General features: G+C 67.2%; 36 protein-coding genes, 2 tRNA genes and 1 pseudogene (1 of these 39 only partly in view). 9 read left to right on the top strand and 30 right to left on the bottom strand.

Features of this window, described 5'->3' with window-relative positions; all coding sequences use genetic code 11:
- Positions 1–283: 283 nt before the first annotated feature.
- Positions 284–1,837: a radical SAM protein gene (locus tag WC969_13695; GenBank protein MFA6030904.1), complete on the top strand. Its 1,554-nt coding sequence runs from the start codon at positions 284–286 to the stop codon at positions 1,835–1,837.
- A gap of 35 nt (positions 1,838–1,872) precedes the next feature.
- A complete protein-coding gene (locus WC969_13690; GenBank protein ID MFA6030903.1) occupies positions 1,873–3,303 on the top strand; it encodes a hypothetical protein in 1,431 nt (476 codons plus the stop codon).
- 8 nt (positions 3,304–3,311) lie between these two features.
- On the opposite strand, the gene WC969_13685 is transcribed toward WC969_13690, so the two are convergent.
- The gene (locus tag WC969_13685) at positions 3,312–3,656 is read right to left on the bottom strand and encodes a DUF559 domain-containing protein (protein MFA6030902.1); all 345 of its coding nucleotides are present in this window, start codon (positions 3,654–3,656) and stop codon (positions 3,312–3,314) included.
- Positions 3,657–3,838: 182 nt separating this feature from the next.
- Here WC969_13685 and WC969_13680 point away from each other — a divergent pair.
- The 3 genes from WC969_13680 (at position 3,839) to WC969_13670 (ending at position 5,742) form a co-directional block, all read left to right on the top strand.
- Positions 3,839–3,928 (top strand) — tRNA-Ser (locus tag WC969_13680).
- A 55-nt stretch (positions 3,929–3,983) separates the two neighbouring features.
- Positions 3,984–5,243 carry a GDSL-type esterase/lipase family protein gene (locus tag WC969_13675; protein ID MFA6030901.1) on the top strand — a complete coding sequence of 420 codons (1,260 nt, stop codon included), beginning with the start codon at positions 3,984–3,986 and terminating at the stop codon, positions 5,241–5,243.
- A 55-nt stretch (positions 5,244–5,298) separates the two neighbouring features.
- Positions 5,299–5,742 carry an SEC-C metal-binding domain-containing protein gene (locus WC969_13670; protein MFA6030900.1) on the top strand — a complete coding sequence of 148 codons (444 nt, stop codon included), beginning with the start codon at positions 5,299–5,301 and terminating at the stop codon, positions 5,740–5,742.
- A gap of 54 nt (positions 5,743–5,796) precedes the next feature.
- Here the strand turns inward: WC969_13670 and WC969_13665 are convergent, their stop codons facing one another.
- From WC969_13665 to WC969_13615, 11 genes are all read right to left on the bottom strand, one after another.
- Positions 5,797–6,576 carry an SDR family NAD(P)-dependent oxidoreductase gene (locus WC969_13665; GenBank protein MFA6030899.1) on the bottom strand — a complete coding sequence of 260 codons (780 nt, stop codon included), beginning with the start codon at positions 6,574–6,576 and terminating at the stop codon, positions 5,797–5,799.
- A gap of 81 nt (positions 6,577–6,657) precedes the next feature.
- Positions 6,658–7,761: a response regulator gene (locus tag WC969_13660; GenBank protein ID MFA6030898.1), complete on the bottom strand. Its 1,104-nt coding sequence runs from the start codon at positions 7,759–7,761 to the stop codon at positions 6,658–6,660.
- Between the two features lie 102 nt (positions 7,762–7,863).
- The gene (locus WC969_13655; protein ID MFA6030897.1) at positions 7,864–9,018 is read right to left on the bottom strand and encodes a hybrid sensor histidine kinase/response regulator; all 1,155 of its coding nucleotides are present in this window, start codon (positions 9,016–9,018) and stop codon (positions 7,864–7,866) included.
- An 82-nt stretch (positions 9,019–9,100) separates the two neighbouring features.
- The gene (gene pepF, locus WC969_13650; protein MFA6030896.1) at positions 9,101–10,996 is read right to left on the bottom strand and encodes an oligoendopeptidase F; all 1,896 of its coding nucleotides are present in this window, start codon (positions 10,994–10,996) and stop codon (positions 9,101–9,103) included.
- A 219-nt stretch (positions 10,997–11,215) separates the two neighbouring features.
- Positions 11,216–12,607 carry a hypothetical protein gene (locus WC969_13645; protein ID MFA6030895.1) on the bottom strand — a complete coding sequence of 464 codons (1,392 nt, stop codon included), beginning with the start codon at positions 12,605–12,607 and terminating at the stop codon, positions 11,216–11,218.
- A 20-nt stretch (positions 12,608–12,627) separates the two neighbouring features.
- Positions 12,628–13,371, bottom strand: coding sequence for a hypothetical protein (locus WC969_13640; protein MFA6030894.1), 744 nt, complete (start codon positions 13,369–13,371; stop codon positions 12,628–12,630).
- 592 nt (positions 13,372–13,963) lie between these two features.
- Entirely contained in the window at positions 13,964–14,368 is a 405-nt protein-coding gene (locus WC969_13635; GenBank protein ID MFA6030893.1) for a hypothetical protein, read from the bottom strand.
- Entirely contained in the window at positions 14,365–15,075 is a 711-nt protein-coding gene (locus tag WC969_13630) for a TIGR04255 family protein (GenBank protein ID MFA6030892.1), read from the bottom strand. The genes WC969_13635 and WC969_13630 overlap by 4 nt, the downstream gene beginning before the upstream one ends.
- 68 nt (positions 15,076–15,143) lie before the next feature.
- Positions 15,144–15,770 (bottom strand): hypothetical protein, encoded by a 627-nt coding sequence (locus WC969_13625; GenBank protein ID MFA6030891.1) that lies wholly within the window; start codon positions 15,768–15,770, stop codon positions 15,144–15,146.
- A 60-nt stretch (positions 15,771–15,830) separates the two neighbouring features.
- Positions 15,831–16,751 (bottom strand): PorV/PorQ family protein, encoded by a 921-nt coding sequence (locus tag WC969_13620; protein ID MFA6030890.1) that lies wholly within the window; start codon positions 16,749–16,751, stop codon positions 15,831–15,833.
- A 2-nt stretch (positions 16,752–16,753) separates the two neighbouring features.
- Entirely contained in the window at positions 16,754–23,836 is a 7,083-nt protein-coding gene (locus tag WC969_13615) for an IPT/TIG domain-containing protein (GenBank protein MFA6030889.1), read from the bottom strand.
- A 369-nt stretch (positions 23,837–24,205) separates the two neighbouring features.
- Here WC969_13615 and WC969_13610 point away from each other — a divergent pair, with 369 nt between their 5' ends.
- A complete protein-coding gene (locus WC969_13610) occupies positions 24,206–24,343 on the top strand; it encodes a hypothetical protein (protein MFA6030888.1) in 138 nt (45 codons plus the stop codon).
- 2,352 nt (positions 24,344–26,695) lie between these two features.
- The gene (locus WC969_13605) at positions 26,696–27,229 is read left to right on the top strand and encodes a hypothetical protein (GenBank protein MFA6030887.1); all 534 of its coding nucleotides are present in this window, start codon (positions 26,696–26,698) and stop codon (positions 27,227–27,229) included.
- Between the two features lie 650 nt (positions 27,230–27,879).
- Here the strand turns inward: WC969_13605 and WC969_13600 are convergent.
- From WC969_13600 to WC969_13560, 9 genes are all read right to left on the bottom strand, one after another.
- Positions 27,880–28,092, bottom strand: coding sequence for a hypothetical protein (locus WC969_13600; GenBank protein ID MFA6030886.1), 213 nt, complete (start codon positions 28,090–28,092; stop codon positions 27,880–27,882).
- Positions 28,093–28,208: 116 nt separating this feature from the next.
- On the bottom strand, positions 28,209–29,309 hold the full coding sequence (locus tag WC969_13595) for a HEAT repeat domain-containing protein (protein MFA6030885.1): 1,101 nt from the start codon (positions 29,307–29,309) through the stop codon (positions 28,209–28,211).
- 412 nt (positions 29,310–29,721) lie between these two features.
- Positions 29,722–30,096, bottom strand: a complete 375-nt coding sequence (locus WC969_13590) for an ORF6N domain-containing protein (protein MFA6030884.1) — start codon at positions 30,094–30,096, stop codon at positions 29,722–29,724.
- Positions 30,097–30,431: 335 nt separating this feature from the next.
- Positions 30,432–30,505 (bottom strand) — tRNA-Gly (locus WC969_13585).
- A 57-nt stretch (positions 30,506–30,562) separates the two neighbouring features.
- Positions 30,563–31,693, bottom strand: a complete 1,131-nt coding sequence (locus tag WC969_13580; GenBank protein MFA6030883.1) for an HD domain-containing phosphohydrolase — start codon at positions 31,691–31,693, stop codon at positions 30,563–30,565.
- Positions 31,686–32,975 (bottom strand): (Fe-S)-binding protein, encoded by a 1,290-nt coding sequence (locus WC969_13575; GenBank protein MFA6030882.1) that lies wholly within the window; start codon positions 32,973–32,975, stop codon positions 31,686–31,688. Before WC969_13575 ends, WC969_13580 begins: the two co-directional genes overlap by 8 nt.
- 134 nt (positions 32,976–33,109) lie before the next feature.
- Entirely contained in the window at positions 33,110–35,116 is a 2,007-nt protein-coding gene (locus WC969_13570) for an FAD-linked oxidase C-terminal domain-containing protein (GenBank protein ID MFA6030881.1), read from the bottom strand.
- Positions 35,117–35,168: 52 nt separating this feature from the next.
- Positions 35,169–37,223 carry a hybrid sensor histidine kinase/response regulator gene (locus WC969_13565; protein MFA6030880.1) on the bottom strand — a complete coding sequence of 685 codons (2,055 nt, stop codon included), beginning with the start codon at positions 37,221–37,223 and terminating at the stop codon, positions 35,169–35,171.
- Positions 37,224–37,227: 4 nt separating this feature from the next.
- A complete protein-coding gene (locus WC969_13560) occupies positions 37,228–38,610 on the bottom strand; it encodes a tryptophanase (protein ID MFA6030879.1) in 1,383 nt (460 codons plus the stop codon).
- A 169-nt stretch (positions 38,611–38,779) separates the two neighbouring features.
- Here WC969_13560 and WC969_13555 point away from each other — a divergent pair, with 169 nt between their 5' ends.
- On the top strand, positions 38,780–41,866 hold the full coding sequence (locus WC969_13555) for a phospholipase D-like domain-containing protein (GenBank protein ID MFA6030878.1): 3,087 nt from the start codon (positions 38,780–38,782) through the stop codon (positions 41,864–41,866).
- A gap of 614 nt (positions 41,867–42,480) precedes the next feature.
- Here WC969_13555 and WC969_13550 read toward each other — a convergent pair.
- Positions 42,481–43,542, bottom strand: a pseudogene (locus WC969_13550) (DEAD/DEAH box helicase).
- A 488-nt stretch (positions 43,543–44,030) separates the two neighbouring features.
- On the opposite strand from WC969_13550, the gene WC969_13545 reads away from it, so the two are divergent.
- Positions 44,031–45,350, top strand: a complete 1,320-nt coding sequence (locus WC969_13545) for an RDD family protein (protein ID MFA6030877.1) — start codon at positions 44,031–44,033, stop codon at positions 45,348–45,350.
- Between the two features lie 446 nt (positions 45,351–45,796).
- Here the strand turns inward: WC969_13545 and WC969_13540 are convergent, their stop codons facing one another.
- From WC969_13540 to WC969_13505, 8 genes are all read right to left on the bottom strand, one after another.
- Positions 45,797–47,911, bottom strand: a complete 2,115-nt coding sequence (locus WC969_13540) for a type II/IV secretion system protein (GenBank protein ID MFA6030876.1) — start codon at positions 47,909–47,911, stop codon at positions 45,797–45,799.
- 88 nt (positions 47,912–47,999) lie between these two features.
- Positions 48,000–50,180, bottom strand: coding sequence for an alpha-glucan family phosphorylase (gene glgP / locus WC969_13535; protein ID MFA6030875.1), 2,181 nt, complete (start codon positions 50,178–50,180; stop codon positions 48,000–48,002).
- A 168-nt stretch (positions 50,181–50,348) separates the two neighbouring features.
- Positions 50,349–51,299 carry a radical SAM protein gene (locus WC969_13530; GenBank protein MFA6030874.1) on the bottom strand — a complete coding sequence of 317 codons (951 nt, stop codon included), beginning with the start codon at positions 51,297–51,299 and terminating at the stop codon, positions 50,349–50,351.
- On the bottom strand, positions 51,296–52,282 hold the full coding sequence (locus WC969_13525; protein MFA6030873.1) for a hypothetical protein: 987 nt from the start codon (positions 52,280–52,282) through the stop codon (positions 51,296–51,298). The genes WC969_13530 and WC969_13525 overlap by 4 nt, the downstream gene beginning before the upstream one ends.
- Entirely contained in the window at positions 52,279–53,463 is a 1,185-nt protein-coding gene (locus tag WC969_13520) for a hypothetical protein (protein ID MFA6030872.1), read from the bottom strand. Before WC969_13520 ends, WC969_13525 begins: the two co-directional genes overlap by 4 nt.
- A complete protein-coding gene (locus tag WC969_13515) occupies positions 53,460–54,431 on the bottom strand; it encodes a hypothetical protein (GenBank protein MFA6030871.1) in 972 nt (323 codons plus the stop codon). The genes WC969_13520 and WC969_13515 overlap by 4 nt, the downstream gene beginning before the upstream one ends.
- On the bottom strand, positions 54,428–55,333 hold the full coding sequence (locus WC969_13510; protein ID MFA6030870.1) for a radical SAM protein: 906 nt from the start codon (positions 55,331–55,333) through the stop codon (positions 54,428–54,430). The genes WC969_13515 and WC969_13510 overlap by 4 nt, the downstream gene beginning before the upstream one ends.
- Positions 55,326–55,366, bottom strand: the end of a protein-coding gene (locus tag WC969_13505) for a hypothetical protein (GenBank protein MFA6030869.1). Its footprint extends 889 nt past the window's final position; only the last 41 of its 930 coding nucleotides appear in the window; its start codon lies off the right edge, out of view — the gene reads right to left on this strand; its stop codon occupies positions 55,326–55,328. Before WC969_13505 ends, WC969_13510 begins: the two co-directional genes overlap by 8 nt.

Here is a 55,366-nt window from a genome sequence, read left to right as displayed (position 1 = left end):
TGCTCCTCGCTCACATAGCGGGGCTATGCTCGCTCGTCGCGCCTTGCGCACGGCTCAGGCTTGGGCCTCCGGGGAATACGCTATTACGCGGACGGACTCCTAGCGCTGCAGGGCACCCCCGAAAAATCCTCCCCTCTTCTGTCCCCGGGTGACCGGACTAAGGTGTCCCCAATCGTCCGGTCTGCGGCACTATGGAGCCGGGGTGCCGGCGAGGGGGCGGGGGAGAGGGTCCGCCCCGAGCAGCGACATGTTATACTCTGATAGCTCCTCTCTCGGGGCGGCCATGCGCATCCTCCTCTTCTCCATGCCGGACGCGACGCACCCGCTCTATCCGCGCTTCTGCCGGGCGCCGAACCTCGGGCTGGCCTCGCTCGCCGGGATGCTCAAGGGCGACGCCGACGTGCGCGTCGCCGACCTCGTCCTGCGCCGTGAGGACGTCGCCGGCGCCGTGCGCGAGGCCCTGGAGACGGTGAAGCCCGACCTCGTCGGCCTCTCGGCGATGACCTTCCAGTACTACACGGCCACCCGCGTCGCGGGGCTCGTGCGGGCCTGGAACCCGGACGTCCCCATCGTGCTCGGCGGCTATCACGCCACGATGTCCTACCGCGACATCGCCGCCGGAGACCCCCTCCTCTTCGACTTCATCGCCCGCGGCGAGTCCGAATACACGCTCCTCGAGCTCGTGCGCGCCATGGGCGCGGGGCGCACGCGCTTCGAGAGCGTCGCCGGCCTCAGTTGGCGCAGCGGCTCGGAGTACGTCCACAACGCCGACCGCGCCCTCTCCCCCCTGCGCGAACTGCCCCCGCCCGACCGGCGCAGCCGGCTCTGGAAGGGCTACCGCATCCACGGGATCGGCTTCGACACCGCCGAGACCTCGCGCGGCTGCACCATGCCCTGCAACTTCTGCAGCATCACGAAGATGTACGGCCGCAGCTTCCGCGCCTTCCCCATGGACCGCATCCTCGCCGACTTGTCGGAGGCCGCCGACCTCGGCGCCGAGGAGATCTTCTTCACCGACGACAACCTCACCCTCTATCCCGAGCACCTCGACCGGGTCTGCCGCGCCCTCGCCGCCAGCGGCCTCAAGAAGCGCCTGCGCTTCTCGACGCAGGCCTCGGTCGCCGGGCTCGGCCGGGACCTCTCCGTCGTCGGCCGCATGGCGGAGGCCGGCTTCAACCTCGTCTTCCTCGGCATCGAGAACGTCACGCGCCGCAACCTCCTCGCCTACCGCAAGGGCGACAGCACGGCCCTCGTCGGGGACGTCCTCGCGGAGCTGCGCCGCCACCGGATGATGGTGATGGGCGGCTTCATCCTCGGCTCCCCCGACGACCGCGAGGAGGATCTCCTCGAGCAGTTCCGCTTCATGGACGAGCAGGCCCTCGACAGCTACCTCGTGCAGGTCCTCACCCCCTACCCGGGCACGCCCATGACCGAGGACCTCGAGCGACAGGGCTTCGTCGTCAACCGCGACCTGCGCCGCTACTCGGGACACTTCGCGAACGTCCGCACCCGCCACCTGAGCTCGCGCCGGCTCGACTTCCTGCGCTGGAAGCACTTCCCCTATTACCGCAGCGTGCGCTGGTTCCGCAAGGCGATGGGCCCGCGGCTCTTCCCCCTCGCCGTGGCCCTCGAGGTCATCGCGCGCACCCGCGAGGGTCTCGTCGAGAAGGCGCTCAAGCGCCTGGTCTCGGAAGATTACGCCTTCAAGCGCTACATGCGCCGCTACCTCAAGGACAACCTCTTCTTCGGAGAGGAGCCGGACCTGCGCTGGCCCGACGACGAGCCGACCCCCGCCCCCCGGCGCCCTCGGGAGCCCGCCGTCGCCTCCCCCGTCTGAAAACGGCGCGAAAAACGCTATAATCACTCCTCTTTATGGGCATCCTGCATAATCGCGAAGAACTCATCCCCGTGACCTGCGCGGTCCTCTCCGACGAGGACCGCCGCGAGTTCTTCGGGAAGGTGCGGCGCAAGGCCGGCAAGACCGAGCGCATCGCGCAGGCCTGCTCGGTCACGCCCGGCGTCGTCGCCGACTGGATGAGCGGCAAGTCGCTCGTCCCCTACCACGCGCTCATGCGCATGGCCCAGGAGTTCGCGATCGACCCGCCGCAGGTCACCGAACTGCGCCGCGAGTACCAGCCCGTGTTCCAGACCCTTCCCGCTCCGCGCCCGGCGGCTCCGCCGCCCGCGCGCCGGGAAGCCCAGCGCGAGCCCCGCCCCGAGAAGCGCCGCGAAGGGGCCCCGCGCGGAGCCGAGGGCCGGCGAGCCGAGAGGTCCTCTTCCCGGCGCGAGCGTCCCGCGCGCGGGACCGACGCGACGCGCCGCGAGGGGACCCCGAGCGGAGCCGAGGGGCGCCGCAAAGAACGGTCCTCCCCGCGCCGTGAACCCCGCCAGAAGGCGGCGGGCCGAGAGGAGTCTCAGGGACGGGGCCGCAGGCAGCCCGAGCGCAAGGCCGCTCCCCGCCAGGATCCGAAGGTCCCCTCCGGAAAGACCAAGTACTCCGACCGCCTCGCCTACTGGACCGGCGCCCTTCTCGCCGCCGGCCGCCGCGCCGACGACGGCGTGCGCTTCCAGGCCGACCGCGTCATCGGACAGAACTTCGCCGCGACCTGGGCCCGCCTGACCGACCAGCTCTTCGAGGTGAAGCCCCAGCTCTCGCTGAGCGAGGACCACCACTGCCAGGTGGCCTTCCTCCCCATCGACGCGTGCAGGGACTTCGAGGCCCGGCTCGAGCTCAAGCTCGGCGCCGAAGCCCCCGCCGCCCCGCGCTGGACCTGGTCGAACCCCGACTGGAAGGCCGCCTTCCTGCGCGGGGTCGTGGACGCCTCCGCCCATTTCCACCGCACGCCCTCGCTCAACCTGCTCGGGCTCTCTGAACAGCTGAGAGGCTCGGCCCAGAAGATCCTCGCCTCGCTCGGCTACCCGCCCAAGCAGAAGGAGGACGGGACCATCCTTCTCGAAGACGCCGGCCTCGTCGAGAAGTACTTCGAGACGATCGGCACCGAGAACCTCAAGCTGCGCGACCAGTTCAACGCGTGGAAGCGCTCGCGCAGCGGCGAGCCCCGTCCCGGCGGCCGGACCCGGCGCGGCGGTCGCCCCGAAGGAGCCCCGGAGAACACCGGCTCCTCCGCCTCTCCCGCCGCCGAGGTCTCCGAGGCGACGGCCGTCGTCGACGCCCCCGCTCCGGACGCCGCTCCCGTGCAGGAGTGGGCGCCGCCGAAGCTCGAACAGCCCTTTGCCGAACCGGCACAGCCGTTCCCGCCGACCCTCCCTGACGCAGACGCTACGCAGGACGATTCTTACTAGACTCTTCCCTACTGTCCCCCTCCCCCCACGGGGGAGGGCCGGGGTGAGGGACCTCTTAATAAGCTCTTGATCGTTCGCAGCACCCCATCCAGACCGCCCAACACGTCCCCATTCCGAAAGCGCACGACCCGATAGCCCCGGCCATTCAAGAAGGCGCTTCTCACGATGTCTTTCGACACGCGATGAGCATGCTGTTCTCCGTCCACCTCGATGATGAGTCGTTCGCTGACACAGCAGAAGTCGACGATCCATGGTCCGATGCAGTGCTGTCGCCGGAATTTCCGGCCGAAGAACTGCCTTGAGCGAAGGCGTCTCCAGAGGACGGCTTCAGCGAGGGATGGGGCTCTTCGCATGTAGCGAGCTTGGGAAAGAGAGAGGAACTCCATGCCCAGGATTACGCTTCATGTGTTGGAAAAGTTCCCCCCTCCCCTGCCCCCTCCCGTGGGCAAGGCACTGGTTCTCCCCCCTCCTGCCCCCCGAAGGGGGGCGACAGTAAGGAACTTTCATTGGGTGCTGATTTAGTAGAATCCCTATTGGAAGGGTGCGTGAGCGGTTGAAACGGACAGTCTCGAAAACTGTTAGGGATGAAAGTCCCTCAGGGGTTCGAATCCCCTCCCTTCCGCCAGTTTGAATGCCGCCCCGCCGAAAAGGCGGGGCGATTTTCATGGGAGGGCGAATCCTTGGAGCGCATCCGGACGATCGCACGGACGGTCTTGCCCCTGCTCCTGCTCGCCGCCTCGACGACGCGCCCAGCCGCCCAGGACCTCGAGCGCTACCTCTGCGAGGACGTCCGCCTTCCCTTCTTCTCCGCCGCGCCCCAGCCGGACGGCGCAGCGTCCTGCCGGCCGGTCCGCCCCAACGCCATCACCGTTCCCTTCCGGGACCCCAAGCCCGCGGGCGTCTTCCGACTCTTCGTCGTCGGAGAGTCGGCCGCCTCGATCCTCTACGGCGGACCCGGCGGCGACGCGTTCGAGCGGGAGGGCCGCGCGCTCCTGCACCCCGGCGAGCGCCTCGAGCACGTCAACGCCGGGATGGGCGCCTATGACTCCTCCCGCATCGTGAGCGTGGCGCGGGAAGCGCTGGAGCACTCCCCCGACGCGCTCGTCGTCTTGAGCGGGCACAACGAGGGCCGCGCGATCCTCTGCGGGCGCGCCGAACGCCTCGCGGCGCGCCTGCGAGAGGGCCTCCTGCGCCTGCGCGCGCTCGTCGACGACGAGACCGCCCTGCGCCGCGCGCGCCGTCTGCGACGCCATGAGGACTCCCTGCGCGCGATGATCCGCGCCGCCCGCGCGCGGCGCGTTCCCGTCGTCCTCTGCACTCTCCCGCTCGACGCGCGCCTGCCCCCCTCCCCCGAGGAGCTCGAGTCGGCCGCGGAGCCGGAGCGGGCCTCCGCCTCGACGAACGCGCTCATCGCGCGCGTCGCACGAGAGGAGGGCGCCTGCCTCGCCGACCTCCACGCGGCCTTCGCCGCCTCGCCGTGCGCGGCGGCCTTCGCCGACGGCGTCCACTGGTTTCCGCGCTGCAATCCGCTGGCCGCCCACGTCGTGCTCTCCGCCCTCGCCGCCTGCCCCGTCGGAGCCGGCACCGCCCTCTCCGCCGGTCCCGCGGCCTTGGCCGCCGCGCGCGCGCGGGCCCTCGCCGACGCCGCGTCGAAGACGAGCGCGCGCGAGGAATCCGGGACGGTCCTGCTCTACGCCCTTTCCGCCCTCCAGGTCCAGGCGCACTTGGGAACGCCGGGGGCGCTCTCCGAGCGCGTCCTGGCCCTCCTCTCGCGCGCCGAAGCCCTCGCCCCCGGTCCGTTGCGGGAAGCCGCGCGCTCCGAAGCAGGCCTGCGGAACGCCGTCCGTGAGAGTTTCTTCGTGCACACGCTCCAGTCGGACTCCGCCGCGATCTATCCCCTGTACCTGCGCCACCTCGAGGCGCTGCGCAAGCGCAGGTAGCATTTGCCCCCGCCGCGGATACTATTGGATAATCAAGTCACTCAGGAGAATACCCATGGTCTGGAATCCGATTCAGAAGCTGAAGGACAAGCTCACCGGCAAGGCCGAAGAGACCGCGCCCGCCTCGAACGTCGTCTCCCCGGCGATGGCCAAGGCCGCGGCCGCGGCCGCCGGCGGTCTTCCGGACATGAAGGAGCTCGAGAAGAAGGGCCTCATGCGGCAGTTCTTCCGCCACTGGAAGGACCCGGCCTTCCTCAAGCAGCTCCAGTCCCTCGCCGCCCTCATGAAGAAGGACGGGGTCGACGTGAAGGATCAGGCCGCCGTGAAGGTCTGGATCGAGAAGCACCAGAAGGAGCTGGCCTCCGGCGAGCTCACGAAGGAAGCCGAGGTCGCCAAGCCCAAGACCGTCGTGAACACGGGCCCCGACGTCGGCCGCAACGACCCCTGCACCTGCGGCAGCGGCAAGAAGTACAAGAAGTGCTGCGGAATCTCTAAGTAGCCTCGCCGCAGACCCCAAGAGAAGACGCCCGCCGAAAGCGGGCGTCTTCTCTTTTCAGTCTTTCGTCCGGCGGCGCGTCGCCTTGGCGGCGACGCGGTCGAAGATGAAGTCGGGGGTGTTCCTCAGGATGTACTTCACGAAGTGCGAGAACGGCCAGGGGAAGTGCACGACCGTGCGCCGCGCCTTGATGCCTTTGATCATGACGCGCACGGCGTCCGCGGGCTCCATGAGGAAGGGCATGTCCTGGGGTTTCCAGCGCGCGGTCAGCTCCGTGCGCACGAAGCCGGGACAGACCGTGACGACGTCCACGCCGGTGCCGCGCAGGGCCGTGCGCAGAGACTCGAGGATGGCCGTGAGCGCCGCCTTGCTCGAGCCGTAGGGCCCGGAGTGGGGCAGGCCGCGGTAGCCCGCCAGGCTCGAGACCCCGACGAGGACCCCCGCTCCCGCCGCGCGCATGCCGGGCAGGACCTCCTCGATCCAGTTCAGGACGCCGAAGACGTTGGTCTCGTAGACCTCGCGGTAGTCGGAGACCGCGAAGCGCTCGCGCGCGCTGCCCGACTTCGAGATCCCGGCGTTGAGGATCGCCCAGTCGAGCCCGCCGAAGCGCTCGCGGACCGCCGCGCCGTGGCGCGCGACGGCCGCGCGGTCCTCGACGCCGCCGACGAGCTCGAGCACCTCGGAGGCGCCCGCCTCCCGCGCGAGGGCCGCGGTCTCCCTCAGGCGCTCGGCGCGCCGGCCGGTGAGCGCGAGCCGGCAGCCCTCCCGCCCGAGCTGGACGGCCAGCTCGCGGCCGAAACCCGAGCTCGCGCCGGTGATCAAGACCCGCAGTCCCATAAAGACCCTCCGGACCCCGCCCACGGGGTCCGGAGCGCATTATAGACATTATGACCCGGCATGCCCCCGGGGGATCCGCGGCTACCCGGGGACGAAGAGGACGCCGACGTTGCGCTCGACGCCGAGGTAGTGGCTCACGGGTCCCAGCTTCGTGCGCAGACGCGCGAGCGCCGTCTCGATGATGGGGACCGTGCCGTCGCGGAGCTCCGACTGAGCGAAGCCCCCGATCTCCAGCTGGAGCTCGCGCCAGGTCACCGTGCGGGGGCTGCGGCGCATGAGGTAGGAGAGGAAGTCGAGGTCCTGGCGGGTGAGCCGCACCGGCTCCCCGTCCACGAAGGCGAGGCGGCGCAGCGGGTCCACGCTGAGGCGCGGGGCGCTGAGCGGAGCGTTCCCGTCCTCCTTGAGCCGGCGCAGGAGGTTGCGCACGCCGGTCGGGATGTCCCCCCAGCCCTGCTTCCCTTTCACGAGGTAGCCGTCGGCCCCCTCGCGCAGGCAGAGGGCCTCGAGGTCCAGGTCGTCCTTCGCCGTCAGCATGAGGATGGGCACGTCGCCCGTGCCGGGCAGGGAGCGCAGGATGCGCAGCGCCTCGAGGCCGTTGAGCTTGGGCATCGCGTAGTCGAGGAGCACGGCGTCGGGCCGGGCCTCGAGGACGTGGAGGATGGCGATCGGCGCGCTCAGGGCCGTGCGGGGCGCGAAGCCCTGCAGGCGGAAAGCCGTCGAGAGCCCCTCGAGCTGCCCCTCGTCGTCGTCGATGAGGAGGACCGTCGGCGCGCTCAGCTCCCGGCGGACCGCCGGGGAGGGCTCGAGGAGCATGCGCGCCGCGATGAGCAGCTCGCCGACGGGCTCGTCCTTCTGGAAGTAGGTGTCCGCGCCCGCCTGCAGCAGCTCGATCTTGGTCCGGACGTTGTGCTCGTAGGTGGTCCCGGCGATGATGCGGGTGGAGGCGCCGCGCGCGGCCGCGCGCACGGCCCGGCAGAGCGCGACCCCCCGGGGACCGTCCGAGAGGTCGAGGTCGAGGGCGACGAGCGCCGGCGCCTCGCGCGCGATGAGTTCGAGGAGCTCGGCCCCGCTGCCGGTTTCGAGCACGCGCGGGGAGAGCGGCTTCAGGCAGCGCACCAGCATGCGCCGCGTGAGGTCATGGTCTTCGGCGACCAGGATGAGAGGCGAGTCCGGTCTTTCGGCCATGGGCCGCGCGCCACCACGAACGCGCACTCATATATATAGACCCGGGCCCGGGTTTGCGCAAGGGGAATCTGTGACCGAAGTCACAGCCGGCCGCCGCCGGGTTCAGACGGTCCGGACGGGCGGCGCGGGGAACCGCACGGCGAACGTGGTCCCCCCCTCCGAGGAGCTCTGGATCTCGACGCTCCCCCCGTGGGCTTCGACGATGCGGCGCACCATGGCCAGGCCCACGCCCATGCCGCCGGTCTCGCGCGTCATATGCTCCGCGACCTGATAGAAGCCCTCGAAGACGCGGTCCTGCTCCTCTTTCGGGATCTCCGTGCCCGTGTTGAAGAAGGCGACGCGGGTATCCTCCGGAGAATGCTCGAGCCGGACCCGGATGCTCCCATCGTTATGGTTGAAGCGGACCGCGTTCTGCAGGAGGCGGCTGAAGGCCTGACGCAGCAGCCCGGCATCGGCCGAGAGCAGGCGGCGCTCTCCGCCCATGGAGAGCTCCACGCTCAGGTTCCGCTCCGCGCTCGCCGGGCGATTCTCTTCGACGACCTCCTCGAGGAGCTTGAAGAGGTCCGTCTCCTTACGCTCGATCTCGAGGCCGCTGGCGGCCACGTGCGCGAAGAGGAGCAGGTCCTCGACGCTCCCGCGCAGGCGCGCGAGCGCTCCCCGGGGCTGCTCGGCGAGCTTCCGCCCCTCCCCCCCCGCCTCGCCGGCGAGGAGCTCGGCGGCCATGCCCGCGATCGAGAGCGGCGTGCGGAGCTCGTGGCTCACGCGAGCGAGGATCGCCGTCTTCACGCGCTCCACCTTGCGCAGCTCGGCGTAGGCGTCCTCGAGCTCTCTGCGCAGCGCCTTCTCCCGGTCGAGCTCGCGGCGCATGCGCCGCAGCTCCAGGAGGCGGCGCGCGACGTTCTGGAGATGGTCGAGCTTGAACGGCTTCACGAGATAGTCGAAGGCGCCGCTGCGCAAGGACGGCAGGGCGCTCTCGAGCGAGGGCGCGCCGGTCATCATCACCACGTCCAGCTCCGGACGGCGGGCGTGAAGGTCCTCGATGAAGCGCACCCCCGCGGAGGCGTCCTCGAGCTGGATGTCGGTCAGGACGAAGTCGAACTCCTCTCGGCCGAGGAGCTCCCAGGCCTCCGCGGTCTTCGAAGCCGTCGATACGCGCAGCCCCGTCGTCTCGAGGGCCCGCCGGCAGAACTTGAGGATGGAGGGGTCGTCGTCGACGATGAGGGCCGCGCCGGAGAGTCCCTGAGTTTCCTGTCCCATCCTCTGGAGAGCTTAGCAGTAAATGTAACAAACAGAAACGGCCCCATGAGGGGCCGTTTCTCGCGGGACCCGAAGCTTCGGCCTATTTCTTCTGGGCCAGCAGCTTCTCCATCTCGTCCATCGTCGCGTTCATCTCCTGGATGGCCGCGTTGAACGGGCCCGAGGTGTTCATGTCCACCCCGGCGTCCTTGAGGAGCTCGATGGGGTACTTCGACGAGCCCGAGGAGAGCATCTTGAGGTAGGCGTCGCGGCTCTTCGTCGTCGGCTTCTTCGCCGCGGCGTCGGCCCGCATGTTCGCCGCGATCTGCGCCGAGGCCGTGATGCTCGTCGCGTACTGGTAGACGTAGAAGTCGTAGTAGAAGTGCGGGATGTAGGCCCACTCGATGCCGTAGAGGTCGTCGATCTTGCAGACTCCCGCGGCGTCGCCGTAGTACTCCTTGAGCAGGCCGCGGTAGAGCTCCGTGAGCTTCTCGCCGGTCAGCGGCTCGCCCTTCTCCGAGAGCTCGTGGATGCGCAGCTCGAACTCGGCGAAGAGCGTCTGCCGGAAGAGCGTCGTGCGCAGCCCGTCGAGGTAGCTCCCGAGCAGGAAGAGGCGGGTGTCCTTGTCCTTGGTCTTCGTGAGCATGTGGTGGAGGAGCAGGTTCTCGTTCAAGGTCGAGGCCACCTCCGCCACGAAGATGCGGTAGTCGTGGGTCGGATAGGGCTGGTGCTTGTCCGAGAGGAAGGTGTGCATCGAATGCCCGGATTCGTGGGCCAGCGTCGAGACCTCCTCGTAGCTCCCGGTGAAGTTCTGGAGCTGGTAGGGGTGCACGCCGTAGGCGCCGGTCGAGTAGGCGCCGGCCTTCTTGCCCGTCGTCGGCATGAAGTCCACCCAGCGGTTCTCGTAGCTCGTCTGGAGGTCCGCGGCGTACTGCGGTCCCAGAGGCGCCACGGCCTTCAGGACGAGGTCCTTGGCCTCCTCAGGGCTGTACTTGAGGTCGATCTCCTTGAGGATCGGCGCGTAGAGGTCCTCGTAGCGCAGCACGTCGACCCCCATCATGCGCTTTCGCAGCTGGAGGTAGCGGTGCAGCGTGGGTAGGTTCTTGTGGACGTCCGCGATGAGCTGCGTGTAGACGCTCGGCTGGACGTTGGAGCCGAAGAGCGCCGCCTCGAGGCAGCTCGAGAACGTGTGGACGATCTTGTCGAAGACGTGCGTCTTCACGTGGGCGTCCAGCGTCGTCCCCAGAGTGCGCTCGAAGTCCTTGTGGCGCGCCCAGAACGCCTGGAAGACCTTGGTGCGGTCGCCGCGGTCGGTCGCGGCTCGGTACTCGGTGTAGGCCGAGGCGTCGAGGCGGACCTTCTTGCCCGAGGAGAGCGTCACCTCGGGGTACGGCATGTCCGCGTTGGTGAAGGTGTTGTAGACGTTGGAGGCGCCCTGCGCCATGGCCGCGGCCTCGGCCGCGACCTTCTCCTCGGGGGCGCTCATCGTGTGGGGCGCGGCGCGCAGGATGTCGTCGAGCCACGGGACGTAGGGCTTCAGGCGCGGCTCGGCCGCGACGAAGCCGCGGACCTTGGCCTCGCCCAGGGCGAGGACTTCGGGACGCAGGTACGCCGCCGCGGACACGAACTTCACGACGAGGTCCTCGGAGACCTGCTTCATCTCGCGGGGCCGGTTCTCCCGGGTGTCCTCGTCGCTGCGCATCGAGGCGTAGGTCTGCAGCCGCGCGAGGTCGCGGTCGAGGTCCATCAGGGTCGAGAGGGCCGTGAAGAAGCCCTCGGCCGAGACGCCCAGCTTCCCCTGGAACTCGGCGAGCTTGGGGATGCGGGCGGCGATGTCGTCCTTCTGCGCGGTCCACGCCGCCTCGTTCGCGTAGAGGTCGGCGGTGTTCCACTTGTACTTCTCGGGGACGCCGGCGCGCTCATCGGCGCCGGACGTCGAACTCAGGGAGGTTAGGATGGCCATAGCGAGGAGGAGGGAGGTCCAGCGGGATCGGTTCATGCGAGGCTCCTCATCCGGGGTTCCGTCGGAGCCGGATGTACCCCGACGATAGCAAATCTTCTAGAGCCCATCCGGAAGCCTCTTTTGTGACGAAATCGCGGGTTTCGGAGCGAGACGCGGCGCGCAGGGGCGCGGCGTAGCAGGGCTACGCAAGCCCCGAGCAACAATGTCGCAGCCCGAAAGCCGCGATTGCAGTAGAAATAGGTTTTCGGATGGGCTCTAGAGATGGAAACCGATGCCCGTCTCCACGTACGTGGAGCCCCGGATGTACTCGCCGGGGACCCAGCCCGTGTTCTTGCGCCCGGCCTTGAGCGTGAGGATGAACTCCTTCGGGTCGCCCTTGTCGCCGAAGCTCCGCACCGGCACCCTCAGACTGGCCCCATAATTGTAGACGTTGTGCAGGATCCCCACCTCGGCGGCCGACAGCGACGAGGTGTCGGAGATCCGGTTCACCATCGGCTGCTTGTAGAGCTGGCCGAACACCCCGCCGGTGACGCCCCCGCCGAGAGGGATGCCGTCCACGTCGACGCCGGCGCCCAGGCGCCGTTCGTAGCGGTTGTCGCCCCGGGTCCAGAACAGGTTCACAAGCGTCTTCTTATAGCGGAAGTAATTGTCCTGGATGTACTCGATGCCGAAAGGCGAGAGGTCGATCCGCAGGCCCGGCAGATAGCCCAGCTCCGTACCGGGGATCGGGATCATCGGGATGCGCGAGCGGTTCTGCGCGTGCCCGATGTAGTCCGCCCCGTAGCGGTAGGCCGCGACGAGGAAGACCGGGTCGAGGAACTGCAGTCGGTTGGCCCGCTTCAGGTCGGCGATCTTGAGTCGGTAATCCTCGACGTTCGCGACCCCGTAGCGGCCGGAGTTGAGGTCCAGGAGGTAGTTGCTGTAGTCCCCGGCGCTGCCGGTGTCCCCCAGGCACTGCGCCGGCGTCGTCCCGCCCGCGCCCATGTGGGAGGCCACGCAGGCCTGACCGGGCTCCCTCCAGTCCGTCTGCAGCATGAGCAGGCGGTGGAAGATGACGCCCGTCAGCTGCGCGGAGTTCGCCTCCCCCTCGACCAGGATCTTCTTGCCGGCGAAGTAGGCGAACTGGTTGTGCATCTCCCAGATCGTGCTGTTCGTCAGCATCCCCAGGTCCGCGCCGCCCCGACCGTTGGTGTTGTTCTCGGTCTGCGAGTCCAGCTCCTTGCCGCCGAAATAGACCGGCAGGACCTGGCTGAAGCGCTTGCTGACGAACCGGTGACTGCCGGGATAGTCGCGCGAGAGCTCCCGGGCCCGGGAGTCGTGGGCCAGGACGTGGTCGAAGTTCTGCGGCCCGACGAACAGGGCGAAATCGAGCATGGAGCTCGCCGTGCGCATGCCGATCCCGCGCAGGCCGCCCGTCTCGGTGCCGAAGCGCCAGTTGTCGACGTACGAGCTCTCGAGCTGGCGTTTGCCGCGCTGGACCCCGCGGAACGCCAGGTCGAAGTTGGTCACGCCCCAGTGGTTGATGCCGAAATAGTCGAGATGCGTGGGCTCGACCGAGAGGACCCAGTCCTCCCGGGCGAACGGCTCGGCGCGGAGCTCCGAAGGGACGGCGCCCAGGATGAAGACGACGAGGAGCGCGCGGGACAAGCGGCGCGATGAAGGCATGCTCAGAACGTCCACCAGGGCTCGACCTGCTGGCGGCGGTCGTGGGTGCAGTTGATGAAGACCTGTCCGGTCGCGGAGTCGTAGACGTAGGCGCCGCCGTCGACCTTGAAGTCGGGCGGCAGCGGCACCGTCACCGTCCCGCTCGCGATGAACGCGACCCCCTGCCCCCGGCGGACCTCGTACGCGTAGGTGCCGCCGGGATAGAGCAGGATGGGCGTCCGCTCCTCACGGCTCCAGAACCGGCGGTATTCACGCTCGCTCCCCTGCGCCCGGACGACCACTGCGAGGAGCTCCGTCTCCGGCGCGGAGGGAGGCGCGAGGTACGCTTCGGGCGGCAGGCGCACGCTCTCGACGGCGCTCGTCACGGAATGCCCGTCGAGGAGGTCGAGCGGCTTCGCGGCCAGAGCCTCCGCCGTCGCCGGGTAGGCTCCCTGCGCGGCCTTGAGTTCCTCCAGATGCATGCGCAGCTCGGAGAGCTGCCCCAGCATCCGCCCTTCCCGCCCGTAGGACTCGAGCCCCGCCAGCTTGGGGTAGACGATCATGAGGACGAACACGCTCCCCAGGTAGAGGCCCATCGCCGTGAAGTTGCGCTTGAAGCCGAAGACCGCCGCCAGCGCGAGCAGGAGGCCGTATCCCGCGTAGGCGGGAGCGGGACCGGCGTGGAACCCGTTGAACCCGACCACCATGACGACCAGGGGGATGAAGAGGGCTCCGAGGAGGACGAGGAGGTTCTTGAGGGTCGTCATGTCCTACTCAGGATATCAAACGGAGTTGTTTAAAAGGAGCGGCGGTTCGATTCCGGCACACCACCCTCTGAAAGTCGAAGGGGCCCCCTTTCGGGAGCCCCTTCGACTTTCAGAGTGGAGCGGGCGAGCGGAATCGAACCGCCGTCTCTACCTTGGCAAGGTATCCGGAAGAGCTTAACCCTTCTTGACCGTTTCGGTTCCCCGTCGGAGAACCGGCCTTTCCCCCTCCCCGCCGCTCACGGCTTTTAACGCTTTGGGATGGAGTTTGGACACCAGATGGACACCAAACGAAGTGTCTAGCGGGGGAGATGTCCGCTTTGTCGCAAAATTGCGTTATAGGATTCCAGAGACAATGTGCACTCGCAGAGAGCTTTCACCTGATCGCGGGAGAGCAGTTTCAACTGCTTCTTCATCTCCGATAGCAGACTGTCGTCAATATCGAAGTCCGAGCCGTGGGATACCATTGTCCAGCATCCCGTATACTGCCCATTCAGAAAGTATCTGAATATCCGGTGCTTCTTATCTGTGATTTGGAAACCTTTATTCTTGAGCCCGCGTTCTACGATACTTTTCCGAAGGGGCATCAGAGGGTTTAGGCTGGGAAAACCCTCTGGAAGGTCTCCCTAAGACGTGCTCCCAACCCGACAACAGAATCTTCCGCAAGAGAACGATATTCCTCTGCGAAGAATGCCGCCATGGATTTAAAATCCTCAACCGCGCCCTCGGGGGAATCCCCATGTGCATATATCGAAAGCGCCTCGTTTTCGGCAAAGAAATACTTCCCCTCTCGTCGGATTCTCACGCCGATCGGAACAGCGGGCCGGACGAGATTGTCCCCAATGCTTAATTCCCACAGCGGGACAATCATCTCTGAGGCAAGAAGATATGGGTTCGGAACATCATTGCCAACGCTCATTGATGAGGATGGCTGCTCTGCCCGTTGATAGCGTTCCGGGATACAGGGACTCAATTCAGCCAGCTCAGCGACCGGGCTCATAGAAGTGGCTTCCCTCTCAAGAAATCCCGATATTGGTCAGTGATAATTTTCTCGAAGAAGTTCTTCGTCTGACCATGACTCTCTTCAAGATACGCATTCCATTCCCCAGCATGCAGATTCTCAGTTTTGAAATAATCAAAGTCGAGCAGCAAGGCCTCTTCAGAAGAATTCTGCTCGCGTATGCCCTCAATGCGTGTCGTTATGTGCCCAGTCCCGAGATTCTGCACGAACCCGACCGAACAGAGATCGAATTTCTCACCCAGCCCTGGAGCAAGGAGGAATTGAGACTTCAAGAAACGCCCCACTGGGATCGATCCGCCCTCTCGTGCGAACGGGATTGCGTTAATATATCGCAACCCCACCCTTCGCAACTTCGTTACGCTAAAGCGTTTGCAGAAAAAATCGAAAATTGGGGACAACCTCTCCTGGAATCCACCAAAACCCTCATATTTCTTGCTGGAAAATGCGAGCAAATTCATCCCAGCCATAACAGTGAAGGCATTGTCCTCAGAGACAAAGTGGTACGTCCTGAATTTAAAGCTCTCACCCGCTGCAATCTCGGGGACTCGCAGAACAGGCATCGACGGCCGGAGGAATTCAGACAACTCGTCTCGATGGCACTCAACAACGAGATTCCCCGGGAAGCGAATCTCGAAAACTACTTCTATGAGAGGTGATTTGGGGTAGACTTCGTCGGCGCTGCTCATGCCTTGCAAATAGTGTAACACTTGATCCCAAAGCGCGCAATACTCGGGACCCACTGTTGGAGTACCGCTCAGAACTTCAGCTTCAATCCAGCAGCACCCTTCACCTCTCCGCCACGGCCCTTCTCAAAACTGAAGGTAAACTTCGCATCACCTTTGCCGACGGAAACCGATGCCCCCCACGATCCGCCAGTTCCTAGAGAAAAAGCTGTCTCGTGCCCATCTCCCTTGTAAACGATTTTCCCGCCAATCTTGTTGTCTACAAGATCAAGCTGAAAGGTGCTGTTCGGACAATCTGACGTGATTGTTCCCCGGAGTTTCCCGTTGGCATCATTTTCCAACGTCACCGAATGGTGGTCACCTTTGATTTTGATGCCGCCGGCAGGGATCTGGCCCTTAGTCAGGGTTGCGACGCCCCCTTTGAACTCGACCTCAATCCCGCGAGCATCCACATACGTCCCCTCAAACTTGCCATTCGAGGCGACGTTCAACTGAAGCCGATGGTTGTCCCCTGAGTGGGCGATAGTCCCCTCGACCTTGCCACCTCTGACCTGAAGCATCGCCCCCGCATTCTCGGAGAAGTTGTAGATGCCGCCCGCTGCAACCTTTCCGGTCGATGAATCGACAGCGATTTTTGCAATATGGTGGTCCCCTTGATGCTCAAGACAACCTGAAGTCTGCTGATCTTCTTCTGCCATTATGATAACTCCTCTGATAGATTACGACTGCCACCCGAAAAAGGTTTCCCCACCGTTATATCAGAACCTGGCGCCGACGGAGATGCGCTGCACGTTGCCGAGCTCTCCGAAGGGCGTGAAGGTGTAGTCGGCGCGGTAGTTGCGGATCTTGAGGCCGAAGCCGCCCCCGATTCCGCCCAGCGGCGAGCCGCCGCCGGTGGCGGTCCGCGCGGCCTGGCTGGCGTAGCCGGCGCGCAGGGCGAAACCCTGGATGAGCGAGTACTCGGTGCCCACCCCGACGCTCGTCCCCCCGTCGTTGGGCTCCTGGCGCACGTCTATGGCGATGCTGAGAGCCCCGACGAGCCGATAAGCCGCCCCCACCGAGACGGAGAGCGGCAGCGGATCGCGCTGGTCAAGGAACTTCATCCCCTGGCCCACGTTCAAGACCGAGACGCCCAGCGAGAGCGGCGTGGCGTCGAAGCGATGCACCGCCCCGAAGTCGGCCGCGAAGGTCGAGGCCTTGTCCGAGCCGATGGCGCTCTCGAGGTACTTCACGTTCATGCCGAAGCCGGTGTCCCCGTGGCTGGTGAAGCCCTTGAACATCCGGCCGAAGCCGAGGGTGAGCGCGGTATCCGAGGCCGTGAATCCGCTGGTGAGCCTGCGGTTCTCGTCGCGGCCCTCGAAGTTCCCGCTGCCCAGGCGCGCGGCGCTCACACCCAGCGTCCCGAACTTGAGCGGCTGGGCGAAGCCGAAGAAGTCGAAGGTCGTGTCCATGAGCCACTGCGTATGAGTGAATCCGACCTCGCGCTTCCCCAGCCCCGAGAGCCCGCCCGGGTTGTAGTAGAGCGCGTTGACGTCGTCGGCCAAGGCCGTGTAGGCCCCGCCCATGGCCTCAGGGCGGGCCCCGGTGCCGATCTTGAGGAACGCGGCGCCGGAATTCAGCGCGGCCGAGGCCGGCTCGGCCAGGAAGGCGACCAGGAGGAGGAGCTTGAAGTGTTTCATGGCTACCTCACCACCCCGAGCTTGCCTGTCTTGCGCAAGCTCCCCTGGCCCGCTTTCTTCGCCTCGATGGCGTAGAAGTAGACCCCGCTCGGGATGCGGCCTTCCCAAACGTACTCGAAAGCGTACTCCGGCCCGGCGCCGTCATCTACGACGCCCGGAGGTCCGGCCAGCTCATGCTCATGGACGAGCTTACCCGAGACGTCGTATATCCGGATGCCGAGCGTATCCGCCAGCCCGGTCTCCACATGGAAGGTCGGCTTCGCGCCGGCACGGGCCGGGTTCGGGAAGACGTAGACGTCGCGCAGGGCGAACTCCTCGCTCGCAGCCGAGGGCCGCAGAGCGGCCGCCATGGGCTGATAGAGCGAGAAGTGGTTGGTGCGGGCGCGCACCCGCTTGTTGACCTTGTCCACCTCGCTCAGGAGCGCCACCCAGTCCTTCGCGGCCGGGTCCCAATAGTGGACGGCGACCCCGTCCTCGCTCTGCCCGGGCGCCAGGTCCTTGGGCGAGTAGGGCAGCTCGATGAGCACGGGGGCCTTGAACTGCGTCCCCTCGGGTCCGAACTCGATGGCCGGGCCGGCCGGGGCGATGTCCCGCTTGGACTGAGCGGCCATGCGGACCCCTTCCTGCGCGCTGTCCGTGCGGCCCTTGGCGATGGTCAGTTCCTTGTCCGCCTCGAGCGCGTCGGGCGCGACCTGCACGGCCGCGCGCACCGGGGCTTCGACCCGGCCGCCCTCGGCGGCGGTCACGGGCAGGCGGGCCTCGAAGTGCCAGGCCGGGCGGGCGCTGAGCGGCGCCGCGCTGGTCGAGCCCAGGGCCGCACCGCCGACGGGCGTTCCCACGGTGAAGACGACCGCGTTGCTCTGGACGACCCCTCCGGTGGGCGCGCGCTCGACGAGGACCTGATGTTCGCCGGTGCTGAGCCCATCCGGCACGACGCCGACGATCCGGTGGTCCTGCCAGACGCTGAGCGCCGCCGGCGCGCCGTCGAAGAGCACGCGGGTGGCCGCACCGGAATAGGGTCCGAACCCCCCGCCGGTGAGCGAGAAGGCCGTCCCCCCCAACCCGCCGAGCGGGTCCATCACGTCGATGTGCGGCGCGAGGACCTCGAAGGCCTGCGGCTCGGCAGCCGAGTAGCCGCCGTCCGCGGTCAGCCGCTCGACCAGGAGCGTCGTCGCACCGACGGCCGCCGCCCCGGGCACCGTGCCCGAGATAGTCGTGTCGTTCCAGACTGAGAGCGCAGCCACCAGGTCCCCGAAGCGGACCCGCGTGTTCGCGCCGTTGTAGGGACCGAACCCGCTGCCCGTGATGGTGAAGGGCGCGCCGATGGGCGCCGAGGAAGGCGCAAGGTCCGTCACGGCCGGGCTGTTGCGCGTGAAGCTGAAGGCGTTGCTCGCCGTAACCCCGCCGCCCTGCTGGCGCTCGACGACCACCTCGCAGGTCCCCGTCGAGATGCCCGGGACCGTGCCTGAGATGGTGGTGTCGTTCCAGACCGAGAGCGCCGCGAGGGTCGCCCCGAACTTAACCCTCGTGTTGGCCCCATCGTAAGCGCCGAAGTCGCTCCCGGTGATGGTGAAGGGCGTCCCGATGGGCGCCGCGGAGGGCGTCATGCCCGCGATGGCCGCACCCGTCACAAGGAAGCTGACCGGGGCGCTCTCGCTGCTGCCGCCGTCCCCGGTCGTGCGCCGGACCACGACGGTCTGCTGCCCGGTCGAGAGCGCGCCAGGGATGACCCCCGTGATGGTGGTATCGTTCCAGACCGACAAGGAAGCCGCGACCCCGCCGAACAGGACCTGGGTCGCCGAGCCGTTGTAGGGCCCGAAGCCCGCGCCAGTGAGCGTGAACGCCGACCCGATCGGAGCGGAGGACGGACTCACCGCGGAGACGACCGGATTCTGCACGATGAAGGTCCCGGCCCCGGCCGAGCCGACGCTCTCACCCTGCTGGCGCTCCACGGTGACCGCGTAGCTGCCGACAGTGAGCCCGGGGATGGTCCCCGTGATGGTGGTGTCGTTCCACACCGAGAGGGGCGCCAGCGTCGTCCCGAAGCGGACCCGCGTGTTGGCCCCGTCGTAGGCGCCGAAGCTGGTCCCCGTAATGGTGAAGGGGACGCCGACGGGCCCGGTCGAAGGCATGAGCGAGGCCACGCTGCCGTCGGTGACCTGGAAGTAGACGGTGGAACTCTCGATGAGCCCGCCGTCGGCGGTAGTGCGCCGTACGACGACTCCGTGCTGGCCGGCCGTGAGGCCGGGCACGGTGCCCGTGATGGTCGTGTCGTTCCAGAGCGAGAGCGGCGCCGGCGTCCCGCCCACGAGGAGCACGGTAGCTGCCCCGTCATAGGGCCCGAAACCCGTCCCGATGACGTTGAGGGTGATCCCGATGGGGCCCGAGGAGGGCACCACGCTCTCGATGGAAGGGGCGACGACCGTGAAATCCATCGGCGCGCTCGTGACGCTGCCTCCGTCCGAGGTGCGACGCACGAGGACGATCTCTACGGCCCCGGGGACGATGCCGGGCACCGTGCCCGTGATGGTGGTGTCGTTCCACACCGAGAGCGATGCCGTCGTCCCGTTGAAGAGCGCCACCGTGTTCGCGCCGTTATAGGGCCCGAATGCCGTTCCGGTGAGCGTGAAGGGCGCACCGATGGGCGCGGAGGAGGGCGCAAGCGAGGCCACGGAGGGCGTCAGGACGGTGAAGTTCCCGCCCGAGACGCTCGTCGTCGTCGAGCCGCTCTGGCGCTCGATGCGCACGGCGTAGACCCCGGCCGCGAGGCCGGGCACCGTGCCCGCGATGGTCGTGTCGTTCCAGAGCGAGAGCGGAGCGAGCGTCGTCCCGAACTTGACCCGGGTGTTGGCCCCGTCGTAAGTGCCGAAGCCGCTGCCTGTGAGCGTGAAGGGCATCCCGATGGGCCCGGTAGAGAGCGCGAAGTGCCCGCCCGACATGCCGGCCAGCATGAAGATGGAGGCGATGTGCGAGATGGGCGCGCTCACCGTCTGAGCGACTTCATCGCGGGTCTGCGGCTCCACGCGCACGAGCGTGCCGTTCTCGTAGTGGTAGATGGCGACGTCGGAGGGCGTGAGGCCCATGTCGGCCAGCGTCTGCGTCGAATAGCGGAAGACGAGCATGGCCGGCGGGTCGAAGGTCGCGCCTTCGGGTCCGAGGTTGTAGATCGAGGCCACCGGCTCGAGCCGCTGCTCCACGGCCGCGGCGAGCACGACGACTCCGGTGGACTGCGTCGTCTCGACCAAGGCCGCGGTCACCGGCTGATTCGCCGTGAAGCCCAGCTCCGGCGCGCCGCCGACCGTCACCGTGCTGCGCACGAAGGACATGACGCCGCTCAGCGCGGAGAGGTTCCCCGCCTTGTCCATCGCCTTGAGGGCGGCGTAAGCGGACGAGCCCACCCCTTCCAAGGTCACATAGTGCCGCGTCCCGGGCGCGACCGGGCTGGGGACGGACACCGTGCTCGCGTAGATGAAGTTCGCCTCGGTGAGCGCCTCGCTCGCGCGGGCCAGCATGAAAGACTCGAGTCCGGCACCCTGGTCGGTCGGCTCACTCCAGCTCAAGGTGATGGAGGACTCGAAGACGGAGGCAATGGACAGGTCGTTGACCGTCGCGGGCGGGTAGCTGTCGAAGTATGCCTGTGCGGTCTTGGTGGATTCGGCATTGCCCGCAAAGTCCATGCTGTAGAAGGAGAAGGCATGCAGGCCGTCGGCCAGCCGTAAAGGCGCCGAGGAGAGCAGCATCTCCTCCTCGCCGACTCCCAGGTAGCTCGCCGCCACCCCGGAGCCCGAGCTGAGCGGAAGATCCGTCGCCGAGACCGTGACGCTGCCGCCGAGTCCGACATAGAGGGTCCCGTCATGCGTGCGCGAGGTCCCCAGCGCCGCGAGCGTGCTCAAAGGCGGCGTGAGGTCGAGTCGGAAGGTCGAGGTCGCAAGGCCGAGGTTACCCACCAGGTCCAAGGCTTCGGCGCGCAACTCGTAGCGGCCCTCGAGCAGCGGCGTGGGCGGCGTGTAGGTCGCCGAGGCGGAGACCACCTTGCCCGTCGGCAGTTCCGAGAAGTACGCATTGCCGCTCACATAGCCGTCCACGGCCCCGCCCGCGATGTAGAGCCGTCCATCCCACGCACCGCCGCCGATGCCGTTCATCCGGCCCGGCAGGGCGTTCGCGGCGGTCTCCCAAGCGCCCAGGGAGTGGTTCGTCGCGTCCATCTTCGCGTAGAAGACCGTGTCGAAGTAGCTCGCGCCTTCGTTTCCGCCCATCGCGTAGAGATATTCGCCCGAGGTCAACACGAGGTGGTTCGAGAGGGCGTGCGGGAGCGGGGTCGTCGCCGTCCATTCCCCGAGCGCGCCGTCGGTGCCGGGCGCGCTGTACCAGACGTCGCTCCTTAGCCCGCCGCCGCAGCCCGTCGCCCCGCCGGGCACATAGACGTAGAGGCCGTCGTCGGAGGCCGCGTTCGAGAAGAAGGTGATGCCCAGGGGGAGCGCCTCGGTGAGCTCCCAGACGTTCGAGCCGCTGCCCTTGGGGTTGCAGAGCCCCGCATCGCAGACCTTCGTGTAGTAGACCGCATTATGGACCGTACAGCTCGCGTCGTGACCGCCCATGACGTAGATGTACCCGCCGGCCGCGGCGGCGCCGAAGTAGCCGACCCCGCCCGCGAACGGCATAGACGGAAGGTCATGCCAGCCCGTCGGCATACCCTGCGAATCGATGTCGCTGTAGTACACCTGGCTCAACATCCCCCCGCCGGGGTTGCCGCCGAGCAGGAAGAGCCGATGCGCGGTCGCGACCATGCGCGCCCCGGTCACCGAGAAGGGGATGTCCGGACCGCGCTGCCAGGCGCCCAGACCGCCGCCCGGCATGATCGGCGCGAAGCGGATCTTGTTCGAGAGCGCCCAGTTCTCATCGATGCCGCCCGCGATGTAAAGGTGCCCATCGAGCGTGGCATAGGCCGGCTGGGCGTGCGAGCCCGGCATCGTCGTCGTAGGCGTCCAAGGCCCCGGCGTACCGCCGCTGCCTGCTCCCACCAGGGAGACCTGGGCCGCGACCGTGGCGCCGTCTAAGAGGAGCTGGATGCTCTGCTGGACGAGCCCTGAGCCCTCATCGGAATAGCCCGCCATCATGGCCGGCGTGCGCGTCGAGACGAAGCTGCCGTCCGTCGGCGTGCTCACCGCGACCTGCGGCGCCAGGGAGTCCAGGAGGAGGTCGAGCCGCATGGAGGCGTTGCGGCCGGCATGGTCGGAGACCGCTGCCTCCAGCGTGTGCTTGCCCTGGGCGAGCGGGGTGCTCACGACGAGCTGAGCCCCCCCGCCGTCGAAAGCGAGTTGATTGCTCAGATCGTTCCCGTCCACGAGGATGCGCGCGGTCGCGGGATTCACCCCGCTCCCCGCGTCGGAATACTCCAGGCGGAGGACTGGGCGCTCGGAGCGGACCGCCGCGTACCCCGAGAGCGCATGGCGCACCCCATCGATGAGCACGGCAAGCGTCGGGGGATGGAGATCCAAAGTGAACGACGCCTGGGCGTTGCTCGTGTTCCCCGCGAAGTCCGCGCCTTCCGCCGAGAGCTGGTGGGACCCCTCGACGATATCCTCCATCGGGAGGAAGCGCGCCGCGACCGAGTGGGCGTCCCCTATGGGCAGCTGGCTCCAGTGGACCTGTGCGCTCGGGTAGCCTTCCGCCGCGCCGCCGGCGATGTAGAGGCGTCCGCCCCACGCGCCGCCGGCGATGCCGTTCATGTTGGCGGGCAGGACATTCTCGGCGGTCTCCCACGCCTCGAGCGAGTAGTCGGCCTTCATCTTCGCGTAGTAGACCGAGTTGAAGTAGGCCCCACCGTCGTTTCCGCCCATCGCGAAGAGGTAGCCGCCCGAAGCCAGAACGAGGTGGTTGGTCAGCGCGCGGGGCAAAGACGAGGTCTCGTGCCAGTCGCTCAGCGTTCCGTTCGAGTTGATGGGGTTGTAGTAGACCTGGCTCTGGGCGCCGGTACCGCAGCCCGCCGCGCCGCCGGGGACGTAGACGTAGAGCCCTTCCTCCGAGGCCGCGCTCGAGAACGCGGTGATGCCCAGGGGGAGGACCGTGGTGGGCGCCCAGGGAGCGGCATGCTCGCTCTCGTTTCCGGGATAGCAGAGCCCGTCCGCGCAGATCTTCGCGAAATAGACCTTGTTGTGGAGCTGACAGCTCCAGTTGTTGCCGCCCATCACGTAGATGTAGCCGCCGACCGATGCGACGCCGAAATACCCGGTGCCGCCGTCGAAGGGCATGTCGGGGAGCGGCTGCCAGGCCCCCATCGTCCCGTCACCGGCCACCTCGGAATAGAATACCTGTCGGCTCATCGAGGAGCCGTTGTTGCCGCCCAGGACATAGATCCGATTCCCCGATGCCACCATGCGCGCGCCGGTCACCGCCGTCAGAAGCGGCGGCCCGACATGCCACTCCCCCACCCCGCCCTCGGGCAGGACCTGAGCGTAACGGACGACGCTCGTGATGCCCCAGCTCTCGTTGATACCGCCCGCCACGTAGAGGCGCCCGTTCGACATCACGGAGGCAGCCTGCATATGCATGCCGGGCATATCGGCTGCGGCCTGCCACGGACCAGGCGCCCCGCCGCCGCTCGGGATATACACTTCCGCCGCGAGCTGGTTCCCGTCCAGGCGAAGCTTCAGCGTGGAAGAGGAGGCTCCAGAGTCGTGGTCGCTGAGCAACGCGGTGAGCACCGGCCGAGCTTCGAGCACGTAAGGCCCGGTCGGGGCTACAGTCAGATCAGGCGGGATGGTATCGACCCCGAATGAGACGAAGGCCGAACTGCTGTTGGCTACGAAGTCGGCAAAACGGGCCTCAAGGATGTGCTGACCATGGGAGGGAGATCCAAGGGAAGCCGTGACGCTGCTCCCGGAGAAGGAAAGCCCCGAAAGCGCGTTGTTGTCGAGCAGGAGATGGACCGTCGTGGTGTCCACGCCCGCCCCGGGGAAGCCCCAAACCGGCGGGTCCGTCAGGGTCAGGCTGGCGTCATGGCTGCCGGCGCCCAGCCAGCCGCGCTCCACGGGGGACTGGAACGCCGCAAGCGGCGCGTCGCCGTCCACCGCCAAGTTCACCATCTGAAGCTGTTCGGCATTCCCAGCCATGTCCACGCTCATGTAATAGAGCGTGTGGGTTCCAACGGTCAGGGTGAAAGAAGAGACATAGACCGGGTTCTGACAGCTCCCGACTGGCATGGTGCTGTAAACGATGGGCTCCCCATCTTCGAAGCCGCATGCTTGCGGGGTTACGTCAACGAGGAAGTAGGTGGTCGCTACACCCGAGAAATCTCCAGGAGGGATTGCAGGGGCAATCGCCTGGAGCACGATCCGAGAATGAGTGGAAATGTAGACCCGACCCGCAGCAGTCGTCGTTGAAGGCCCTTCGATTCCCATGGTGGTCACTGGAGCCGCCGTGTCCGCGAACACCTCAACGAAGAAGTCCTGAGAATGAGGCTCTTCGACGTTCCCGACATTATCGACGCCGCGGTAAACGATGGTATGGCTGCCTGGGCTGAGGAAGAACACCTCCAAAGCCTGCTGGTATGGTTCATTGTCGATGGAATACTCGACGCTATCCACCCCTGAGGCATTCCCCGCAGCGATTATATCGTCAGCATCGAATGAAATACCTGACGAAGCCTGAATGTGAAAAGTCGCCCCGGCCGACGCAATGAGTTCGCCATCCGAATAGATGCTACTGCGCGGAGGAACGGTATCGACGAACACATCCTTAAAGGAAAGGACCCCGTAGTTGCTGGCATGATCGAGGCTCGCATAAGCCACTGTCGCCGAGCCTCCTGCGACGAGTTGGAATGGCTGCTGTGAGTATGCCGTGAACTCTCCGATTGTCTGAGCATTGAACGCCGATGGGAATGAACTCCTGGATTCTCGGGCCATGTAATATGAATTCGCGACCCCAGATATCGGCCCCCCCAATGTCCCAGTATCAACAGCGACCAGGGTGATTTTGGTCGCAGTTGAAACAAAGGTCGGCCCATCCCAGATGCTGAAAACAGGCTCCTTCAACACGATCTGCGTGGTCGGCGGCGTCCTGTCGTTCGGACGCGCAAAAACTCCATAGTACCCCGAGGCATGTGAAATCCCAAGGGCGAGCTGGCTAGTCACCGTATCATTGCTCTGCCCGACAGGAACGACTACCCACCCAGCGATTGGGTCAAAATTCGCGATGACAAGGTTGGCGGCAACACTATCAAGAGCCCCCAAATCATCAGCGTTATAGTGCAGAACAAAGGTAGCCGACGGGACGAATACCGCTGATTCCGGATCGAACCTGTAGATACCACCAACGCGCCGAAGTCCCTGCGCCGTCATGCTGGAGAGGAAATCCACAAACGACGCCGTAGTGGTATCGGCTTCAACGAGTTGGATATCGGTCAGTCCCGATGCCAGCGCCGCCTCTGGGGTGCCACCTGCCATGGGGGTGCTCAAAAGCATGCTGAATTCAGGATATACGACCAGAAATGGCGAGCATGAACTCGCTCTCCCAGTGATGCTGTTACTCGTTTTCCCCGTTGTGATGTCCTCAGATGCTCCAGTTGCAGGGTTGATGACGTGTCTGATTTGCGCCCCTTCAGGAAGATTGGGGATGTTAAAAGTCAGCGTTATCGCTGAAAAATTGCCTGGGCAACTCGCCTCAGACTTCACCAACGACTTGAACCCCGGGAGATCCGGCACATTCGCTGGATTTATCGAGAAATTGAACGGGGTTGTCGGGGTATCGAAGACTGCTTCCCCACCAGGGAAGAGCGCAACGTTACTCCCTGTCGGGCTGATGAGCTGCAACGAGTTCACTGTCACATTCAACGGATCATAGTCTAGACCTTGTCCCGTCGCAGTAAGGAGACCGTTATAGCCGGCTCCCCCCCAATATCGCGCGGGATGGCCCATGATATCTGTTGCGCAATTCCCATCTTCGCCCAAGACGCAGTTGTTGGTTATATCGGCGGGCTGAGCCTCCTTCTCCGTCCGATACTGGATGTATCGCCCGACTGTCAGCTTCCCCGAGGGGCACGTCTCATTGAAATTTGTCACCTTGGGCTCCCAACAAGCCCCATTGCATCCCAATGGCTGGGAGGTCCAGACATTGTTCTCCGCAAGCGTCTGGAATGCCGAAACGAGCTCGTTGGTGTTCCCCGTCCGATAGGCCGTTTTGTTCTTCCCCAGAAAGCCGGTGCGCAATGGCGTCACCAAACTGACCGAGCGGTCAGCCAAAAGAGGATCGATAGCAGAAACATTCCCTGCGTTGTAATGGCAAAAATCTCCATCCTTGTACTGCTCGATATATCCGCCCAGGAAAAGCCGATTGCTCTCGGTCCCAGCCAACTTGAATTTCTTGACCGGGCTAGTGAACGATCCCGCGGAAGCAAAGAGATTCCCCTCTGTCGCCAACGTAAGTCCCCATTGCCCCCCGGTCACGACATTTTGGAGCGAAGAGCCGCTCTCAGACGGGTCGATTCCGACCTCATACTGGTCAGTTTTCAAGGAGAAATTGGTCGCATAGGATTCGCCGCTCGCCGCTCGCGCAACGAGATAATAATCACCGGAAGGCAAATCCGTCATCGAACGCACGATATCCGTCGTTTCTCCCGTGTACGCATATGCACGAACGCGAGTGACGTCAGGGTTCGCATAATACAGTTCGATTGATTTCAGCCCTCCCCCGACTCGCACCTTGGCATCGAGCGTCGCGAGGAAGACCCCATTCGTCTCGTCATATCGCGTCGTCGCCGTCTCTGTTGAGAGCTGGAGGATAACCTCGCCTATCGAAAGCGTCGTGGCAAGCTCGCGATTCTCTGCATCAAGGACCTTTATCGAGTAGATCCCATAAGCAAGGTCGGAGAGTGTTTCCGAATAGCTCTGCGGAGCACCGCTGAATCCCTGAGAAGATATGAGCGTCTCCCCCAACATCACTGAATAATGGGAAAGACCGACGATGGTATTCTCCATAGCAATCGAAATCGACCGGCTTCCGGTAACCCCGCTCAAATGCCTGAGACGCGTATCGATGATGGAGGGCGCGGAGGTGTCGTCCGTGGGCTTCCTGACGACGATCCTGGTTGCGTTGGCGACAATCTGAATCCGGTGGGAGGTGATGTTTCCTGCAGCATCGACGACTTCGAGGACATAATCACCGTCACGGAGCGACGGGAGCGACTGCTGAAGACTAAATTTCGGCGCTCCGAATTCGGTCGGGGGGCTGCTATCAGCTCCACCCAAGCGATAAAGCCGGAACGACTTGATGCCCGAGGGATTATCTTCCGCAGTCAAGGTGAGGTTCGGGTCCGTCGTGACAATGACATCTCCCGGCAGGCCGACTCCGCTGAAATCAGAAAGCACACTGACGTCTTTCGAGTTTTTCAGCGTGATTTGGGGAGGATTGCGATCGAGAATGAAGCTTGTTGTCGTTTCACTACTGGATTTCTCATCCGCATCGATTGCCCAGACTTCTAGTTTATACTCCCCATCTTCCAATGTCCCGCCATTCGCCGGAGTGCCATTCCATGTCAACGTAACATTATCTTCCCATGGGATAACTACCCCAGCCTTCAGCGGATATACATAACTATTTACCGCCAGACGCCCCGTGTCCACTCCAACGGAATTTAAAATTTTAACTGTAATAGTGATGTCCTTTTTCCTATTTTCTAAAACATGAAAGTTTACGATCAGCGGATTAGCGGGGCCACTCATAAAACGGTTAATCCGCAAATCCATAATTACTGGGGGAAGAGATTTCGAAACGGCCATTAACATCCCCGCCGCATGGCCCGCGGCGCTACCAAGCAGATTTCTCAGAAGAGTGCGTTCTGCCGTCCCAGCGATAAACCAATAAGGCGGGAAGGAATCAGAATCATTCTCCCCATACGCACCATCGATCCAATATTGCTTCCAATAATCATCGCCTATCAAAGCTTTTGTGAGAGCATCCATATCCGCATGATGCGATAATGAATCTAATGAGCCTAATATCCCTCGGAAAAGTGGCCTATAATTCCTATGCGCCATCTCCTCAAGATTGTCCATCCGCGGTGGGAACCCATGGCTAATCATCTTCACATGAGCAGGGACCGCTCGATCTTCAACCAAGTGAAGGATTAGCGCTATACTCCGATATGCAGCAGCAAATTGACCTTTGGCATAGGCAAGCCCCGCATTTCGCCAATGATTAAAAATATTCCCATCGTTCGCCGAGCAGTTCCCATCATGCGCATCACAATCGTCTCTATAACCTGATGTCCACCCCGCAACACGCTTTCTGTAATATTTCTCAATGAAAAAATCTGGATATTCATCGTCCAGCATTTGTTCAGCACTTATAGACAATTTCTTATGAGTACTCATCCCATCTGTCGTGACACTCCAGAATGCTGCGCTCGGCACACAAAAAACCGCCACGAAAAAAAGCGTAAGTATAAAATTTCTTGCCATATCACTTGCTGCCCATGCGCAGGCGAAGCCGAACCTCTTGCTCCGCCCTATCATCGTCTCGGGCCGATCTTCCCTCAAAATCGAATTTTGTCCCCGTTAAGAGGTATAACGCAACGAATGCATTGGCTCGTATTCGCAAATCCTTGCTTTTCAAAGCGTTCTTTAAATCGGGAATCGCCTTCCTTACATTCTTGCGGCCCAATTCATCTGCGGCCTCCGCTCTAACGTTCTCGTCCGCATCTTCACGAAGCATCTCAACCAGAATGTCGTCATACGCCGAAGATTGGATTTTCCCAATCCCTCGAATAGAACAACTACGCACACTCGGATTTGGATTTCTCGTCATGCCTTTAAGTGCGACGAAATCCCCCTCTTCGACCAGGTTTACGAATGCCCTTGCAGCATAATTACCAACGTAAAAATCCTCATGCTGAGTCAATTTCAATAAATAGGGCTTAGCTCTTTTATCATGAATACGAATCATCTGCTGTGCTAATTCTGGCCACTTGGCCTGTAGAGTCTGATCTTCAAGGTCACGAACCATCTTCTCCATTGCTGGATACGATGATGTAGTGTCTCCAAAAAGAGCAAGAGCGGTAGATGCCTCCGGCTCAGTCCCCTCGAACTCGAGACATTGCCTCAGGATTGGGATTGCCTTCCCAACCTTCAACTCCCCAAGCCTTTGTATCACACGGACAATAATCATTTGCTGATTCTCTAAGACTGCCGCGTCGGCCTCTGACAATTCCTTGCCTGCACTTTTACGCAATAGAGGCAGACCCCTCTCCACCACGTCAATCAACTGCTCAAGGTCTTTTGGCTTATTGATTTTAAAAACCAGGTCTCGAACACCACCCGAAAGCACTTCATCTGCTTGCTTCTGAAGAAGGGACTTCCTAAGACATGCGAGATCCTTAGGAGTATCGACCGACGCACTTCTTAACCCGTTATACCCCGCGGCACGCTCTCTATCCGTTTTTGCATCGCCATACATTTTTAATCGTTCGCACAATCCGCCTGCAACATTCTGCTGCGAATATGTCACGTTCGCGAATTGGCCCGCCAATACAATGGCGATGAGAATGCCGAGGATACTCTTCATTGAATGAGATCTCCGTCTGAGCTAATGGCCCAGAAATGAACTTGCCGGAATGAGTGAGATGAGGAAGTAGTATTCCCGCGGTCGCAGGAATAAGCAGGGGTGCAATTACAATTCGGCGTAATGTTCCTCGGCGCGAACAAGCCACACCTCTGAGGCCGGAAGATGTGCTGCCCGGCGCCGTCCGCTGCTGCTTCGCGCCGTGTGCGTCTGCGTCGATCCATCACGACCGCGCGCATGTCCGCGGTCACGACCGCCCGAGCTTCCGCTGATGTTTATAACGCAAACCAGAGATTGTGTCAATAGGAATCTTGCAAGGTAATCATTCACACATAATAAACATAAAGCCGCAAAGCCTCCGACGAGCTTCCGTCGGAGAATCAGGGAGACAGACACCCAGATTTCCCGCTGGACCTTAACAACTCTCAACACCTCGGCCCTTGAGATCCCGACGAACCGGGCCATAATAGTGGTGGGTAACGGGCGCCACCCCTGAATAGGCGCCCCATTTACGATAACGTCCGCGTCCACTCTCTAAGGTTGCGTTCTGCAACCTTAGAGAATCCCTCTCGGGAGCATCCAGCTGGAACATGAAGTCCGCGGGGAACCGCTTCAGATTGCGGTGTACCTGTTGGTTCAGGCGCTTGATTGTCACGCCGTAAAGAGGAGCCAGGTCCTCATCGAGCATGATCCGGTGCCCACGCAGGACATGGATCTTCCGTCCCAGAGCCTCAAGCGCGAGTTCATCCCCCATACTCGGATAACGGCCGAGGGGTTCGAAAAGTTCCATCTCCGTCATCGCCAGACAGAGGAAGGGCCCTAAATGAGCGGGCGAGCGGAATCGAACCACCCCCTGTCGCCGCCTGCGGCCTCTCGCCCGATCGATAATCGGGCAGGAGGGCCGCAGGTGCCCTCGCCGCGCAGAGGAATAGTCACTAGCGTGGGCGCGGCTCGGCGGCTCCCCACAGGAGGGGGGCCCGCCCCCCTCCTATGGCGTGTCGGCGCGCGGGCAGTCGGTCGCGCCGCACTGTAACCTCCCCTGGGAGGAAAGCGGTTCGATTCCGGACATCCAGACCAGTTTAAGCACGAAGGGCCCCGCTTACGCGGAGCCCTTCGTGCTTAAACTGGAGCGGGCGAGCGGAATCGAACCGCCGTCTCTACCTTGGCAAGGTAGCGTTCTACCATTGAACCACGCCCGCAGAAAGAACGGCCTGGGTGCGACGGGGGTTATATTAGCAAAAACGGAAATGGCCCGACTATACCCGGGCTTCGACGCCCTTGGCCCGCTCGTCGAGGCAGAGCTCGCTGACCTGGTCGCGGGCCTTGAGGAAGGATTCGACGACGGAGGGGTCGAAGAGGCGGCCGGACTGGTCCATCATGTACTTGAAGGTCTCGTCCATCGTCCAGGCGCCCTTGTAAACGCGGCGGGTCGTGAGGGCGTCGAAGACGTCCACGACGGAGACGATGCGGGCCTCGAGCGGGATCTCTTCGCCCTTGAGCCCGTGCGGGTAGCCGGTGCCGTCCCAGTGCTCGTGGTGCGCGAGCGCGATGTTGCGCGCGAGCTTGAGGAGCCGCGACTCGGCGCCCTCGAGCATGCGCGCCCCGTAGACGGGGTGCTTCTTCATCTCCTCGTACTCGTCGGGGGTGAGCTTGCCCGGCTTCAGCAGGATGGCGTCCGGGATGGCGACCTTGCCGATGTCGTGCAGCGGGCTCGCGTAGCGGAGGTCTTCGACGAGGTCGTAGGCGAGGCCGAGCTGGGCGGCCACGATGGCCGTGTACTTGGAGATGCGCCGCAGGTGCGAGGCGGTGTCCTGCTGGTCGCGGTATTCCGCAACCATGGCCAGCCGGTAGATGGTCTCGAGGTGCGAGCGGCGCAGGTTCTCGTAGAGCCGCGCGTTCTCGATGGAGGAGGAGGCGATGGTGGCGAGTATGCGGAGGAAGCCCTCGTCCTCGTCGTTGAAGGGGCCCTTGGCCTTGTTGAGCACCTCGAAGACGCCGAGCCCGCGGCCTTCGCGGTCCTTGAGCGGGACGGCGAGCAGGCTCTTGGTCTGATAGCCCGTGAGGCGGTCGAGGTCCTGGGTGAAGCGGCGGTCGCGGTAGGCATCGCGGATGTTGACGGCCGAGCCGGTCTTGGCGACGAAGCCGGCGATGCCCTGGCCCATGGGGATGCGCAGGACCTTCTCGCCGACGCCGAGGGCGACCTTGGTCCAGAGCTCGTTCTTCTCGTTGTCGATGAGGAAGACGGAGCAGCGGTCGGCGCCGAGGATGTGGCGGACCTCCTCGGCGATGATGGTGAGGAGGCTGTCGATGCGCGTCTCGGTCGCGATGCGGCGGCCGAAGCGCGCCAGCAGCATCTGTCTGCGCTCGAGCTCCTGCCGTCTACCCATGAGCTTTATCCATATCCAGCGCTTCGCAGACCAGTTCCGACCAGTGTGCGACCCGTGCCTCAGGATAATACTTCCTCAGTCCCCGCGCAAGCTGGAGCAGGCACGAGGTCCCCGACGCGCTCACGACGCGCGCCTGGACGTGCGCGGCGGCCGAGACCTTGCGCAGCAGGAGCTTCTCCGAGAGCTCGGGATGCTTGAAGGCGAAGAGGCCGGCGCCCCCGCAGCAGACGTCGGAATCCGGCATCTCGCGGACCGCCTCCGCCGCCGGCGCGAGGACGCGGCGCGGCTGCGCGCGCAGGCCCTGCCCGTGGCTCGCCCGGCAGGAATCGTGGAAGGCGAGGGTCCCCTTCAGCGTCCGCGGGGGCAGCGAGGGCTCGAGCTCGACGGCGTCGAGCACGCTCCCGGCGAAGCGCTCGGCGCGCGGCCGCCACTCGGCGTCATCGAGGAAGAGCTGAGGGTAGCTTTTGAGGAAAGCCGCGCAGGAGGAGCAGTCCGCGACGACCGGCGCCCCGTCGTCCGCCTGTTCGAAGAGGACGATGTTGCGGCGCGCGAGCTCCCGGGCCGTGGCCAGGTCGCCGTAGTTGTAGGCGAGCAGGCCGCAGCAGGGGTTCCCCCGGTAGTCGGCGGGCCCGAGGGTCTTGAGGATCCTCGTCGTCGCCAGGCCCACGCGCGGGAAAAGGAAGTCCGGGCCGCAGGAGGCGAAATAGTGGTGTCTCGCGTCGGCGCGCGGGGCGAGCTCGGGGTCCGCGCGCAGGAGCGGGCCCAACAGGGAGTCGGGGACCTCTTCGACGTGCCGGTCGGCCTCCTCGAGAGCGCGCAGGCCGAGGAGGCGCAGCAGCCCGAGGCGCCCCGCCAGCCGCGAGAAGCCCAGGCGCTTGAAGAAGTAGGCGAGCCCCAGGACCCGCTCGAGGCGGACGCGCGGCCCGAGCAGGAGCGCCGAGAGCCCCTTCCAGAGCCAGCCCGGCGCGCTCCCCGCGAGCTCGCGCCGGCCCTCGAGCACGATGTCGGCGGTCGGCACGTGCGCGGGACAGACCTCCGTGCACGCCCCGCAGAGCAGGCAGGTCGAGAAAGCCTCCTGCGCGCAAGCCGTACGCTCGACCTTCCCCTCCAGCATGAGGCGCACGAGCTGATTGCGTCCGCGCGCCGAGTACGCCTCGCGCCCGGAGGCGACGTAGGTGGGGCAGGCCTGTTCGCAGTAGCCGCAGCGGCTGCACTGGCTGACCGCGTCGTAATCCGACCGTTCCCCTAGGGAGGTGAGGAGCTTCCCGAGCTGTTCAGACATGGGGGATGCGTCCCCTGTTGCCTCCCCCTTCGGGAGTTCGCACTATCAGATTCCTTACCGCGTGCGATCCCGGCGCCGAAGGCGGCGGCGTGGGCAGGGAGAGGGAGGATCGCTGCTTCATAAAAGATCTTCCTCTACCCATAGCGTTGCGCGTACCAGGGATTGAGCAGGGCGTGCGGGTCGAGCCCGTGCTTGAGGCGGCGATGCCAGGAGCCCATGCGCGGCGGCCGCGGGGCCTCGGCGGCGGCGGGCCCGAGCGGACGGATCGCGGAGAGCTTCAGCGTGACCTCGAGGACCACGGCGAGCGTCCCCCAGGAGCCGAGGAGCAGGCGCGGCACGTCGTAGCCGGCCACGTTCTTGACGACCTTGGCGCCCAGCTCGCAGACGGAGCCGTCGGCGAGCAGCACGCGCAGGCCCAGCAGCGCGTCGCGCAGCGGCGGGTGCGCCTTCGTCATGAGGGCGCCGCCGAGCGTCCCGCCGTCCTCGGGCAGGGGCGCGTAGAGGCCTTCGGCCTCCAGGCGCCGGCGCAGCTCCCGGACCGGGATGCCCGCCTCGACGACGGCGACGAAGTCCGCGCGTTCGAGTTCGAGGACCGCGTCGAGCCCGCGCGTCGTGAGCGCGCCGGCCTTATGGACGGCGGCGACCTCGCCGGGAAGGCGGGTGCGGGAGCCGAAGACGGAGAAGGGCCGCTTCGCGCGGACGCGCTCGCGCACCGCGTCGACGAGGGCCTGCGCGGCGGGAGAGAGCGGCCGGGCCTTCGGGCGCGGCTCGCCCTCCAGGACCTCGCCCGGCAGGGGCAGGAGCTTGTCCGGGTTCGCGAGCCCCTCGGGGTCGAGCGCCTCCTTGACGCGGCGGAAGAGCGTCAGGGTCTCGGGGCTGAAGAGCCAGGTCATCGCGGCGCGCTTCTCGGCGCCGATGCCGTGCTCGCCCGAGATGGAGCCGCCGAGCTCGACGCAGGCGCGCAGGACCTCGCGCCCGGCGCGGCGCACCCGCTCGGTCTGGGCGCGGTCGCGCTCGTCGAAGATGACGTTGGGATGGAGGTTCCCGTCGCCGGCATGGAAGAGCAGGCCCGCCTCGGCCTTGTACGACGCGCAGATCTCGCGGGTGCGGCGCGCGGCCTCGGGCAGGCGGCTGCGCGGCACGACGCCGTCCTCGACCGAGACGTTGGGCGCAAGGCGCGCGAGCGCCGCGTAGGCGCTGCGCCGGCCTTCCCACAGACGCTCGCGCTCGGCCTCGTCCTTCGCCGTCCTCATCTCGGTCGCGCCGTGGCGGCGGCAGAGCTCCGACACCTTCTCGAGTTCGGCCTCGAGCACGCGGCCCGCGCCCTCGAGCTCGATGAGCAGGACGGCCTCGGCGCGCGGGTAGCCCGCGGGAACGTACGCCTCGATGGAATCGACGGTGAGCCGGTCCATGGCCTCCATGACGCGCGGGAGCACGCCCGCGGCGATGGTCCCGGCGACGCAGGCCATCGCGTCCTCGAGCGACTTGAAGGCGACGAGCAGGGTCGCGATGGAGGTCGGCATCGGCGTGATGTCGAGCCAGGCCTTCGTGATGACGCCGAGCGTGCCCTCGGAGCCGCAGAGCAGGCTCGCGAGCTCCAGTCCGGGGTCCTTGAGGTCGAGATGCTCGAGCGCGCCGTCGGGCATGACGACGTCGAGCGCTCGCAGGTGGTTGGTCGTGACGCCGTACTTGAGGCAGCGCGGGCCGCCGGCGTTCTCGCCGAGGTTCCCCCCCAGCGTGCAGACCTTGTAGGAGGCGGGGTCGGGCGCGTAGAACCAGCCGCAGGCCTCCAGACGCTTCTGCAAGTCGAGGTTGACGACCCCCGGCTCGACGACGACGGAGCCCTCGCGCGTGTCCACGGAGACGATCCGCTTCAAGCGGGCCGTCGAGACCACGACCCCGCCCCGCAGGGGAGCGCAGCCGCCGCTGAGGTTGGTCCCGGCGCCGCGGGCGACGTAGGGGACGCGGTTCTCCGAACACCAGCGCACGGCCGCGCGCACGTCCTCGACGCTCTCGGCGAGGACCACGGCGTCCGGCCGGGCGCGCTCGAGCGCCGCGTCGTAGGAATAGGTCAGGAGGTCGGCCTCACCGTCGAAGGCGCGGCCCGGAAGGAGCTTCTTGAGCGACGAGCAGTCTCTCATGCAGGTTCGGAAATCCCAGCCTCCCCTCGTCCGCCGAGGCTCCCCGACCCGGTCAGAGCTTCGTCGGCGGCGGCTTCTGCGGCGGAGGCGTGTACGGGCCGCCGAACGTCGGGAGCCCCGGCGCGGCGCCCGGCATGGGCGGCGGGGTCGCGGCGGTCCCCGCCGGCGCGGTCGGGACGGGGAGGGTGAAGTAGAAGACCGAGCCCTTGCCGAGCTCGGAATCCACGCCCATGCCGCCGCCGTGCGCCTTGACGATCTCCTGCGCGATCTTGAGTCCCAGGCCGAAGCCGGCCCGGCGCATCTGCTGGGCGTTCTGGGCCTGGAAGAAGCGGTTGAAGATCTTGGGCAGGTCCTCTTTCGAGATGCCGATGCCGGTGTCGCGGACGCTCACCGTGACGACCGCGGCCGAGCGCTGCACGTGAAGGTAGACCTTCCCCTTCTCCGGGGTGTACTGGATGGCGTTCGTGCAGAGGTTCTGGATGACCTGGCCGACGCGCAGCGGGTCGCCGTTGAACTTGGGGAGGTCGTCGGGGACGCTGACCTGGAACTCGATCTGGCGCTTGTCGGCGACGACCTGCACGCGCGAGCGGACCTCGGCGACCACCGCCGCGAGGTCCATCTCCTGTACGTTCACGCGCAGCTTGCCGGACTCGATGGCGGCGAAGTCGACGAGGTCGCTGATGAGGGCCTCGAGCGTCTTCGAGGAGGACATGATGTGGTTCACGCACTTGAGCAGCTCCGCCTCCTTGATCTTCCAGGAGAGGAGCTCGGCGTAGCCGCGGATGGCGGTCAGCGGGTTCTTGACGTCGTGGGCCACCGTGGCGAAGAACTTGTTCTGGAAGCTGTTGAGCTGCTCGAGCTGGGCGTTGGTGAGCTTCAGCTCGTCGAGCAGGCGCGCGTTCTCGAGGAGCAGGCGCCGGCGCTCGAGCGCGCGGGAGATCGAGAACTTGAGCCGCGAGGGCTCGACGGGCTTGAGGAGGCAGTCGTCGAGGCCGACCTCGACGACCTGGCTGACCCCCTGCAGGGCCGTGTTGAGCGGATAGCGGTCCACCATGAGGATCATGCGCAGGTCCGGGTCGTGCTCGCGCATCTTCTGGGCGAGTTCGATGCCGGTGTGCTGGGCGTAGGCGAGGGCGGCGCCGACGACCGCGATGTGGTAGCGGTCGGTCTGCGCGGCCTCGAGCGCCTCCTCGGCCTTCATCATCGCCGAGACCTCGTAGCCGTCGGCCATGAGCCCGGCGGAGACCTGGATGAGCGAAGGCTTGAAGTTGTCGCAGTAGAGCACGCGTCCCTGGGAGCGCGGATCGTCGGTGGGCCGCCCGAGAAGGAGGTCGATCGCCGGGCCGAAGTCCCCGCGCGGCACGAAGGCCGGGCGGTTGTGGCGCAGGTTGCGCTCGGCCGCGTGCACCGGCCCCATCGCCGTGACGAGGAAGACCCTCACCGCGGGGATCTCGGCGCGCAGGCGGTACTCGACGACCTCGGCCTCGAAGACGTCTCCCTTCCACGGAGCGACGACGAAGTTCGCGAAGCCGCTGGAGGCGGCGCCCTCCGCGGGCCTGTTCCCCATGAGCCGCGCGAAGACCCCTCCGCCCTTCTCGGTCGGCTTCTCCGGCATCGCCGCGGCCGACTGCTTGAGGACCTCGCCGACGCCGATGACGGTCTCCATGATGAGGGTCTGCAGGCCGACCGACTGGAGGCGGGCCTGGAGCATCCCCGTCACATGGAGCGTCGGGTCGGTGAGGAAGAGCGTCGGGACGGCGTCGAGCCCGCGCAGGGCGTCGAGCGTGGACTGCTCGATGGGCCAGCGCAGCGTCTGCACCGATTCCGTCGGCGCCATGGGGTCGGGGACGACGGGCGGCTCGAGCAGCGCGAGCGGGGGCGCGCCCGGCTCCATGTGCAGCCCGATGAGCGCGCGGCGGTCCTCCAGACGCATGCCCGCCGCGTCCGCGAGCACGCCCACGAGCTTCGAATCCTCCTTCTGCCACAGCCGCCGAGCGGTCGCCGCGTCGGCGGCGGCCTCGAAGAGCGCGCCGCGGACCTCGCAGGTCTTGGCGCAGGCCTCGGCGAGGGCCTTGTCGGGGCTGAGGAGGAGGACGCGCGGCTTCATCGTTTCAGGCCGCCACCGCCAGGCGCGCCATGAAGTGGCGCAGGTGCTCGGGCGCGTCGACGAGGCGCAGCCCCTTGAGGCTCTTGGCGCGCTTCGCGATGTCGGCGCCCACCTCGATGACGTAGTCGATGTGGCTCTGGGTGTACACGCGCCGCGGGATGGCGAGGCGCACGAGCTCCATCGGGGCGCCCTGGAAGACCCCGTCCTTCTCGTGCCCGAACATCAGCGAGCCGATCTCGACGCCGCGGATGCCGCCGGCGAGGTAGAGCTCGCAGGTCAGCGTCTGCGCCGGGAACTGGGAGGGCGGGATGTGGGGCAGCAGGCGTTTGGCGTCGATGTAGACGCCGTGGCCGCCGGGGGGCTCGACGATGGGGATGCCGGCCTTGCGCAGGCCGTCGCCGAGGTACTCGGTCGAGCGGATGCGGTACTGGAGGTATTCCTCGTCGAGCACCTCATGGAGGCCGATGGCCATGGCCTCGAGGTCGCGGCCGGAGAGCCCGCCGTAGGTGAGGAAGCCCTCGCCGATGATGAGCACCTCGCGGCAGCGGCGCGCGAGGTCGGGGTCGTTGAGCGCGAGGAAGCCGCCCATGTTGACGAGCGCGTCCTTCTTGGCGCTCATCATGCAGCCGTCGACGTAGGAGAACATCTCGCGCGCGATCTCGCGCGCCGAGCGGGTGGAGTAGCCGGGCTCGCGCTTCTTGATGAACCAGGCGTTCTCGGCGAAGCGGGCGCAGTCGAGGAAGACCGGGATGCGGTGGCGCCGGCAGATCTCGGAGACCTCGCGCAGGTTGCGCATGGAGACCGGCTGGCCGCCCAGCGAGTTGTTGGTCACCGTCATGATGACCATCGGGATCTTCGCGACGCCGATCTCCCGGATCTTCGTCTCGAGCGCGTGGACGTCCATGTCGCCCTTGAAGGCGCCCGGCTGGTCGAAGCGCAGGGCCCCGGGGGCGGGGAGGTCGAGGGCCTCGGCGCCCGAGACCTCGACGTTGGCGCGGGTCGTGTCGAAGTGGGAGTTCGCGATGACCGTCTTGCCCTTGCCGCCGAGGATGGAGAAGAGGATGCGCTCGGCCGCGCGGCCCTGGTGGACGGGGATGACCTCGCGCAGGCCGGTCAGCTCGCGCACGGCGCGCTCGAAGACGAAGAAGCTGCGGGCGCCCGCGTAGGACTCGTCGCCGCGCATGATGCCCGCCCACTGCTCGGCGGACATGGCGGAGGTGCCGGAATCGGTCAGGAGGTCGATGAGGACTTTGTCGGCCGGGACGTTGAAGAGGTTGTAGCCCGCCTCGCGGAGGATGCCGTCGCGCTCGGCGCGGGTCGTGAAGCCGAGGGGCTCCACGCACTTGATCTTGAACGGCTCGATGATCGTCTTCCACTCCCAGTTCATCACGGCCTCCTAGATATCCATCATGTCAAAAAACCACCCTGTTTTAAAGCATTTGATGCGTATGAGGATAGCCATCTGAAAGGCCCAGGCCGGCTTGGGCCGTCTGCCTACCCTTGAATGGGCCCTCGGCACCTGTGGGCCTCCCCCATCGTGGGCTACCCTAATAAGGATGAGGCGCATTCTGTCGCTCTCCCTCGCGCTCGTCCTGCTGCTGGAGTCCGCCGCTCCGGCCCAGCTCGCGCGCTCCATCGCCCCGACGGCCCCGAGCTCCGTCGCGGGGGTCGTTCCCGTCGCCGCCGGGACCGCGCTGAGCGTCCCCCTGAACATCTCCGGCGCCGGAACCCCCCTCGCTCTCCCCGCTCCGAACCTCGCCGTCTCCCCCTCTATCGAGCTGCCGGCCGCCCCCGCCCTGAACACCGCCGCCCAGCCCGCCGCCTCGGCCGCGTCCATCCCCTCCGGCCCCCTCGCCCATCCCATGGGAGAGGGGGTAGCGGGGGGTGAGGGGGTCGGGGACTCTCAGTCCCCGACCGCGGCCCCGAACCCCGAGGCCTCCCCCGTCCATCCCGACCAGCTGCGCGTCTCCCCGGTCCGCCGGAGCTCCGTGAGCCGCCGGATGACGCAGATCTCCGCCGCGCTCTCGGGAGTCCTCTCCGCGCGGCGCTTCCTGCCCGCGCTCGGCCGCCTGGGCGCCCAGCTCGCCCTCCCCTCCTCCGACGACTCCCTCACCGCCCAGCGCGCCGGCGCCGAGCGCTACTTCGAGCGCAAGGTCTTCAGCGAGGCCGGCACCCTGGAGGGAACGGTCGCCGTCTCGGACTCGCGCGGGGGTTCCCGAAGCTCCTTCGGGACGCTCTCGGAGCGCCGCGCCCCCGGGCTGCGCGCCTACAGCGGCGCGAACCGCCGCGGCGTCGTCGAGCAGAGCCTCGACCCCGAGGCCGTCGCCCCGGTCTACGAGGCGCGCACGGTCACCTACAACGGGCACGACTTCCCGGCCGTCGCGCTGCGCCCTTCGGGAAAGCTCGAGTCCAAGATCGTCGAGGCCATCGACGCCGCGCAGACCGAGGTCGTCATCGCCTTCGCCGAGTTCCGCATGCACGGCGTCTTCCGCGCCCTGCGCCGGGCCAAGGCCCGCGGAGTGAAGGTCCGCATCATCGTCGCCGTCGACAACATGTTCCCGACCAGGCCCGGCCACCCCGAGTGGGCCTCGCGCCGCGACACCCAGCTCCAGCTCCTGGCCAACGAGGACTTCGACATCTCGGTGGTCTCGGGCCTCTGGGTCTACGGCCTCCAGCACAGCAAGTTCGCGGTCGTCGACGACAAGCTCGCGGTCTTCGGCTCCGGCCGCTGGATCCCCGACTCCGAGGGCAACGAGTTCGACGCCACCCAGTTCTCCGACGACCCCCACCGCGTCGAAGGCCTGCGCCGCTTCTGGGACTACATGATCTCCCAGTCCCTCCCTTATGAGAAGGCGCACGACTGGAAGTGGCCGAAGACGGCCCCGGCGCCGCCCAAAGACGCCTCCCTCCCGGTGAAGTTCAACGGGACCTCGCTGCCCGCGTACTTCTTCTCCCCCGGCGGCGAGGCCGAGGACTGGACCGTGAAGGCCATCGACGCCGCCCAGGAGAGCATCGACGTCGCCATGTTCACCCTCCGCTCGACCCGGGTCGCCGAGGCGCTCAAGCGCGCGCTCGACCGCCAGGTGAAGGTCCGCCTCCTCCTGGACAAGGGCCAGGCCGAGCGCGAGTACATGAAGCCCTACGCCCAGTGGCTCGCCTACCACGGCGCGGCGGTGAAGGTCATCGCCGGCCCCACGACCGACCCCAAGAACCCGGGCCGCAACAACAACCAGTTCATGGTGATCGACGGGAGCCTCCTGCAGTCGGGCTCGATGAACTGGACGAAGAACGGCTTCAGCATGAGCTTCGAGAACGGCCACTTCCTGACCGAGAAGGAGGACGTCGAGCTCTTCGCCGCCTATTTCGCGGACCTCTACCGGATGCGCCGGGCGACGAAGCTCGCGGCGCCCTCCGCGGAGCCCGTCCTGCCGACCGACGCCGAGCTGCTCGCCGAGCTCCAGATCGAGCACGCGCCGCTGCCCCCCGCGCCCGCGATCCCGCGGCTGCCGGACCCGGGCAAGGTCGTCTTCAACGGGGTCGAGCTGCCCGCCGCCGCGGTGCGCCCCCAGTCGCCCATCGCCCCGCTCATCGCCAAGGCCATCGACGCCACGAAGCACCATCTGCGCATCGCCCTCTACGAGTTCACGCTCGACGAGATCCTCGCGGCCCTGCGGCGCGCCAAGGCGCGCGGCGTGGACATCGAGATCATCCTCGACTGGTCGCACCTCTTCCCGCAGGGGAAGGACCCCGACGGGGACAGGCCCCAGCGCAAGGCGCAGATCCAGGCCCTCATCGACGAGGGCTTCACGGTCCACGCGCTCCGCGGCGCCGGCAAGTACGGCATCATGCACAACAAGATCGCCGTCTTCGACCACGCCCTCACGCTCTTCGGCTCCTTCAATTGGACCGACACCGCCGAGTACAACCACTTCGAGAACATCCTCTTCACCGACGAGGTCGAGCGCGTGCGCTTCCTCGAGGCCTACTGGGAGTGGATGAAGGGGCTCTCGCTGCCGGTCGACCAGGCCGAGCAGTGGACGGGACAGGACCCCGCGACCCCCGTCCCCGCCGACCCCGACCTCGCCGTCGAGTTCAACGGCGAGCGCTTCCCGCGCACGATGGCCTCCCCGGACGGCGGCATCGAGGGCGCGATCATCCGCGCGATCGGCGCGGCGAAGTCGACGATCGACCTCTCGATGTTCACCTTCTACTCGAAGTCCATCGCCGAGGCCCTGCTGCAGGCCAAGGAGCGGGGCGTGGCGGTCCGCGTCGTGCTCGACGCCTCGCAGGCGAAGATGATGAAGCTCGACGAGTGGTTCGCCTACTACGGCTTCGACGTCAAGCTCCTCGCCGGCCCCGACCCGCACGGGCCCTGGATGTTCGAGAAGAACCACAACAAGTTCGTCATCGTCGACGGACGGCTGGTGGCCTCGGGCTCCTACAACTACACCTCGAACGCGGAGAACAACAACTTCGAGAACGTCGGCTTCATGCTCCAGCCCCTCATCGCCGCGTTCTTCAACGCCTTCTTCCAGATGCTCCACGACCTCGGCTGGAAGGTGAAGCCGCCGGCCGAGCCGCCGGACCTCGGCTCCTCCTCGGACCCGACCGACTTCTTCTCCCGCGCCGCCGCCGGGATCTGAGCCCCCAGCAGGGCCCCCGCGTCCTCCTCCAGACAGGCCCGCACCGCCGCCCCCAGCGCCGCCCGCCGCGCCGGCTCCACGACCGCGTAGACCAGCCCCGCCGCGCGCCGCGCCGCCTCCTGCGCCCGCGCCCGCGGCTCCGCGGGCCAGCCCCCCGCGGGGGGAGGCGTCGTCCCCAGCAGCTGCGCCTCGCGCGCGAGCGCGGCCTCGAGCTCCGCCGGGGCCGCCCCGCCGAGGACGACGCGGTACTCCTCGCGCCGGTAGTCGACGAGCCAGTCGACGGCCGCCCCGCCCTCGAGCAGCCGCTGAAGAGCGCGCTCGACGAGCGGCCGGTGCTGCCCCGGCAGACGCAGCCGCCGCGGCCCCGCGCGGAAGGGCTCCCCGAGCCGCTCGAGGAGCTCGCGCACGTCGTCGAGCTCGCGGTCCGCTCCCCGGAACCCGCCCAGATGCAGGCGCAGCAGGCGCAGGACGTCGTCGTCCCGCGCGGGATCGGCCGCCTCCACCTCCGCCCGCAAACGCGCATGCGGGAACGCCGGGTCGAGCCAGCGCCGCGCGCGCCGCTCCCCGTCCACGCGGAAGAGCACCCAGGCCTCGGGGACGCGCCCGTCGCGCCCGGCCCGCGCGGCCTCCTGCCGGAAGGCCTCGGGCGAGGAGGGCAGCCCGTAGTGCACGGTGCGCCGCACGCCCGGCCGGTCCACTCCCAGGCCGAACGCCTTCGTCGCGACGAGCAGCGCCTCCTCGCCCGAGCCGAAGGCGGCGGACGCCGCGCGCAGCTCCGCGCGCCAGGCCGGAACCTCGACGCCGGCCGGCGGACGCCCGTGGTAGAGGAGCGGCGCGAAGCCCTCCGCGCGCAGGGCGCCCGCGACGCCGGCGGCGCCGTGCGCTCCGAGCGCGTGGGGGCAGAAGACGATCCCCCCTCCGCCCCCGCCCAGGATGGCGCGCAGCCGCGCGGGCTTCTCGTCCTCGCGGCAGCGCAGGATGCGCACGCGCGGGAGGGCGGCGCCGGGACCGGCCGCTTCGACGACGCTCCCCGGAGCCATCGCCAGCCGGCGCAGGACGTCGGCGCGCACGGGCGCGGGAGCGGTCGCGCTGAGAGCGGCCAGCGGCGGGCGCTCGCCGAGTGCGGCGGCGATGCGCAGGTAGGGGACGCGGAAGTCGTGCCCCCACTCCGAGACGCAGTGCGCCTCGTCGACGGCCGCCAGCGCGAGGCCCGGGCCGGCCGCGACGCGCGCGAGGACGCGGCGGAAGCCCGGCGTCTGCAGGCGCTCGGGGGAGACGAAGAAGAAGGAGCAGTCGCCGCGCAGCAGCCGCGCGAGCGCGCGCGCCCCCTCCGGCGAGCCGCTGGACTCCCCGGTGAGGGCCTCGGCGGAGTCGATGCCGGCTCCGGCGAGCGTCCTCAGCTGGTCCTCTATGAGCGCGAGGGTGGGCTCGAGGACGAGCGCGGCGCCCGGCCGCAGCAGGCCCGCGAGCTGGTAGACCAGCGACTTCCCTCCGCCGGCCGGCAGCACCGCGAAGACGTCCTCTCCCCTCAGCAGGCGGGAGACCGCCTCGGCCTGCCCGGGCCGGAAGGCGGGCTTCCCGAAGACGAGCCAGAGCAGGTACTCGAGGTCGGCGCGCTCCGGCGCCGCGGCGCGGGCGCGGCCCGGAGGAGCCGTCCACCCCCGCAGCGAACTCATCCGAAGCCCCGAGCTCAGCCGAAGGGCCGTCACCGCCCTCTCCGGGCCCTCCTCCTCGAGCGGGACCCTATAGAGTCGGCAGAGCTCCCTGAGCAGGCGGCGCAGGCCGTCGAGCGCCTCCTGAGCCTCCCGGGCGCGCTGCGCGCGCGGCCCCTCTCCCGGCGCGCCCCAGACCCGCCAGCGCGGCAGCGACGAGAGCGGCAGGCCCGCAAGGTCGGCGCTCGCGAGCAGCGCGAGCTCGAGCCGGCGCCGGCGCGGAGCGCGGCGCGAGCGCGTCAGGAGCTTGCGCGCGACCGCGAGGGCCGCGCACTCCGCCCCTCCCCGGAGGATCCGTCCGTCCGTCTCCGCCGCTCCCATGCAGAGGTTACGATCGAGGAGCGATAAAGTTCCCGGTGCCGTCCGCTATTCGGATCCCTCCCTCGAAGAGGGAGGGGAGCTAGGCACCGGGCGCCCGAAACTAAGTAAGATTCCCCTTAAGAGAGGCCTCCATGTCCCAGCCCGTCACCCGCCACCTCACCATCCTCCTCACCGACATCAAGGGCTTCACCGACAAGACCTCCCGGCGCAGCCGTTCGGACATCCAGGCCCTCCTCGACAAGCACCGTGAGCTCGTGCTCCCGACCCTCGAGGGGCGCGGCGGACGACTCATCAAAACGATCGGCGACGCCTTCCTCATGGTCTTCGAGAGCCCCACCGACGCCGTCCTCGCGGGAATCGCCGTCCAGGAGGTCCTCTCCAAGCACAACGCCGAGATCCCCGAGGACGACCGCATCGAGGTGCGCATCGCCATCAACGCCGGCGAGGTCAACCTCGCCGAAAACGACGTCTTCGGCGAGCCGGTCAACATCACCGCCCGCATCGAGAGCATCGCCAAGGCCGGCGAGGTCTTCTTCACCGAAGCCGTCTACCTCGCCATGAACAAGACCGAGGTGCCCTCCAGCGAGGTCGGCCTCCTCCAGCTCAAGGGGATCCCCGAGAAGGTCCGCGTCTACAAGGTGCGCAAGGAGAGCCCGGTCGGCAGCGGCGAGAGCCTCCCGCGTCCCGCCGGCTTCTTCAGCGCCCTGCGCGGCGCTCCCGCGGGGCCCGAGCCGAAGGCCTACCCCGTCCCCTCCGGAGCCTCCGGGCGCCCTCCTCTGTGGCGCCGGGGCGTCGCCGTCCTCATCGACCTCGTCCTCGTGGGCATGCTCGTGGGCATCCTCACCGGCGGCGAGAGCGAGCGGGTGCATGTCGGCTACAAAGCCCCGAAGGACGACCCCCTCGCGCAGCTCGCCGAAGGGCGGACCGTCATCGGCGAGGACGGCACGAAGGTCCAGCTCGGCAAGGACGGTCTGCACGTCGAGGGCGACGACGGCACGAAGGTCACGCTGGGCAAGGGCGGCATCCGGGTCGACGCGAAGAACGCGAAGGTCGCGCTCGACAAGACGGGCGTTCAGGTCGACGCACATCGGTCGAAGCGCGCGGACGAGGACGACGAGGACTCCACGACGCTCTACGACGAGGACGGCGTCTCGGTGCGCACGGAGCGCCGCAGGAAGAACGTCGCCTTCCCCCTCTTCTGGCTCCTCTATTCGACGCTCTTCCTCGGCCTCTGGAAGGCCACCCCGGGCAAGCGCGTGCTCAAGCTCGAGGTCGCCCGCATGGACGGCGCCGCCTTCGACTGGAAGGACGCCTTCGTACGCTCCCTCTTCTCCCTCATCTCCGGCTACGCGGTGATGTTCGGCTACCTCTGGGCGCTCTGGGAGCGCGACCGCCGCGGCTGGCACGACCTCTGGGCCGGCACCGTCGTGCGGGGCAGGGAATCCGCGTAGCGGATTCCCTGAGAGTTAGGGAATCCCCTCCGCCCCCCCTCCCCACTCCCGCTGCCTCCATGTCCCGGCGCGGCAGGCGGCGGATAGGGCAGGGTGGAGGGAATCTTCGACAACAGAAATCCCCCCTCCCCCTTCCCCCTCCCGCAGGAAGGGGAGCAGAGCACCTAAAATAACCTGGGGTGGCCTTGGAAGCCCCGAGATAGGGTCGAGACCGCGACGGGATGCCGGGGGCATAGCCGCAGCGCTATGTACCCGGCGGCCCAACAATGGTATCGGCCCTATATCGGGGCTTCCCTTCGGGCGGGGCCGATTTCGACCCGCCTGCGTTGTTGCCGCGACGCGTACATACCTTCGGGTATGCCCGCGCCGCGGACGCCGCGCATTCGGGCCAAACTCGGCCCCGCCAAGGCCGCCCCAGGCTATTTTAGGTGCTCTTAGGAAAACGGCTATTTCTCTAAGCGCCGAAAGATCCCGCGGATGCGGGCGAGGATGATGGGCGGCTTCGTCGGCTTGACGATGTAGTCGTCGGCGCCGAGCGCGAGGGCCGTCTCCTGGCTGCGGTCGTCGGTCTCGGCGGTCATCACGATGATGGGCAGGTCGCCGCGGCCGAGGTTCTCGCGCACGCTGCGGATGACGCCGAAGCCGTCGAGGTTCGGCATGTTGAGGTCGCAGACGAGCAGGTCCGGCTGCCAGGCCGCGACGCGCTCGAGGGCCTTCACTCCGTCGACGGCCTCCTCGACCTCGTAGCCCTCCTTGACGAGGACCTGCCGCATGATCACGCGCACGACCGCATCGTCGTCGGCGACGAGCACGCGCTTCTTGAGGGACGGCACCGGAGCGGACTCCGCCGGCGCCTTCGCTTCAGAAGGCCGCGACGCTTCAAGACCGAGGAACGGCAGCGCCTCCACGACGGAGGTGTCGCCGCCGGCGACATGCCAGGCGGCGTCGCGGCTCAAAGGCGAGAGCATCCCCGAATTCAGCGCTTCCTGACGCAGCGCCCCCTCGCTCATCCCGACGGAGATCTTCTCACGCATCCCGGCGTCGACCTCGAAGAGTTCGAGGAGCGGCAGGCGTCCCTTATAACCGGAGAAATCGCACTTGAGGCAGCCCTTCGCCTCCATGAAGGCGGGCGCGATCTTCCACTTCTCCATGAGCGCTCGCAGGTCCGCGTCGAGCTTCGACGGGTCGCCCTTCGTCCGGCAGTCGGGACAGAGCCGGCGCACGAGGCGCTGGGCGAGCACCCCGACGAGGCCCGAGGCGATCTTGAAGCGCTCGGCGCCCATGTCCGCGAGGCGCGGGACGGCGCCGACGGCGTCGTTGGTGTGCAGCGAGGAGAGGACGACGTGCCCGGTCAGCGCCGCCTGCAGCGCGATGTCGGCCGTCTCATGGTCGCGGACCTCGCCGACGAGGATGATGTCGGGGTCCTGGCGCAGCACGGAGCGCAGGATGCCGGCGAAGGTCAGGCCGCGCTTCTCGTTGACCTGGACCTGGTTGATCCCCTCGAGCCGGTACTCGACGGGGTCCTCGACCGTCACGATGTTCGTGTCGCCCGTCTTCATGGAGCTGAGGATGGAGTAGAGCGTCGTGGTCTTGCCCGAGCCGGTCGGGCCGGTCACGAAGAGGAGGCCTTGAGGCAGTGCGAGCAGCTTCTTGAGGCGCTCGATGAGGTCGGGCCGCAGACCCAGCTTCCCGAGCGGGACCTCGGCCGTGCGCCGGTCGAGGACGCGCAGCACGACCTTCTCGCCCCAGGTCGTCGGCAGAGTCGAGACGCGCAGGCCGATGTCGACGCCGCCCACGCGCAGCTTGGCCCGCCCGTCCTGGGGCTGCTGGTGTTCGGCCACGTCGAGGTTCGCCATGATCTTGATGCGCGAGACCACGGCCCCGGCGGCGAGGACGCGCGGGAGCGTCAGCACCGTCTTCAGGATCCCGTCGACGCGCATGCGCACGACGCTCGAGGTCTCTTCGTGCTCGACGTGGATGTCGGAAGCGCCCATGCGCACGGCGCGGGCGATGAGGGAGTCGACGAGCCGGATGACCGGGGACTCCGCCCCGGCGGCCGCCTGGACCGCGTCGACGACCTCGACCTTGTCCTTCTCCTCGACCCGCTTGAGCAGCTCGAAGACGACGGAATCTCCTTTATAGACCCCGTCGATGAGCGCGAGCAGCCGCTCGGGCAGGACATAGAGGGCGCGCGGCTGACGCCCGCAGACCGCCTGCACGTCCTGCAGCAGGTCCATGTCGATGGGGGCGCAGGTCAGGACCTCGATGGAGTCGCCGTGAGCGCGATAGGGCAGGACCGTCCGGGCCCGACAGACCTTCTCGGGGATGAGCCCGAGCGCCATCTTGTCGATCTCTCCCGGGCCGGGGTCGGCGGAATCGACGCAATGCACCGACTGAACGGCCTTCAGGAGCTCGTCGGGAGAGGCGCGCCCCGCCTCGATGATCAGGTGGGCCAGCCAGGGCTTGCCGCTCTCGCGCATGCACTCGAGCTCCTTCCCGTTCATCCCGGGAAGGGTCAGGGCCGCGCGAACGAGCCACTCGTCCTTGAAGCGGTGGGGCAAGCGTCTCCTTGCGGATCAGGTCCGGCCATTCCCCCTTCCCCTCCCCCTTCCCGCGGGAAGGGGAGTTAAGGAAGGAAAGGAGTCCCAATCAGGTCGGGGTCGGCGGCTCCATGCGCTCGGACGCGCCGACGGCGGCGGTCTCGCGCGCTTCCTGCTGGGTCGGTCCCGGGAAGTAGAGCTGGTCCACGTAGTCCTTGACCATGCGGTCGGAGCAGTAGACCGGCGCCACGGTGGCGATGGACTCCTTCATCACCCGGCACCAGCCCACGGCCACGTCGTTGGCCGCGCGGTCGTAGTACAGCGGGACGATCTTCTCTTCGAGCAGCGAGTAGATGGCCTTCGCGTCCGCCTCGTCGTGCTCGGTCGGCGGGAGCTCGGAGTTGTCCGGCGGGGCCCAGCCGTTCTCGCGGTTGTAGGCCTCCTCCCACCAGCCGTCGAGGATGCTGAGGCTGGGGACGCCGTTGGCCGCGGCCTTCTGGCCGCTCGTGCCGCAGGCCTCGAGCGGGAAGAGCGGGTTGTTGAGCCACAGGTCGCAGCCCTGCACGAAGTAGCGCGCCTTGTGCATGTCGTAGTCCTCGATGAAGGCGATGTGCCCACCGAGTTCCGGGTCGCGCGCGAGCTGATAGACCTGCGAGATGAGCTTCTTGCCGTTCTCGTCGGCCGGGTGGGACTTGCCCGCGAAGATGATCTGCACGGGCCGCCAGGGGTCGAGCAGGAGCTTCTTGAGCCGGTCCATATCCCGGAAGATGAGCGTCGCGCGCTTGTAGCCGGCGAAGCGCCGCGCGAAGCCGATGGTCAGCGCCTCAGGGTCGAGCAGCGCCCCGCCCGCGATGACCTGCGAGTTGTCGAGCCGGTCCTTCATCCAGCGGGCGCGCACGACGTCGCGGACCAGGTTGATGGTCTCGCGCTTGTTGCGCATGTGCACCGTCCAGAGCTCCTCGTCGGGGATGGAGTGCACCTTGCGCCAGAGGCGCCGGTCGTCCTGGTGCTCGCGCCAGCCCGGGACGTACTGGTCGTAGAGCGTGCACATGGACTGCTTGACCCAGGTCGGCAGGTGGACGCCGTTGGTCACGTGCCCGAGCGGGACCTCGTCGACGGACTTGTTCGGCCAGAGCGGCTGCCACATCTGGCGGCAGACCATGCCGTTGCGGCGGCTGACGCCGTTGCGGCGGCCGGAGAGGCGCAGCGCGAGCGCGGTCATGTTCCAGCCGTCCCCGCCCCCGGGCGCGCGGCCCAGGCGAAGGAACTCCTCGCTGTCGAGCTTGAGCGCTTCCCAGTAGCTGCGGAAGTACTCGGAGACGAGGTCCTCGGGGAAGACGTCGTGGCCGGCCGGGACCGGGGTATGGGTCGTGAAGACGGTGGTCTCGGCGACCTCGCGGCGGGCCTCCTCGAAGTTCTTGCCCTGCATCACCAGCTCGTGGATGCGCTCGAGCATGAGGAAGGCCGCGTGGCCCTCGTTGGCGTGGAAGACCTTCGCCTCGAGGCCGAGCGCGCGCAGGATGCGCACGCCGCCGATGCCGAGCACGATCTCCTGGCGCAGGCGCATGATGCGGTCGCCGCCGTAAAGCCGGCTCGAGATGTCGCGGTCGCCGACGTCGTTGCCCTCGACGTTGGTGTCCATCAGATAGAGGGGCACGCGCCCGACCTGCACCTTCCAGACGCCGATGTGCAGCGGCCAGGTGCCCAGGTTCAGGCGCAGGATGCAGCGGCTGCCGTCGGGCATCTGCGCCGGCGAGACCGGCGAGGTGTCCCAGTCGAGGAAGTCGTAGTAGTTCTGCTGCCAGCCCTCGATGCCGATGCGCTGCTGGACGTAGCCCTGCGGATACATGAAGCCCACGCCGACGAGCGGCACGCCGAGGTCGGAGGCGGACTTGCAGTGGTCGCCGGCCAGCACGCCCAGGCCGCCCGAGTAGATGGGCAGCGAGTTGTGCACGCCGAACTCGGCCGAGAAGTAGGCCACGGAGTCCTTGTTCCCGGGGTGCGCGCCCGAGAACCAGGTCTTCTTGGGCGCCATGTACTTGTCGAAGTCGATGAGGACGGCGTCGTACCACTGCAGGAACGTCGGGTCTTTCGCGACGGCCTCGAGCCGCTCCTTGCGGCACAGCGAGAGCAGCTTCACCGGGTTGTGGTTCGTGTTGCGCCAGAGGGTGCGGTCGATGTACTTGAAAAGTCCGCGGGCCGGGGGGTTCCAGCTCCACCAGAGGTTCTGAGCGATGTCCTTGAGGCGGGCCACCCGTGCGGGGATGTTGCTGATGCGCGTCTCGTCCATGAGGTTTACTCCTCCAAGATAGGGCCGGAGCCCTGTTTACGAGGTCTCATGATATAAATTTTGGAGGCCTCCGGGGGCCTTTCTCCGACGGGAAGACTCGCTTTTCAGCGAAAAAACAATAAAACGCGTTTTCAGCCGCGTGAGCGGGAGCCAAACGCAAAATGAGCGTTATATTTGCTTTTTAGCGCGCTTGGACTTCAAGACCGGGTGGAGTTCGGCGTCACCGTAGCGGCGCAGGTACTCGGTCCAGATGCCCTCGCATTCCTTGTATAGAGCGCAGGGGCGGCAGCGCGGAGGCTTGCGCCGGGCGATCCGGGCCCGGGAGGAGCTCACGTCCTCGTTGCGGAAATCCGGCGCCCAGTGCCGGGTGTGGAAGAGGCGGCGCTCGACCCGCTCGCTGACCTGCTCCTCCCAGCCCTGGAAGTGGCAGAGCGGGACGTAGCGGACCAGCCACTCCCGGTACCCGGCCCGGCGGCCGACCTCGAGCGCCGAGCGCATGCGCGGGGCCGCCCGGGAGATGCGCGGGACGAGGCGCGCGAAGTCGTCGTGGGCCCCTCCGTAGGTGGGGTCGACGAAGATGTACTCCACGAACTCGACGCCCAGGCGCGCGTAGAGTCGGGCGATCGCCGGCACCCGCGCGAGGTTCCCTTTATAGACCGTGGTGTTGCCGTGGATGCGACTGAAGCCGAGCCGACGCAGGTTCGCGATGCCCGCGAGGAGCTGGCGGAAGCTTCCCGGGCTGCGCGTCGCCCGGTCGTGGACCGCCGCGGTGTCGCCGTGCAGGGAGAACATCACGTCGGTGAGCCCCGCGCGCACGGCCGCCCCGGCGAAGGAGCGCAGCGCGAAGGCCCGCCCGTTGGTCGCGGTGACGATCTTCGGGATGCCGAGCCGGCGGGCGGTGCGTACGAGCTGGAGGAAGTCCGGCCGGATGGGCGCCTCGCCGCCGATGAGCTCGAGATAGCCGGCCCCCTCGCGGGCGGCGCGGTAGACGTCCCGGAGCACCTCCTTCGTCCCGCGCGCGGGGAGGTCCCGCTTGCAGGCGTCGATGCAGAAGACGCAGCGGTTGTTGCAGCGGTAGTCGGTGAAGACGACGACCTTCTTGACCCGCGCGGCGCTCATGCGACGCACCCCTGGGTCCCGCGGAAGTCGAGCCAGAGCGGCGGCTCCGGCCGCGCGACCGCCTTGCCGCCGACGACGAGCGCCCCGGCGCGGAGTTCGAAGCCCCCTGCGCGTGTCAGCCGCGTCCGCAGCCCCGGGGAGAGCAGCGAGCGCGGAGCGCGCAGCTTCCCGGCCCGGACACGCAGGGCCCCGGCGGGGCCCCGGCGCGAGCGCGCGTCCTCGAAGACCGCGAACTCGTACTTCCCGAAGTGGAGCACGGGCCGCGCCAGCCCCTCGCGGATGCGCCGCGCCCAGTCCGGCGCGTAGCGGCGCATGAGGCCGTAGACGACGCCGGCCTTATAGAGGCTCTCCTCGCAGCGGTAGGTGCACGGATGCCAGGAGACGGCGTTGAGCGAGGGCAGCATGAGGCCGCGGTTGAGGGCGATGAAGCGCTCGTAGCGCCGCTTGTCCTGAGCGCGGGCGGCCGTCGAGAGCAGCGAGAAGTGGTTGAACACGTCGTTGAGCAGGAAGGGGAGCGGCCCTCCCGCGGGGGTGGCCTCGGCGGTCGCGCGCACCAGGTCGGCGCTCGCCGCGCCGGCGTCGCGCTCGTCGCGCCAGCGCAGGTAGGCGCGCACGCAGCATTCCGGGTAGCCGAGCCAGCAGCCCCAGTCGAAGTTGTTGCGCAAAGACGCGCTCGGTCCCCGCGGCCCGCCGGCCGGGGGCGCGAGCAGTCCCCGCCAGCAGCGCGCCGCCGCCGCGAGGTCCCCCGCGCGGCGTCCCACGAGGAACATGGCCTTCTTCTGGAAGTGGAAATGCTTCCCGGACGGCCGCTCCGGCTTGAGCCAGCGCAGCCCCAGCGCCCGGCAGAGGTCGCGGATGTAGACCTCCTCCGAAGGCAGCACGTCCGTATAAAGGACGGGCTTGACCCCCGCGAGCACCCCGAAGAGGTCGCAGAGGTGCGGGTCCTGCGGCCGCAGAGGGACCTTGGCCAGCTCGGTCTTCACGCGCCCCCCAGCAGCCGCCGCAGCGGCCCGATCAGGTCCCCGCCCAGCAGGAGGGTGAGCGCCGAGCCGACGACGATCCAGAGCCCGAAGGGCTCCCCCTCGCTGACCTCGACGCGCGCGTCCTTCACCGGATGGGTCGCCATCCACTGGCGCAGCGCCGCGGCCTGCTCCTCGGTGACCCCCTCCACGAAGAGGGGCTCGAAGTGCTCGGCGAAGAAGTCCTCGTCGGAGCGAAGGATGTCGAGCTGACGCGGGGTGAGCACCATCCCCGGCCGCAGGTCCTCGGGCATGATCCAGCGCGTCGCGCGCCCCTCGAGGATGGCGGAGATGACGACGCGGCCGAGGAAGAAGAAGAGGCTGAACTCGAGCATCCGCACGAGCGAGAGTCCCAGCACGCCCAGCAGGCGCGGCTCGCGCAGCCACGCGGAGAGCAGGTAGACGGCGAGCAGGACGAGCGAGGCCCGGGCCGCGCGGCGGTCGCGCAGCCAGACGGAGGCGCGCTCCCAGAGGAAGAAGAGGAGGAAATAGAGGAGCGTGGGGCGGCGCAGCACGCGGGCGAGCCCGCCGCTCATCGCCTCCGAGAGCAGCGCCTGGACGAGGAAGATGGCGGCGAGGTTGACGGCGTACGCCGGGACCTGCTTGAGCGTCTCCGGCGCCGCCGCGCGCCATGCGGCGAAGGCCTTCCCCGCGCGGAAGAGCAGCGAGGTCCCGTCGGAGGGCGCCGTCGCCCGGTGCCGCAGCCCGGCCGTGAAGAGCACGACGGCCGCGGGGATGAAGATGTTGACGAGGATGCCGAGGAAGAGGGAGTGCGGGAAGAGGCGCAGGTCCGGGCGGAGCAGCGGCAGCAGGGCCGCGCAGGCCATGAAGAGCTTCGCGTCGCCGGCCGGCCAGACCCCGCCCACCCAGAGCGTGAGCCCGCCGACCACGCAGAGCGAGAGGTGCCGGGCGAAGTCCCCGTAGAAGTTCCAGAGGAGGAAGCGCTCGACGCGCCCGGCGTTGCCCAGCCCCGTGAGCGCGAGCTCCCAGGCGAGCAGAGCCCCGCAGAGGGCGAAGCCCTGGAGCACCCTCCGGTTGGGGATGCGCTTGGTCGCGAGGTCCTCGCGCGCGGCGCGCCAGCCCCAGAGGAGGAAGAGGACGGCGGCGGCGGCGCGGACCCCCGCGTCGAGCGCGGCGTCCTTCAATCGGCCCCCTGCAGGCCGCGGAAGTCCAGCCAGTACGCCGGCTCCGAGAGCGGGACCTTCTTCCCCGCCACGCTCAGCCGGCCGCCCTTCAGGGTGAAGCCGCCGGCGCGCACGAGCCGCGAGGCGAAGGCCGCCGAGAGCAGCGAGCGCGGCTCCGCGACCTCGCCGACCTCGACCTCGAGGCCGCCGGAGGAGGTCCGGCGCGCGCGCGCCGTCGAGAACACCGCGAACTCGTACTTGCCCAGACAGAGCATCGGCCGCGCGAGCTTCTCGCGCATCGCGTCCGCCCACGCCGGGAAGTAGTGGCGCATGAGCCCGTAGACGACGCCGGCCCGGTAGAGGCTCTCCTTGCAGCGATACTGGCAGGGGTGCCAGGAGATCGCGTTGTAGACGGCGAGCCCCTTGTCGCGGTTGAGCCGCATGAAGCGGCGGTAGCGCTCGACGTCGCGGGCGCCGGCGCCGATGAGGGAGAAGTAGTTGAAGACGTTGTTGAGGAGGAAGGGGAGCGGCCCTCCGAGGGGCGTCTCCTCCGCGATGGCTCCCACCAGGTGCCCGCCGCGGCGGCCGCAGCCGCTGCCCGTGCGCCAGCGCAGGTAGGCCTTCACGCAGCACTCGGGGTAGCCGAGCAGTACGCCCCAGTCGATGTTGGCCTTCGCCGAGACCTTCGCGTCGCGCTCGTTGAGCCCGCGCCAGCTCTCCTCGGCGGCGCGGAGGTCCTCGTCCCGGCGCCCCATGAGCACCATCGTCTTGCGCTGCGCATGGAACTGCCGGCCCTTCTCGCGCTCGGGCAGGCGGTAGCGGAGGCTGAAGACGCGGCAGAGGTCCTGGATGTAGCGCTCGTCGCGGGGGACGATGTCGGTGTAGAGCACCGGCTTCACGCCGGCGAGCACCCCCATGAGGTCGCAGAGGTGCGGGTCGTAGTCGCGCAGCTCGAGCTTCTTCGCGGCGAGTCGCAGGGCCTTCTTCATGCTTCTCCTCTCTTCAAGGCGGAAAGCTCCCCGTCGCCGTGGAGCGCCTCGTACCACTTCATCAGTCCCAAGCAGCGGCTCTTCGCCGGGCAGCGCCGGCAGACCGGCGGATAGACGCGGTCGGAGCGCGGCAGGGTCACGCGGGCGTTCGGCCGCAGCTCCGCCGCAAGCACGCAGAGCGGGAAATGGTAGAGCTCCAGGCGCGGGAAGGCGGCCAGGAGGCCCCGCTGCTTCGCGAGGACGCGCGCGACGCGGGAGAGCGGGACGAAGAGGCGCCGGAGGTTCTTCTCCGACTGCCCCTCCACCTCGAAGTAGATGAGCGTGAGCCGGTACGCCGAGGGGTCGCCGAAGCCCCGGCGCAGGAAGCGGAGCAGGGCGGGGAGGCCGGCCAGGGTCTTCGCGTGCAGGATGACGCGGACCTCGACCTCCTGGCCGCGGCCGCGCAGCTCGAGGAGGTTGCGCAGGCCCGCCGCGGTCTGCGCGAAGCTCCCGCGCACCCGGGTCACCGCGTCGTGGGCGCGCGCGGTCGCCGCGTGCAGCGCGACCGCCGTCAGCAGCGGCCGTCCCGCGCGTCGCAGGAACTCGGCGGTGAAGTCGCGGTAGCAGAAGCGCCGGCCGTTGCTGAGCACGCGCAGCTCGCGCGAGCCGGCGCGGCGCCGGAAGAAGGCCATGAGCTCGAGGACCTGCGGGTGCAGCGTCGGCTCCCCGCCCGTGAGCAGGAAGTAGTCGTCGAGCCGGGTGTTCTTGAAGTAGACGTCGAACTCCCCGGAGAGGTAGCGCTCGAGCTTCTCGCGCTGGCGCGCCAGCGTGTAGCTCTTCCCCGCCGCCTCGAAGAACTCGTCGGGGTTCGTGCACATCACGCAGTTGTTGTTGCAGCGGTGCCAGAGGGCGATGTCAGGCATCCGTTCCCTCCGAGAAGTCGAGCAGCAGCGGGG

This window comes from Elusimicrobiota bacterium (assembly GCA_041660925.1).
Classification (GTDB): Bacteria; Elusimicrobiota; Elusimicrobia; order UBA1565; family UBA1565; genus JBAZUV01.
Note: the sequence above shows the minus strand (reverse complement) of the source record. Positions and strands in the feature narration are given on the sequence as shown.

Bases quoted from the DNA above. Each gene is read 5' to 3' on its own strand.
- WC969_13695 (MFA6030904.1), top strand. From the start codon at position 284: ATGCGCATCCTCCTCTTCTCCATGCCGGACGCGACGCACCCGCTCTAT.
- WC969_13690 (MFA6030903.1), top strand. From the start codon at position 1,873: ATGGGCATCCTGCATAATCGCGAAGAACTCATCCCCGTGACCTGCGCG.
- WC969_13685 (MFA6030902.1), bottom strand. From the start codon at position 3,656: ATGCGAAGAGCCCCATCCCTCGCTGAAGCCGTCCTCTGGAGACGCCTT.
- WC969_13670 (MFA6030900.1), top strand. From the start codon at position 5,299: ATGGTCTGGAATCCGATTCAGAAGCTGAAGGACAAGCTCACCGGCAAG.
- WC969_13665 (MFA6030899.1), bottom strand. From the start codon at position 6,576: ATGGGACTGCGGGTCTTGATCACCGGCGCGAGCTCGGGTTTCGGCCGC.
- WC969_13660 (MFA6030898.1), bottom strand. From the start codon at position 7,761: ATGGCCGAAAGACCGGACTCGCCTCTCATCCTGGTCGCCGAAGACCAT.
- WC969_13655 (MFA6030897.1), bottom strand. From the start codon at position 9,018: ATGGGACAGGAAACTCAGGGACTCTCCGGCGCGGCCCTCATCGTCGAC.
- pepF (MFA6030896.1), bottom strand. From the start codon at position 10,996: ATGAACCGATCCCGCTGGACCTCCCTCCTCCTCGCTATGGCCATCCTA.
- WC969_13640 (MFA6030894.1), bottom strand. From the start codon at position 13,371: ATGACGACCCTCAAGAACCTCCTCGTCCTCCTCGGAGCCCTCTTCATC.
- WC969_13635 (MFA6030893.1), bottom strand. From the start codon at position 14,368: ATGAGCCCGGTCGCTGAGCTGGCTGAATTGAGTCCCTGTATCCCGGAA.
- WC969_13630 (MFA6030892.1), bottom strand. From the start codon at position 15,075: ATGAGCAGCGCCGACGAAGTCTACCCCAAATCACCTCTCATAGAAGTA.
- WC969_13625 (MFA6030891.1), bottom strand. From the start codon at position 15,770: ATGGCAGAAGAAGATCAGCAGACTTCAGGTTGTCTTGAGCATCAAGGG.
- WC969_13620 (MFA6030890.1), bottom strand. From the start codon at position 16,751: ATGAAACACTTCAAGCTCCTCCTCCTGGTCGCCTTCCTGGCCGAGCCG.
- WC969_13615 (MFA6030889.1), bottom strand. From the start codon at position 23,836: ATGGTGAACTTGGCGGTGGACGGCGACGCGCCGCTTGCGGCGTTCCAG.
- WC969_13610 (MFA6030888.1), top strand. From the start codon at position 24,206: ATGAGGCTCTTCGACGTTCCCGACATTATCGACGCCGCGGTAAACGAT.
- WC969_13605 (MFA6030887.1), top strand. From the start codon at position 26,696: ATGGGAAAGACCGACGATGGTATTCTCCATAGCAATCGAAATCGACCG.
- WC969_13595 (MFA6030885.1), bottom strand. From the start codon at position 29,309: ATGAAGAGTATCCTCGGCATTCTCATCGCCATTGTATTGGCGGGCCAA.
- WC969_13590 (MFA6030884.1), bottom strand. From the start codon at position 30,096: ATGGAACTTTTCGAACCCCTCGGCCGTTATCCGAGTATGGGGGATGAA.
- WC969_13580 (MFA6030883.1), bottom strand. From the start codon at position 31,693: ATGGGTAGACGGCAGGAGCTCGAGCGCAGACAGATGCTGCTGGCGCGC.
- WC969_13575 (MFA6030882.1), bottom strand. From the start codon at position 32,975: ATGTCTGAACAGCTCGGGAAGCTCCTCACCTCCCTAGGGGAACGGTCG.
- WC969_13570 (MFA6030881.1), bottom strand. From the start codon at position 35,116: ATGAGAGACTGCTCGTCGCTCAAGAAGCTCCTTCCGGGCCGCGCCTTC.
- WC969_13565 (MFA6030880.1), bottom strand. From the start codon at position 37,223: ATGAAGCCGCGCGTCCTCCTCCTCAGCCCCGACAAGGCCCTCGCCGAG.
- WC969_13560 (MFA6030879.1), bottom strand. From the start codon at position 38,610: ATGAACTGGGAGTGGAAGACGATCATCGAGCCGTTCAAGATCAAGTGC.
- WC969_13555 (MFA6030878.1), top strand. From the start codon at position 38,780: ATGAGGCGCATTCTGTCGCTCTCCCTCGCGCTCGTCCTGCTGCTGGAG.
- WC969_13545 (MFA6030877.1), top strand. From the start codon at position 44,031: ATGTCCCAGCCCGTCACCCGCCACCTCACCATCCTCCTCACCGACATC.
- glgP (MFA6030875.1), bottom strand. From the start codon at position 50,180: ATGGACGAGACGCGCATCAGCAACATCCCCGCACGGGTGGCCCGCCTC.
- WC969_13530 (MFA6030874.1), bottom strand. From the start codon at position 51,299: ATGAGCGCCGCGCGGGTCAAGAAGGTCGTCGTCTTCACCGACTACCGC.
- WC969_13515 (MFA6030871.1), bottom strand. From the start codon at position 54,431: ATGAAGAAGGCCCTGCGACTCGCCGCGAAGAAGCTCGAGCTGCGCGAC.
- WC969_13510 (MFA6030870.1), bottom strand. From the start codon at position 55,333: ATGCCTGACATCGCCCTCTGGCACCGCTGCAACAACAACTGCGTGATG.